The 57398-nt window shown below is 34.4% G+C and carries 58 protein-coding genes and 1 pseudogene (2 of these 59 cut by a window edge); 21 read left to right on the top strand and 38 right to left on the bottom strand.

Annotation, left to right across the window (positions count from 1 at the left end):
- Positions 1-686 (top strand): annotated as a pseudogene (locus tag DRF58_RS03460) (DUF3078 domain-containing protein); it begins 178 nt to the left of the window's first position.
- 29 nt (positions 687-715) lie between these two features.
- Here DRF58_RS03460 and msrA read toward each other — a convergent pair.
- The 9 genes from msrA to DRF58_RS03415 all read right to left on the bottom strand — a co-directional run bounded on the left by msrA (position 716) and on the right by DRF58_RS03415 (position 12871).
- Complete coding sequence (gene msrA, locus DRF58_RS03455; protein WP_116032905.1) at positions 716-1369, bottom strand: peptide-methionine (S)-S-oxide reductase MsrA; 654 nt, start codon at positions 1367-1369, stop codon at positions 716-718.
- 93 nt (positions 1370-1462) lie between these two features.
- On the bottom strand, positions 1463-2434 hold the full coding sequence (locus DRF58_RS03450; protein WP_116032858.1) for an ROK family protein: 972 nt from the start codon (positions 2432-2434) through the stop codon (positions 1463-1465).
- 158 nt (positions 2435-2592) lie between these two features.
- Entirely contained in the window at positions 2593-3798 is a 1206-nt protein-coding gene (locus tag DRF58_RS03445; protein ID WP_116032857.1) for a PepSY-associated TM helix domain-containing protein, read from the bottom strand.
- A gap of 43 nt (positions 3799-3841) precedes the next feature.
- The gene (locus DRF58_RS03440; protein WP_116032854.1) at positions 3842-5782 is read right to left on the bottom strand and encodes a TonB-dependent siderophore receptor; all 1941 of its coding nucleotides are present in this window, start codon (positions 5780-5782) and stop codon (positions 3842-3844) included.
- A 24-nt stretch (positions 5783-5806) separates the two neighbouring features.
- The gene (locus tag DRF58_RS03435; protein WP_116032851.1) at positions 5807-6034 is read right to left on the bottom strand and encodes a hypothetical protein; all 228 of its coding nucleotides are present in this window, start codon (positions 6032-6034) and stop codon (positions 5807-5809) included.
- Between the two features lie 147 nt (positions 6035-6181).
- Positions 6182-9253, bottom strand: coding sequence for a preprotein translocase subunit SecA (gene secA, locus DRF58_RS03430; protein WP_116032849.1), 3072 nt, complete (start codon positions 9251-9253; stop codon positions 6182-6184).
- A 104-nt stretch (positions 9254-9357) separates the two neighbouring features.
- Positions 9358-9579, bottom strand: a complete 222-nt coding sequence (locus DRF58_RS03425; RefSeq protein ID WP_027382805.1) for a DUF2795 domain-containing protein — start codon at positions 9577-9579, stop codon at positions 9358-9360.
- 129 nt (positions 9580-9708) lie between these two features.
- Complete coding sequence (locus DRF58_RS03420) at positions 9709-10737, bottom strand: GDP-mannose 4,6-dehydratase (protein ID WP_116032847.1); 1029 nt, start codon at positions 10735-10737, stop codon at positions 9709-9711.
- Between the two features lie 79 nt (positions 10738-10816).
- On the bottom strand, positions 10817-12871 hold the full coding sequence (locus DRF58_RS03415) for a prolyl oligopeptidase family serine peptidase (RefSeq protein ID WP_379883726.1): 2055 nt from the start codon (positions 12869-12871) through the stop codon (positions 10817-10819).
- A 311-nt stretch (positions 12872-13182) separates the two neighbouring features.
- Here DRF58_RS03415 and DRF58_RS03410 point away from each other — a divergent pair, with 311 nt between their 5' ends.
- From DRF58_RS03410 to DRF58_RS03395, 4 genes are all read left to right on the top strand, one after another.
- Positions 13183-13863, top strand: a complete 681-nt coding sequence (locus DRF58_RS03410; RefSeq protein WP_116032842.1) for a carbonic anhydrase — start codon at positions 13183-13185, stop codon at positions 13861-13863.
- Between the two features lie 8 nt (positions 13864-13871).
- Positions 13872-14168, top strand: a complete 297-nt coding sequence (locus DRF58_RS03405) for a hypothetical protein (protein ID WP_116032840.1) — start codon at positions 13872-13874, stop codon at positions 14166-14168.
- 132 nt (positions 14169-14300) lie between these two features.
- Positions 14301-15896, top strand: coding sequence for a SulP family inorganic anion transporter (locus DRF58_RS03400; protein ID WP_116032838.1), 1596 nt, complete (start codon positions 14301-14303; stop codon positions 15894-15896).
- A gap of 39 nt (positions 15897-15935) precedes the next feature.
- Positions 15936-16571, top strand: a complete 636-nt coding sequence (locus DRF58_RS03395; protein WP_116032836.1) for a carbonic anhydrase family protein — start codon at positions 15936-15938, stop codon at positions 16569-16571.
- Between the two features lie 146 nt (positions 16572-16717).
- On the opposite strand, the gene pth is transcribed toward DRF58_RS03395, so the two are convergent.
- The 6 genes from pth to mfd all read right to left on the bottom strand — a co-directional run bounded on the left by pth (position 16718) and on the right by mfd (position 23167).
- A complete protein-coding gene (gene pth, locus DRF58_RS03390; protein ID WP_116032833.1) occupies positions 16718-17281 on the bottom strand; it encodes an aminoacyl-tRNA hydrolase in 564 nt (187 codons plus the stop codon).
- Positions 17281-18129: a hypothetical protein gene (locus tag DRF58_RS03385; protein WP_123902353.1), complete on the bottom strand. Its 849-nt coding sequence runs from the start codon at positions 18127-18129 to the stop codon at positions 17281-17283. Before DRF58_RS03385 ends, pth begins: the two co-directional genes overlap by 1 nt.
- 121 nt (positions 18130-18250) lie before the next feature.
- Positions 18251-19240: a hypothetical protein gene (locus DRF58_RS03380; protein WP_123902352.1), complete on the bottom strand. Its 990-nt coding sequence runs from the start codon at positions 19238-19240 to the stop codon at positions 18251-18253.
- A 20-nt stretch (positions 19241-19260) separates the two neighbouring features.
- The gene (locus tag DRF58_RS03375; protein ID WP_116032827.1) at positions 19261-19560 is read right to left on the bottom strand and encodes a type II toxin-antitoxin system RelE/ParE family toxin; all 300 of its coding nucleotides are present in this window, start codon (positions 19558-19560) and stop codon (positions 19261-19263) included.
- The gene (locus DRF58_RS03370) at positions 19544-19786 is read right to left on the bottom strand and encodes a hypothetical protein (RefSeq protein WP_116032903.1); all 243 of its coding nucleotides are present in this window, start codon (positions 19784-19786) and stop codon (positions 19544-19546) included. The genes DRF58_RS03375 and DRF58_RS03370 overlap by 17 nt, the downstream gene beginning before the upstream one ends.
- A 33-nt stretch (positions 19787-19819) precedes the next feature.
- Positions 19820-23167 (bottom strand): transcription-repair coupling factor, encoded by a 3348-nt coding sequence (gene mfd / locus DRF58_RS03365; protein WP_116032825.1) that lies wholly within the window; start codon positions 23165-23167, stop codon positions 19820-19822.
- A 150-nt stretch (positions 23168-23317) separates the two neighbouring features.
- On the opposite strand from mfd, the gene DRF58_RS03360 reads away from it, so the two are divergent.
- From DRF58_RS03360 to DRF58_RS03335, 6 genes are all read left to right on the top strand, one after another.
- A complete protein-coding gene (locus tag DRF58_RS03360) occupies positions 23318-23686 on the top strand; it encodes a hypothetical protein (RefSeq protein ID WP_116032822.1) in 369 nt (122 codons plus the stop codon).
- On the top strand, positions 23686-24282 hold the full coding sequence (locus DRF58_RS03355; RefSeq protein ID WP_116032821.1) for an outer membrane beta-barrel protein: 597 nt from the start codon (positions 23686-23688) through the stop codon (positions 24280-24282). Before DRF58_RS03360 ends, DRF58_RS03355 begins: the two co-directional genes overlap by 1 nt.
- 58 nt (positions 24283-24340) lie before the next feature.
- Positions 24341-24718, top strand: a complete 378-nt coding sequence (locus tag DRF58_RS03350) for a hypothetical protein (RefSeq protein ID WP_123902351.1) — start codon at positions 24341-24343, stop codon at positions 24716-24718.
- Positions 24718-25332, top strand: coding sequence for a hypothetical protein (locus DRF58_RS03345; RefSeq protein ID WP_116032817.1), 615 nt, complete (start codon positions 24718-24720; stop codon positions 25330-25332). Before DRF58_RS03350 ends, DRF58_RS03345 begins: the two co-directional genes overlap by 1 nt.
- 97 nt (positions 25333-25429) lie before the next feature.
- A complete protein-coding gene (locus DRF58_RS03340) occupies positions 25430-25690 on the top strand; it encodes a hypothetical protein (RefSeq protein WP_116032814.1) in 261 nt (86 codons plus the stop codon).
- Between the two features lie 143 nt (positions 25691-25833).
- Complete coding sequence (locus tag DRF58_RS03335) at positions 25834-26172, top strand: hypothetical protein (RefSeq protein ID WP_116032813.1); 339 nt, start codon at positions 25834-25836, stop codon at positions 26170-26172.
- A gap of 32 nt (positions 26173-26204) precedes the next feature.
- On the opposite strand, the gene DRF58_RS03330 is transcribed toward DRF58_RS03335, so the two are convergent.
- The 4 genes from DRF58_RS03330 to DRF58_RS03315 are packed head-to-tail and all read right to left on the bottom strand — an operon-like array spanning position 26205 to position 29823.
- On the bottom strand, positions 26205-28337 hold the full coding sequence (locus tag DRF58_RS03330) for an AsmA family protein (RefSeq protein ID WP_116032811.1): 2133 nt from the start codon (positions 28335-28337) through the stop codon (positions 26205-26207).
- A gap of 1 nt (position 28338) precedes the next feature.
- Positions 28339-28569, bottom strand: coding sequence for a hypothetical protein (locus tag DRF58_RS03325; RefSeq protein WP_116032809.1), 231 nt, complete (start codon positions 28567-28569; stop codon positions 28339-28341).
- On the bottom strand, positions 28566-29027 hold the full coding sequence (locus DRF58_RS03320; protein WP_116032806.1) for a WG repeat-containing protein: 462 nt from the start codon (positions 29025-29027) through the stop codon (positions 28566-28568). The genes DRF58_RS03325 and DRF58_RS03320 overlap by 4 nt, the downstream gene beginning before the upstream one ends.
- A gap of 4 nt (positions 29028-29031) precedes the next feature.
- The gene (locus DRF58_RS03315) at positions 29032-29823 is read right to left on the bottom strand and encodes a DUF2797 domain-containing protein (RefSeq protein WP_116032805.1); all 792 of its coding nucleotides are present in this window, start codon (positions 29821-29823) and stop codon (positions 29032-29034) included.
- Between the two features lie 259 nt (positions 29824-30082).
- Here DRF58_RS03315 and DRF58_RS03310 point away from each other — a divergent pair, with 259 nt between their 5' ends.
- Entirely contained in the window at positions 30083-30508 is a 426-nt protein-coding gene (locus DRF58_RS03310) for a hypothetical protein (RefSeq protein WP_116032802.1), read from the top strand.
- A gap of 54 nt (positions 30509-30562) precedes the next feature.
- Here the strand turns inward: DRF58_RS03310 and DRF58_RS03305 are convergent, their stop codons facing one another.
- Positions 30563-31603 carry a GMP reductase gene (locus DRF58_RS03305; protein WP_116032800.1) on the bottom strand — a complete coding sequence of 347 codons (1041 nt, stop codon included), beginning with the start codon at positions 31601-31603 and terminating at the stop codon, positions 30563-30565.
- Positions 31604-31656: 53 nt separating this feature from the next.
- Here DRF58_RS03305 and DRF58_RS03300 point away from each other — a divergent pair, with 53 nt between their 5' ends.
- Positions 31657-32862 (top strand): glycosyltransferase, encoded by a 1206-nt coding sequence (locus tag DRF58_RS03300; protein WP_116032797.1) that lies wholly within the window; start codon positions 31657-31659, stop codon positions 32860-32862.
- A gap of 103 nt (positions 32863-32965) precedes the next feature.
- Here DRF58_RS03300 and DRF58_RS03295 read toward each other — a convergent pair whose 3' ends face one another.
- Positions 32966-33733 (bottom strand): nitrilase-related carbon-nitrogen hydrolase, encoded by a 768-nt coding sequence (locus DRF58_RS03295; protein ID WP_116032796.1) that lies wholly within the window; start codon positions 33731-33733, stop codon positions 32966-32968.
- Positions 33734-33925: 192 nt separating this feature from the next.
- Between DRF58_RS03295 and DRF58_RS03290 the strand changes: the two genes are divergently transcribed.
- Entirely contained in the window at positions 33926-34723 is a 798-nt protein-coding gene (locus tag DRF58_RS03290; RefSeq protein ID WP_116032793.1) for a murein L,D-transpeptidase catalytic domain family protein, read from the top strand.
- Positions 34724-34801: 78 nt separating this feature from the next.
- Here the strand turns inward: DRF58_RS03290 and DRF58_RS03285 are convergent, their stop codons facing one another.
- From DRF58_RS03285 to DRF58_RS03245, 9 genes are all read right to left on the bottom strand, one after another.
- The gene (locus tag DRF58_RS03285) at positions 34802-35491 is read right to left on the bottom strand and encodes a response regulator transcription factor (RefSeq protein ID WP_089870393.1); all 690 of its coding nucleotides are present in this window, start codon (positions 35489-35491) and stop codon (positions 34802-34804) included.
- A 135-nt stretch (positions 35492-35626) separates the two neighbouring features.
- Positions 35627-37168: a sensor histidine kinase gene (locus DRF58_RS03280; protein WP_116032791.1), complete on the bottom strand. Its 1542-nt coding sequence runs from the start codon at positions 37166-37168 to the stop codon at positions 35627-35629.
- Positions 37169-37339: 171 nt separating this feature from the next.
- Complete coding sequence (locus tag DRF58_RS03275) at positions 37340-37684, bottom strand: hypothetical protein (protein WP_116032788.1); 345 nt, start codon at positions 37682-37684, stop codon at positions 37340-37342.
- 2 nt (positions 37685-37686) lie between these two features.
- Complete coding sequence (locus DRF58_RS03270) at positions 37687-39732, bottom strand: S9 family peptidase (RefSeq protein WP_116032900.1); 2046 nt, start codon at positions 39730-39732, stop codon at positions 37687-37689.
- 239 nt (positions 39733-39971) lie between these two features.
- Positions 39972-40712, bottom strand: coding sequence for a uroporphyrinogen-III synthase (locus DRF58_RS03265; RefSeq protein ID WP_116032787.1), 741 nt, complete (start codon positions 40710-40712; stop codon positions 39972-39974).
- Between the two features lie 21 nt (positions 40713-40733).
- A complete protein-coding gene (locus DRF58_RS19085) occupies positions 40734-41342 on the bottom strand; it encodes a DUF4271 domain-containing protein (RefSeq protein ID WP_379883725.1) in 609 nt (202 codons plus the stop codon).
- A gap of 107 nt (positions 41343-41449) precedes the next feature.
- Entirely contained in the window at positions 41450-41752 is a 303-nt protein-coding gene (locus tag DRF58_RS03255) for a thioredoxin family protein (RefSeq protein ID WP_116032782.1), read from the bottom strand.
- A 143-nt stretch (positions 41753-41895) separates the two neighbouring features.
- Positions 41896-43305: an MBL fold metallo-hydrolase gene (locus DRF58_RS03250; protein ID WP_116032780.1), complete on the bottom strand. Its 1410-nt coding sequence runs from the start codon at positions 43303-43305 to the stop codon at positions 41896-41898.
- A gap of 171 nt (positions 43306-43476) precedes the next feature.
- Complete coding sequence (locus DRF58_RS03245) at positions 43477-43992, bottom strand: hypothetical protein (RefSeq protein WP_116032777.1); 516 nt, start codon at positions 43990-43992, stop codon at positions 43477-43479.
- Positions 43993-44120: 128 nt separating this feature from the next.
- On the opposite strand from DRF58_RS03245, the gene DRF58_RS03240 reads away from it, so the two are divergent.
- Positions 44121-44993 carry a cupin-like domain-containing protein gene (locus DRF58_RS03240; protein ID WP_116032775.1) on the top strand — a complete coding sequence of 291 codons (873 nt, stop codon included), beginning with the start codon at positions 44121-44123 and terminating at the stop codon, positions 44991-44993.
- Between the two features lie 94 nt (positions 44994-45087).
- Positions 45088-47643: a DNA mismatch repair protein MutS gene (gene mutS / locus DRF58_RS03235; protein ID WP_116032897.1), complete on the top strand. Its 2556-nt coding sequence runs from the start codon at positions 45088-45090 to the stop codon at positions 47641-47643.
- Between the two features lie 3 nt (positions 47644-47646).
- On the opposite strand, the gene DRF58_RS18340 is transcribed toward mutS, so the two are convergent.
- Complete coding sequence (locus DRF58_RS18340; RefSeq protein WP_157966699.1) at positions 47647-47823, bottom strand: hypothetical protein; 177 nt, start codon at positions 47821-47823, stop codon at positions 47647-47649.
- Positions 47824-47945: 122 nt separating this feature from the next.
- Here DRF58_RS18340 and DRF58_RS03230 point away from each other — a divergent pair, with 122 nt between their 5' ends.
- The gene (locus DRF58_RS03230; RefSeq protein ID WP_116032772.1) at positions 47946-48326 is read left to right on the top strand and encodes a ribosomal maturation YjgA family protein; all 381 of its coding nucleotides are present in this window, start codon (positions 47946-47948) and stop codon (positions 48324-48326) included.
- Here the strand turns inward: DRF58_RS03230 and DRF58_RS03225 are convergent.
- Both DRF58_RS03225 and DRF58_RS03220 read right to left on the bottom strand, forming a co-directional pair.
- On the bottom strand, positions 48313-48645 hold the full coding sequence (locus tag DRF58_RS03225; protein WP_116032770.1) for a bacteriophage spanin2 family protein: 333 nt from the start codon (positions 48643-48645) through the stop codon (positions 48313-48315). The genes DRF58_RS03230 and DRF58_RS03225 overlap by 14 nt on opposite strands.
- Positions 48646-48682: 37 nt before the next feature.
- Positions 48683-49894 (bottom strand): BaiN/RdsA family NAD(P)/FAD-dependent oxidoreductase, encoded by a 1212-nt coding sequence (locus DRF58_RS03220; protein ID WP_116032895.1) that lies wholly within the window; start codon positions 49892-49894, stop codon positions 48683-48685.
- A gap of 123 nt (positions 49895-50017) precedes the next feature.
- On the opposite strand from DRF58_RS03220, the gene DRF58_RS03215 reads away from it, so the two are divergent.
- The 4 genes from DRF58_RS03215 (at position 50018) to DRF58_RS03200 (ending at position 52823) form a co-directional block, all read left to right on the top strand.
- A complete protein-coding gene (locus DRF58_RS03215) occupies positions 50018-50521 on the top strand; it encodes an acyl-CoA thioesterase (RefSeq protein ID WP_116032768.1) in 504 nt (167 codons plus the stop codon).
- A 66-nt stretch (positions 50522-50587) separates the two neighbouring features.
- The gene (gene thiL, locus DRF58_RS03210) at positions 50588-51643 is read left to right on the top strand and encodes a thiamine-phosphate kinase (protein ID WP_116032766.1); all 1056 of its coding nucleotides are present in this window, start codon (positions 50588-50590) and stop codon (positions 51641-51643) included.
- Between the two features lie 47 nt (positions 51644-51690).
- Positions 51691-52497 carry a M48 family metallopeptidase gene (locus DRF58_RS03205; RefSeq protein ID WP_116032763.1) on the top strand — a complete coding sequence of 269 codons (807 nt, stop codon included), beginning with the start codon at positions 51691-51693 and terminating at the stop codon, positions 52495-52497.
- Positions 52498-52535: 38 nt separating this feature from the next.
- Positions 52536-52823: a hypothetical protein gene (locus tag DRF58_RS03200; protein WP_116032762.1), complete on the top strand. Its 288-nt coding sequence runs from the start codon at positions 52536-52538 to the stop codon at positions 52821-52823.
- 3 nt (positions 52824-52826) lie between these two features.
- Here DRF58_RS03200 and DRF58_RS03195 read toward each other — a convergent pair whose 3' ends face one another.
- From DRF58_RS03195 to DRF58_RS03175, 5 genes are all read right to left on the bottom strand, one after another.
- Complete coding sequence (locus DRF58_RS03195; RefSeq protein WP_116032759.1) at positions 52827-53672, bottom strand: AraC family transcriptional regulator; 846 nt, start codon at positions 53670-53672, stop codon at positions 52827-52829.
- A 220-nt stretch (positions 53673-53892) separates the two neighbouring features.
- Positions 53893-54513 carry a porin family protein gene (locus DRF58_RS03190; protein WP_116032892.1) on the bottom strand — a complete coding sequence of 207 codons (621 nt, stop codon included), beginning with the start codon at positions 54511-54513 and terminating at the stop codon, positions 53893-53895.
- Between the two features lie 10 nt (positions 54514-54523).
- Positions 54524-55354 carry an ABC transporter ATP-binding protein gene (locus tag DRF58_RS03185; RefSeq protein ID WP_116032758.1) on the bottom strand — a complete coding sequence of 277 codons (831 nt, stop codon included), beginning with the start codon at positions 55352-55354 and terminating at the stop codon, positions 54524-54526.
- Positions 55354-56106, bottom strand: coding sequence for an MlaE family ABC transporter permease (locus DRF58_RS03180; protein ID WP_116032755.1), 753 nt, complete (start codon positions 56104-56106; stop codon positions 55354-55356). The genes DRF58_RS03185 and DRF58_RS03180 overlap by 1 nt, the downstream gene beginning before the upstream one ends.
- A gap of 33 nt (positions 56107-56139) precedes the next feature.
- Positions 56140-57398, bottom strand: partial view of an exopolysaccharide biosynthesis polyprenyl glycosylphosphotransferase gene (locus DRF58_RS03175; RefSeq protein ID WP_116032754.1) — the 3' portion only. 112 nt of this gene lie beyond the right edge of the window; only the last 1259 of its 1371 coding nucleotides appear in the window; the start codon falls outside the window, past its right edge; its stop codon occupies positions 56140-56142.

Below are 57398 nucleotides of genomic sequence, written 5' to 3'. Positions count from 1 at the left end.
CTTTGGGAAAATCTTATTATTCTTGGATATGGGATGAATAACACCCAAGGCGTTGGAAACAGAAAAAACCAAGATGTCATTAATCTTTCTACCAATTACGGACGCAAAATTTCTGGCAATTGGTATGCTTCTGTTGGAGCTGGATTAATGACACAATTTGAACCAGGCTACGAAGATGGGAACAATCCTGATGCTCTTAAGATTTCAAACTTTATGTCACCTGGTTATGTGAATGTGGGAGCTGGTTTTACTTATAAACCAAATGATAATTTCACAATGACTTTGAGACCTGCCAACGCAAGATTTACGTTTGTTATGGATAAAGACTTGCAGTATGCAGGAAATTACGGATTGAAAAATGATGGAGACTCTATGTTATTCCAATTCGGTTTCTTGGGAACGGCGCAGTATAAAGTAAAGTTGATGGAAAATATTACTTTACAAAATAACGCTTCTGTTTTTTCCAATTACTTAGACCATCTAGAAAGATTGGTTCTTTCCTACAGCGGAATTCTTAATATGAAGTCAATAAATATATTTCTACTAATGTGACTCTTGATTTATTGTATGACCACAATCAAATCAAGAAGACACAGTTGAAACAAACTTTGGGAATTGGACTAGCCTATAATATTGATAACGGTAAGAAAAGGTCGGATGACAAGCGGAATCAAGGTTGGAAATAATATCATTTTAAAATAAAAAAAGTGGAGAATTAATTCGCCACTTTTTCGTTTAACCAACCCAATTCTCCAAAATGTTTTTTGAATTTTTGAATCTTAGGACCAACTACTGCACTACAATATGGCTGTGTTGGATTGTCATTATAATAACCTTGATGATAAGCTTCTGCTGACCAGAATTTTTCGAAAGGAACAATCTCTGTTACATATTTCCCGTTCCATTCTTGTTTTGCTTCGGATTCTTTTAGAGATTCTTCTGCTTCCTGCTTTTGTTTTTCAGAATGATAGAAAATAGATGATCTATATTGAGTTCCAATATCATTGCCTTGTCTGTTAAGTGTTGTTGGATTATGAAGAAACCAAAAGACTTCCAATAATTGTTTATAAGAAATAACCTTTGGGTCAAATGCAATCTGAACAACTTCTGCATGACCAGTTGTTCCTGTGCAAACTTCTTCATAAGTAGGATTGTCTTTATGTCCTCCGGAATATCCAGAAATCACAGAATCCACACCTTTCAGCATATGAAAACAACTTTCCACACACCAAAAACATCCACCTGCCAAAGTGGCATATTCCAAATTGTTTTTATCCATTTTTTGATTTGTTAAAGGTTTTGTTTTTTTCTCCTGCCCATTACAGTTAATGAGAAAAAAACTGAGTATTAATAATAAATAACGATTCATTTTCGGGAAGAAAAAATCCTTTGATATTTCTATCATTTAATAGCAAAAATTATTCCTATCAAAAAGAAACATCAAAGGATTTATGAATATCAATTATTTATTTTCCCATACAAGAGCACTTGCTCCTAGAATGGCTGCATCTGCCTCATCCAACTCGCTGAAAACTAATTTTACTTTTGAGCGGAATATAGGAAGCAGGTTTCTTTCCATATGCAATTTGGCAGGTTTTAACAGAAAATCTCCAGCCTTGATAACACCCCCAAATAACAATATAGCTTGTGGAGAAGAGAACATTACAAAATTTGCTAGTGCTTCTCCTAATTTTTGTCCTGTATATCTGAAAACTTCGATTGCCGTTGGGTCTCCCTTTTCAGCACACTCGTGTACTGTTTTAGAGTTAATTGCGTCTTCAGGATATTGATTTAGCATAGAATCTGGAAACTCTGCACGGAATTTTTTAGCTGTGATAGCAATTCCAGTTGCAGAAGCATAAGCTTCAAGACTTCCTTCGGAACCTGTGCTCCAGTGTTTTCTTCCACCAGGTTTTACAATCGTATGTCCTAATTCTCCAGCAAATCCATCGTGTCCGTAAATCAGATTACCTCCACTGATGATTCCACTTCCAACGCCTGTTCCAAGAGTAATCATTATGAAATCCTTCATTCCTCTTGCTGCTCCGAACATCATTTCGCCAAGAGCGGCTGCATTAGCATCATTGGTCATTTTACAAGGAACACCAAATTTTGCTTTCATCAATTCTGCAAAAGGAACCACGCCTTTCCAAGGAAGATTCGGAGCTAATTCAATAGTCCCCGTGAAGTAATTAGCATTGGGAGCACCAACTCCAATACCGTCCAGTCTTGTATTTTGACTAACCTCGTCTATAAGAGGTTTGATGTTGACGTATAACGCTTCGATAAAATCTTCTACTTGGTTGTAGTCTTCCGTTTTTATACTTCCTTTCGCAAGGATTTCTCCGCGATGGTTGACCAAACCAAATTTTGTATTAGTTCCGCCAATATCTATTCCTATTGCTATTTGCTTAGATAAATCAATTAATGACATTAATTTTTAATTTTTTAAGACCCTAAATTTAGGGAAAAACAAACTAATATACATCAGATATTAAATTAATTTTAAATTTAAACTTGATGAAAATCATCAATAATACTAAAGTGTTTGAATGAAAAAATCCGAATAAGAAATCCGGATTTTAATATCAATTATTTGGTTTGTGTTTTCTTTCTTCTTCCCCACCAAATCATAAACCCTGTGATTGGCATTGATGCGATAATTAAACTAACAATGAAAGCAATAATTTTTGTTGGCAAACCTAATATCGCTCCAACGTGAATATCATAATTTGCTCCAACAACTTTTTCTCCAAAATTCTTATCTTTTGGATCGTGCGTGTGCAGCAATTCTCCAGAGTTTTCATCAAAAATCAAACTGCTGCTTTTGTGATAAGAATAAGACAAATGCTTTACATAAACTTCGAAATTCGGATGCTCGTGATCATCGATATGCGGATGTCCTAAGTCCAATGAAAAAGCAAACGCATCAGGATAAAGCTCAATCACTTTATCGGAAATTTTGTCCAATGTTTTGTCCGTTCTCATTTCGATTGGCGCTTTTGTTGTGATTTTCGAAAAATCAGGATAAGCTGTTTCTCCTCCCGAAAATATCACATAAATCATCGCCTGAACAACAAAGAACGCATAGAACAAACCTGTTATCGTAAGAATCAATGCGAAAATTGAAGAATAGAAACCAAGGATGTTATGAAGGTCATAATTCTTTCTTTTCCATTGCGTTGTATCTTTCCATTGGAATTTGAAACGTTGTTTTCTTGCTGCTTTATTTTTCGGCCACCAAAGAACAATTCCTGTGATCAGCATTATCAAAAAGATAATAACTGGAATCCCGACAACGTAAGTTCCCCATTCCTGCTTCAAAAGAAAACTCCAGTGGATGGATTTTACAATCGCAAAGAATCCGTTTTTCTCATCATATGTCTGCAGGACTTTTCCGGTGTAAGGATTGACGTAAGCCAGTTTGTAAATCGGAAATTCGTCAAAATAATTCCATTGATTTGGCTGATGCTCATACCAATAGAATTGGTAAGACATTTTTTTATCTATCGGAACGTTAACCCAATGGATAGGATACTTTTCTTTGGTTTGCTGGTCGACTAATTTCTCCAACTCCCGGATTGGAATCACTTTTTTGGACTCGATGTTTTGTTCGTTGTGATAGATGTATTCTTTACGAGTCAGGTTTTCTATCTCATCTTTGAAAACATAAAGCGCTCCCGTAATTGCAATTATAAAAATCAGAAAACCAATGGATAAGCCAAACCACAGATGTAGTTTGGCTGACCATTTTTTGAAAAATCCTGGTTTCTTTTTATGATGGTGTTTTTTCTTCATAGATATCTAAAAAGCCAAGTTGCAAACTTAGCCTTTTATTGTTTTAGAATTTGTAAGCTACAGAAAATCTCCAATTTCTAGGAGCCTCTGCTTGGTAATAATAATATGAGCCATAATTAGCACCAGAATATAAATATCTATTGAAAACATTAAAAATATTCAGGTTTACACGGATTTTAGAATTTTCCCAAGATGTTCCTGCATCAAATTTTATGTAATCATTCATTGCCTTAGTCGCTCCAGTAGACTCCCAACTCCAAGTTGTTCTATCAGCCAAATAACTTCCTCCAAAAGAAAGCCCAAACCCTTGGAAAGTACCTTCTGAAAAAGTATAGTTCAACCAACCATTTACTGTGTGTTTTGCATAACCTGGAACTTTATCGCCTTTTTTATTAAGAATTCTAGTTTCATAAGTTACAGGATTTGAATTTTCTACAGGGAAAGCATAAGTCGTCGTTTCTTTAAATTCATTGTCTGTGTAAGCATAATTAAAAATAGCATTGAAACCTTTAAAAATTTCACCTTTTAGGTCAAATTCTACTCCTTGAACACCAGTTTTTCCAGCAAAAATAAAATATTGGTACGTAGGATCAGTTGGATCATTAGCAACAGCATTATTTTTTTGGATGTTATAAAGTGATAATGTCGTGTTCCATTTTCCACCAAACCAATCCCTTTTCACTCCAATTTCATAGCTATTTCCTGTCAGTGGTTTTGCAGAAGAATTATCTCTAAATTTACCAGATTGGGGAGTAAAGGATTGATCATAAAGAGCATAAGCCGATGTATTATCATCAATAGAATAACTTAAACCTACTCGTGGAGACAATTTGTCTGCTTCATAAGTTGTACCGTAATCATTTTGTTTGATATTTGTATATCTAGCTGCTAGAGTTACACGCAGCTTATCGTCTAAAAATCCCAACTCGTCTTGAAGATAAACTCCAGAATAATTTTGATCAATTGTTCCACCAGGAGTTGCTCTTTGATTTAATGGTGCAGAATTCATATGAGCTATCCATTCAGCATATCCATAACCATTTACTGGAGCTTGATATGTTGTTATATTTGTATTAAAAGGGTTTTCAACTGTATCCATTGCGTGAGAAAAGCTCCAGTCAGCCAAATATTTTTTGCTTCCTAAGTCTAAACCTGTCAAAATTCTATGAGAAACAGATCCAGTTTTTTCATAGCCATTCAAATATACCTGACCAAACCTCATTATATTTGAGCCTTCCCAATAAGAAAGACGTCTAATCATTGTTCCATCAGGATTTACAGCATCGGGCCAAATATTACTTGCATCTGTATAATCATTGAGGTAAGTAACCTGCGCAGTCAACCTCCAATTTTTGTTGAATTGATGCTGTAAATTTATATTTACGGTATGATCTTCCATATTTGAGGGCATAATTCCTGGGTCGGTATGAGTAAAACTAACAGGTTTTGTAGCATAACCCTCCGTAGAGAAAACATAAGCTGAACCAACTTCAGACATTTTAGCTTTCTGATAGATGTATTCTGCCACCAAAGTTGTTTTGTCTGATAATTCAATCTTAACAGATGGATTAATAACATATCTATCGTTGAATTCGTAGTCTCTAAAGCTATTTTTTTGAGAACCCATTAAGTTTAAACGAACTGAAACTTTTTTTGAAACTCTAGAATCCAAATCTGTTTCAGCTCTGTACATATCAAAACTGCCTAAAGTAAATCTTGCTGAACCATTGAAATCTTTACCAGTAGGCTTTTTGGTAACAATATTATAAATTCCACTTGGCTCTCCTGCTGACATCAAAAATCCACCAGGCCCTTTTACAAATTCAATATGATCGACATAACTCATATCTTCAGCCAAAGGTCCCCAATTAGAAGTTACATTGACACCATTTAAAAAAGCGCCAGCTCTTGAGCCTCTCATATTGATTCGAGAGTACATTTCTCCCCAATGTTCAAGTCTTTGAGCGCCAGCAACATTTCTCAAAAGCCCATCAGTGATCGTAGTAACTTATTGGTCTTCCAATGCTTTATTAGTAATAACAGAAATATTTTGTGGAATCTTAATCAACTCTTCATCTAAACGGAGAGAAGACGATCCTTGCTTTTCGTTATATTTTTTATAGTATTTATTAAGAATAACCTCATCAATATTATTAGATTTATTAATCGTGTCATTTTCCTGAGCATAAGCAAATGTGGAAATCAATACCACAGCACTCACAATTAGTTTCTTCATTAAGGGAATAATTTTTTGCAAAGGTATTATTTTTATTAATTCTAAATTAGTTTAATGTCTGATTTTTGTCATTTAGTTAAAAACGTCAAAACAAAAAAAGCTGTTGAGTTATTCAACAGCTTTTTTAAATATTTAGAAAATCCTTTGTTATGCAGGAATTTCGCCTTTGTATAGGAAAGAAACAATCTCCTTGTTTACAGCATCTACCATTTCACTGAATAGGTAGAAAGATTCTTGTTTATAAATTACCAATGGATCTTTTTGTTCGTAAACCGCACCTTGAGAAGAACGACGAAGATCATCCATTTCTCTTAAGTGAGTTTTCCAGTTTTCATCAATAATAGCCAAAGAAATATTCTTTTCGAAATCTGTGATTAATGACTCGCATTTTGTTTCGTAAGCTTCTTTCAAGTCTGTAACGATAGTCATTGTTTTGATCCCGTCTGTGAAAGGAACCTGAATCATCTTGAACATAGAACCTTGGTTAAGATAAACATTTTCGATGATTGGATAAGCTTTTTCTTTAAGAAGATTCAATCTTAAGTCATAATCTTCTTTAGCCGCTTTGAAAACTTTATCTGTAAGCGCAGGGATTTGTAAACTTCCAAATTCTGATTCACTCACAGGAGATTCCATTGTGAAATACTTGATAATCTCGAATTCAAAATCTTTATAATTTCCAGTTGCTTTGGCTGAGGAAACAATTGCAGCAGCCGTATCGTAAATCATATTCACGATGTCATACTTCAAGTGATCTCCGAACAAAGCGTTCTTTCTTCTTTTGTAGATAACGTCACGTTGTTTGTTCATAACATCATCATACTCAAGTAATCTTTTTCTAACACCGAAATTGTTTTCTTCAACTTTTTTCTGTGCTCTTTCGATAGACTTGGAAATCATAGAATGCTGAATCACTTCACCTTCTTTATGACCCATTCTGTCCATCATTTTTGCAATTCTTTCAGAACCGAAAAGACGCATCAAGTTATCTTCCAAAGAAACATAGAACTGAGAACTTCCCGGATCTCCCTGACGACCAGCTCTACCTCTCAACTGTCTGTCAACACGACGTGAATCGTGTCTTTCTGTACCAATGATTGCCAAACCTCCGGCTTCTTTAACCTCAGCTTTTAATTTAATATCGGTACCTCTACCAGCCATATTGGTTGCAATCGTTACAACACCAGGCCCACCAGCACCAGCAACAATTTCTGCTTCCTTCTTATGAAGTTTCGCGTTAAGAACTTGGTGTTGGATTTTTCTTAATTGTAATGCTCTGGAAAGGAGTTGAGAAATTTCAACAGAAGTTGTACCCACCAAAACAGGACGTCCAGCCGATGTTAATCTCTCTATTTCTTCTATTACTGCATTGTATTTTTCACGATTGGTTTTGAAAACCAAATCTTGTCTGTCATCTCTTTGGATAGGTCTGTTGGTAGGAATTACGACTACATCCAATTTGTAAATCTGCCAGAATTCTCCAGCTTCAGTTTCCGCTGTACCAGTCATACCAGCCAGTTTGTTATACATACGGAAATAGTTTTGTAAAGTAATCGTTGCAAATGTTTGCGTTGCCGCTTCGATTTTTACATTTTCTTTTGCTTCAATCGCTTGGTGAAGACCGTCTGAGTAACGACGACCATCCATAATACGACCAGTCTGCTCGTCAACGATTTTCACTTCGCCATCAATTACCACATATTCATCATCTTTTTCAAATAATGTATAAGCTTTAAGCAATTGATTCATTGTGTGAATACGCTCAGATTTCACAGAAAACTCTCTGTATAATTCTTCTTTAGCAGCAAATTCTTCTTCTTTAGACAGATTTTTCTTTTCAATATCAGCGATTTCCGTTCCGATATCTGTCAATACAAAGAATTGAGAATCCTCGTTACCCGCAGACATATATTCTACACCTTTGTCAGTCAAATCGATCTGATTATTCTTCTCATCGATTACGAAATAAAGGTCTTTGTCCACGATCGGCATATCACGGTTGTTGTCTGCCATGTATTGACCTTCGACTTTTTGAAGCAATGCACGGTTTCCACTTTCTGACAAGAACTTGATTAATTGTCTGTTTTTAGGAAGACCTCTGTAAGCCTGAAGTAATTTGAAACCTCCTTCTTTGGTATTTCCGTTGGCAATTAATTTTTTTGCTTCGTTGAAAATTGCAGAAACTGTTTTTTTCTGAACCTCAACAATTCTATCGATAGAAGGTTTAAGAACATCATATTCTTGTCTGTCTCCTTGAGGAACAGGACCAGAAATAATCAATGGTGTTCTAGCATCATCAATCAAAACAGAGTCAACCTCATCGACAATAGCAAAATTCAATTCTCCCTGAACTAATTCAGAAGGATTGGTTACCATATTATCTCTCAAATAATCGAAACCGAATTCATTATTAGTTCCGTAAGTGATGCTTGCTTGATAAGCCTTTCTTCTAGAGTCTGAGTTAGGCTGGTGATTATCGATACAATCGATGGTCATTCCGTGGAATTGGTATAATGGCCCCATCCAAGCAGAGTCACGTTTTGCTAAGTAATCATTTACGGTTACAACGTGTACACCCCTTTCTGGCAAAGCGTTAAGATAAATTGGAAGAGTTCCTACCAAAGTTTTACCTTCCCCCGTTGCCATTTCTGCAATTTTACCGGAGTGCAATACAACACCACCAATGAACTGTGTGTCGTAATGAACCATATCCCAAACTACAGGCGTTCCAGCAGCGTCCCAAGTATTTTTCCAAACAGCAATATCACCATCTAGAAAAACAAAATCTTTTGTAGCCGCTAGCTCTCTGTCTTTGTCTGTTGCTTTAACACGGATTTCTCCATTCTGTGCCAAACGTCTGGAAGTTTCCTTAACCAAAGCGAAAGCTTCAGGAAGAATTTCATTTAGAATTTTTTCTTCAACTTCGTAAGAGTCTTTTTTCAGACCTTCGATTTTGTTGAAAAGCGCTTCTTTTTCGTCAACGTTGGTTGAGTTTTTTATTTGCTCTTTAGTATCTTCAATTTGGGTAGTAAACTTAGCAGTTGCAGATTTAATTTTTTCTTTAAATTCTGCAGTTTTATCTCTTAATCCATCATCAGTTAATGCTTGAATTCCAGATTCTACTGTCTTGATTTTTGCGACTACTTTTTTTACTTCTTTAAGATCTTTTGCATTCTTGTCTCCCAAAAAACTTTTAAGAACGGTATTTAAAAAACTCATAATTTGCTATTTGCGGTTTGCATTTAGCTTTTGGCTAATTGCGTAATGTTATTTAATAAAAAAATTTTGGCTAATTTTTTTTTAGTCAAAATTCAAAAAACGAATTAGTATTCGTCTTCGTTCCAGAGGTAATCCTCATCTGTAGGATAGTCGCTCCAGATCTCATCTATCGCATCATAGATTTCCCCTTCGTCCTCGATAGCTTGTAGGTTTTCTACAACTTCCATAGGCGCTCCAGTTCTGATCGCGTAGTCAATTAATTCTGCCTTGGTCATCGGCCAAGGTGCATCGCTCAAATATGATGCTAATTCTAATGTCCAATACATAATATTAAATTTTTTGCAAAAGTAAAAAATTAGGTGATACTTTATACATTTTGACCTTGATTTTCAACAATTTTTAAAAATTAATTTACAATAAAGAAATTATTAATATAAAAACCATCTAAAAATGAGTCAACCCTGTTTTGCCAAAAACCATTCCACAAATTTTTTTATGCCATTTTGGAAGTTTGTTGTCGGTTTATAACCAATCAAAGACTTTGCTTTTGTGATATCGGCATTGGTTTTTATGACATCTCCCGCTTGCATTGGCAGATATTTTTTCACAGCCTTTTTATCGAGGACTTTTTCCAATGTAGAAACCATCTCGTCAAGCGTTACCACTTCACTTTCACCAAGATTTACGATTTCATAAACATCGTTATTGGTCTCAAGATATTTGATCGCTTTTAAGACTCCATCTATTATATCTTGTATAAAAGTGTAATCTCTAGCTGTAGAACCATCGCCATAGAAAGGGATTTCTTGATTTTCCGATATTAACTTCGTGAATTTATGAATCGCCAAATCCGGTCTTTGTCTTGGTCCATAAACTGTAAAAAATCTCAACTGAATAACATTCAAATCATAAAGATGATGATATACGTGCCCTAAGACTTCCATAGATTTTTTAGTTGCCGCATAAGGAGAAATAGGCTTATCAACATTGTCTGCCTCGGAAAAAGGAACCTTCTCACTATTCCCATAAACGCTTGACGATGAAGCACAAACAAATTTATTAATTCCAAATTCGGTGCAAAGTTCCCAAAGATTCTGAGTACCACGGATATTAACCTCCTCATATTCTAAAGGACGCTCAATGGATGATCTAACACCAGCTAAAGCAGCTAAATGGATGACCTGATCAAACTTATGATTTCTAAAAATAGTTTCAAGTCCTTGTTTATCACGAATATCTTGAAAATAAAGAATATAATTATTTGATTCTGTTAATGATATTAATCGAGAAATATCACTTTCCTTATCACTATAATCGAATTTAGTAATTTTATTAGTTGATTCTAAAGTATTTCGGATTTTTATCTTGTAATCATAAAACGAATCAAAATTGTCAACATTAATGACAGAATGTCCATTTTTCAAAAGTTGTTCTACTAAATGAGAACCAATAAATCCACTTCCTCCAGTGATAAGATAATTCATAACATCAGTTGTATTGCGAAGATAGTAATTAAACAAAAAAAGAACCCCTTATTCAGAGATTCTTTTATAATTAACGATTTTATTTTTTCAAGGATTTGATTCCCATTTCGAATAATGCAAAACTTAATAGATCAGCATTTTCACCTATCACTTGCTCTGTTGATCGGCCTGCGCCGTGACCTGCATTCTTTTCTATTCTTAATAATATCGGGTTATTGCAAGATTGCTTTTCCTGCAACTCAGCTCCAAATTTGAAAGAATGCGCTGGAACAACTCTATCATCGTGATCACTCGTGATAATCATTGTTGAGGGATAACAAATTCCTGCTTTTACGTTGTGAACCGGCGAATAAGATTTCAAGTACTCGAACATTTCTTTGCTATCTTCCGCAGTTCCATAATCGTAAGACCAACCTGCTCCCGCCGTGAATTTGTTATACCTCAACATATCCAAAACCCCAACTCCAGGGAAAGCTACTTTTGCTAGATCTGGTCTCATCGTCATTGTTGCACCAACCAAAAGACCTCCGTTGGAACGTCCGGAAAGCGCCATAAATTCTTTCGATGTGTAACCTTTCGCCTGCAAGTATTCTCCGGCAGCAATAAAGTCATTAAACACGTTTATCTTTTGTTGCTTAGTTCCTGCGTCATGCCATTTTTTTCCGTATTCTCCACCACCTCGGATATTTGGAACAGCATAGATACCACCATTTTCCATCCAGATAGCATTCACAACAGAGAAACTTGGCTGAAGGCTGATATTGAAACCTCCATAAGAATAAAGAATGGTTGGGTTCTTACCATCCAACTTAGTTCCTTTTTTGTAATTAATCATCATTGGAACTTTAGTCCCATCCTTTGATGTGTAGAAAACCTGTTCAGAAACGTAATCTTCTGGATTGAATTTCACATTCGGTTTCTGATAAACTTCTGATTTTCCGGAAGCGACATTATATTTGTAAATCGTTCCTGGCGTAATATAGTTTGTAAATGAATAATAGATGTCTTTATCCTCTTTTTTACCGCCAAATCCGGAAACAGTTCCTTTTCCAGGCAAAGAGATTTCTCTGACTAATTTCCCTGTTTTATCAAATTGTTTTACCAAGCTGATTGCATCTTTCATATATTTTCCGAAGAAAAAACCACCAGCTTCCGAAACACTCAACACATTTTCAGTTTCTGGGATGACATCTTTCCAGTTTTCAGGACTTGGATTTTTGATGCTCACTTTTACCAATCTCATATTAGGCGCATCTTTGTCCGTGAAGATGAACAAGTCATCGCCTTGCGTATCTACAATATCAGCATTGATGTCAAAGCCTTTGTTGATCTGTACAAAATCACCTCCGTTTTTCAAATCTTTGATGTATAATTCGTTACCATTAGTTGCATTAGCTGCTGAAATAATCAAGAATCTTTGATCTTCCGAAACACCTGCAGAGAGATATCTTCTTGGCGTTTTTTCACCTCCGAAAATCAACTGGTCTTCGGATTGTTTTGTCCCCAATTTGTGGAAATAAACTTTGTGTTTATCCGTCATCCCAGAAAGAACTGTTCCTTCTTTCGGTTTGTCATAACTGGAATAATAGAAACCTTCATCTCCTTTCCAAGCAATGCCACTGAATTTCACATCAAACAAAGTATCATCAATTTGCTTTTTCGTAATTGCATCAATGATGATGATCTTGTTCCAGTCACTTCCACCTTCCGAAATAGAATAAGCGGCAAGATTTCCTTTTTTATTAAATGAAAGATTAGAAAGCGAAGTTGTTCCTTTTTCCGAGAATTGATTTGGGTCTAGAAAAACCTCGATATTTTTAGTTTTAAGTCCAGTTCTGTAAATCACAGATTGCGCTTGTAAACCATTATTTTTAGAGTAATAAGTATAATCTCCTTCTTTGAACGGCGCAGATATTTTCTCATAATTCCAGATATCTCTCAGTTGAGTTTTAATAGTTTCTCTAAAAGGGATTTTGGAAAGATAATTTTGGCTGTAAGCAACCTCTTCATCCACCCATTTTTTGGTCGCATCAGAGTCATTTTCTAGATCACGATAAACATCGGCTACTTGTGTTCCGAAATAATTGTCAACTTGAGTTCCTTTTACGGCTTTGGGATAATTAGAATTTGTCATAGACTGAGCTTGGGCACCAACATAAAAAACAACGGCAGCTGTTGCAAAGATTGATTTTACTTTCATTTTTAATTTTTTGAATGTTTTCAAAATTAACGAAATTCTTAATAATTATATCATGTCTCTATATTGAACTGATAAATCATTAGTAATTATCCACAGTTACTACCAACAGCTTAATATTAAACTTTGTTAAATCTCTTTAACATTGGAAAATAAATTATATTTTTGTTTTGTTATTGATTTAATCTATTGTTTTTTAGAAACAATCATAAGAAACAAAATAATCTGTAATTTTACATCTGTTAATTATGGCAAAGTCTTACTTAGAAATTTTCGAAAACAATAAAAAATGGGTAGAGTCAAAGCTTGCAGATGACCCTGAATATTTCCATAACTTAGCAAAAACACAACATCCAGATTATCTTTACATAGGATGCTCTGACAGTAGAGCAACAGCAGAAGAGTTGATGGGCGTGGGACCAGGTGAAGTTTTTGTCCATAGAAACATCGCAAATGTGGTGAACACTTTGGACATGAGTTCAACCGCCGTCATCCAGTACGCAGTTGAACACTTGAAAGTGAAACACATTGTTGTTTGTGGGCATTATAATTGCGGTGGTGTAAAAGCAGCAATGACTTCACAAGATCTTGGATTGATGAATCCTTGGTTGAGAACCATAAGAGACGTTTATAGACTACATCACGCAGAGCTAGATGCTATAAAAGATGAATCTCTCAAATATGATCGCCTTGTGGAACTGAACGTGCAGGAGCAATGCATCAATGTGATAAAAATGGCTTGCGTACAAGAAAGATATATATTAGATGAGTTTCCTATTGTTCACGGTTGGGTTTTTGACCTTAGAACAGGAAAAATTATAGATCTTGATATCGATTTTGAGAAAATATTGAAAGACATTCAACAGATTTATAACCTAACTGATTCTGATTGGGTAATGAATAAAAAAAATAATAAAAATCTTATTTAAGATTTTAGATGAAATATTTGAGTATTATAATATTATCGGTTTTTCTAAACTTTACAGCTCTCCCTGGGATTGCTGCAATGTTGGGATGGAAAATACCAAGAACTAATATTATAGTAAATGAAGAGGAAACCCACTCAAATATGACAATTGTAATTTATGAAAAAGCAATTCCTAAAACGATGGACATCCATGATTTCATCAAGTTTTTTGAATTAGATACACAAAAAAAAATAACTATAAGTTGGGAGTCCAAAGTGTATTTCCCACCTCACCTTAGCATCTTCTCTCCCCCTCCAGAAGCTTAATATATAATTTCGTTTTTCTATAAACGTAATTGTTTGCTGTTTATAATAATAGTAAGCCCTACTATACATTAAGTTCATCTACATTTTAAAGAATAATTGATTATCATTATCAATGACTTCTGCTGTTTTATTATGCAAAAATCAAAATCTTTGATCGGAGGAATCAAAGAAAATTTTCCTTCTGGCCTTGTCGTTTTCCTTGTGGCTCTTCCACTTTGCCTCGGGATTGCTTTGGCATCTGGTGCGCCACCGTTATCTGGGATTATCGCTGGGGTTATTGGCGGAATAGTTGTAGGATATATTAGTAATTCCAACATATCTGTTTCTGGCCCGGCTGCTGGTCTTACAGCTATTATCTTGGTCGCCATAACAGATCTTGGCGCATTTGAATTATTTCTTTGTGCTGGTATTATTGCTGGTATTTTACAATTAGTTCTTGGATTTGTCCGGGCAGGTAGTATCTCAAATTATTTCCCTAATAATGTCATCGAAGGAATGCTTGCCGGTATTGGAATTATTATCATACTGAAACAAATTCCTCACGCATTAGGCTTTGATCGCGATTACGAAGGTCACGAATCTATTTTCGACAAAGGGCTCAATTTTGGATATTTTTCAGAATTATTTGGCGCAACTCATCCAGGCGCTATTATTGTAACCTTGGTTTCTATAGCTATTTTATTGGCTTGGGATCACATAACTGTTCTCAAAAGATTAAAGCTATTACCAGGTGCTTTGGTTGCAGTTATTGTAGGGATTCTACTGAATGAATTTTTTAAACTATCAGGAAGTTCTTTAGCAATTACGGAAAAACACCTTGTAACATTACCTGTTCCTAAGTCACTAGATGATTTTAAAAACCTAATCACTTTTCCCGATTTCAATGGATTTACAAATCCTAAAGTTTGGATAACTGGAGCTACGATAGCTATTGTAGCATCTATAGAGACTTTGCTTTGTATAGAAGCATCGGACAGATTAGATGTTAGAAGAAGAATTACCGACACCAATCTGGAACTGAAAGCTCAAGGTATTGGAAACTTAGTCAGTTCTTTCATTGGTGGGCTACCAATGACATCTGTGGTAGTAAGAAGCTCTGCCAATGCCAATGCTGGTGCAACGTCGAAAACTTCAGCAATTATTCATGGTGTGTTGTTATTGATTTGTGTTTTATCAATCCCTGTTATATTAAATCTAATTCCTTTGGCAACTCTAGCAGCGGTATTGATTTTGGTTGGATACAAATTGGCAAAACCAGCCACTTTCAAACATTTTTGGCACAATGGTAAATATCAATTCATTCCTTTTGTGGCAACAGTTTTAGCTGTAGTTTTCACAGATCTACTGAAAGGTGTAGGAATTGGGTTATTAATTTCCGTTTTCTACATTCTTCAAGGAAATATGAAACGAGCTTACTATCTTAGCAAAGAAACTTTGGATAATGCAGATGAGATTACAATAAAGCTGGCTGAGGAAGTTTCTTTTCTCAATAAAGCTGCCATCAAAAAAACTTTAAAAAACATAAAATCTGGCTCCAAAGTTATCATAGATGCAACAACAACATCTTATATCACAACGGATGTTCTGGAGCTGATTCAGGATTTTGCCAACGTAAGAGCAAAAGAAGAAGACATAGAAGTAGAATTATTAGGCTTCAAAACATCATACAAAGATTATGCAAGCGACCAGGATTCGCATATCATCGTCAATCATAAAAGAGCGATGTAAAAACATTGCAGATATTAACTATTTAAAATTTTAAAAAAAATGAAAGCACATACATCCGAAACACAAGCAACCATTACACCAGAAAAAGCATTAGAGTTCTTGAAAGAAGGAAATCAAAGGTTTGTAAATAACCTTAAAGCCAACAGAGACCTTCTTGAGCAAGTTAATGCAACTCGCACTGGTCAATGGCCATTTGCAGTTATTTTGAGTTGTATCGACAGCCGTACGTCTGCTGAATTGATTTTTGACCAAGGCTTGGGAGATATCTTCAGCGTTAGAATTGCAGGTAATTTTGTGAATCAAGATATTCTTGGCTCTATGGAATTTGGCTGTAATGTTGCAGGATCCAAATTGGTTGTTGTCCTTGGACATACTAAATGTGGCGCTTTGAAAGGAGGACTAGACTCTGCAGCTATCGAAGGTCTTGGAATGGATAACCTGAACCACTTGATTGGACATTTTGACCCAATCATCAAAAATATTATCAAAGATGGAGAAGAGCGCTCATCCAAAAACGAAGATCTTTTGGAAAGACTGAATCAACACAATGTAAAGCACGCTATAGAAGATATTCGTAAGCAAAGCTCAACTTTGAAAAGGCTAGAAGACGAAGGTAAAATCAAAGTCGTGGGTGCAAATTACGACGTTGAAACTGGCGTTGTAACTTGGTTATAGGAATTTTTTTTTCTTCATACAATTAGGGTGGTAGGCCGGGTAATTTATTATCCGGCTTACTTATTTTCAAAACTGAATATCTAAAATAATTTCCTTAATTAAAAAACGAAATCCGTAAAGGCTTTTGAAAACAGATACAGATTAATCTATTTTCCATTAAAAGCAGACATTGTGTTCTGAACACCTGCAAATACAAAAGATAAAGCAGCTTGAGAAAACTTCTCTATTCTTTCGGAAAGTTGTTCTTGTTCTTCATTATTCCATTTTCCGAGAACATAATCTGCTTGTTTGCCTTCGGAGAAATCTGCAGAAATTCCAAATCTTAATCTTGGATAATTTTGAGTATTCAGCTGCGACTGTATGCTTTTCAAACCATTATGCCCCGCATCAGAACCTTTCATTTTCATTCTCAAAGAACCAAAAGGTAATGCAAGATCATCCGTAATAATCAATATATTTTCTAAAGGGATATTTTCTTTCTGCATCCAGAATTTAACAGCATTTCCAGAAAGATTAACGTAGGTATCAGGTTTAAGCACAAAAACTTTTCTGCCTTTGTATTTTCCTTCTGCCAGCAATCCGAAGTTTGAAGATTTGAATGGCGCTTCTATCTTCTCTGCAATTTTTTCAGCAATTTTGAAACCAATATTATGTCGGGTTTCCACATATTCTTCCCCTTTGTTCCCGATACCTACGATGAGATACTTCATTATTTTGTATACTGAAAATTTAATTTGTCTCCTCCACTAGAAAGCATTGTTATAGGATATCCATCTGCATCGTAAGTATAAGTCATGTTAAGTGGTTGCGAGAACCCCATCGTTGTAACCTTGACACTTCTGTAATTGTTGGTAGATAGACCTAACATACCCTGATTAGAGGTATTGTAATGTGTTGATAAAATATTATAAGCTAAAGGTAGCGTTCCAAAAGGGTTCTTGTTACTATCGTAATTACTTAGTTCAGATTCTATTACAATTGGAGGGATTACAATTGGAGGAGTAGATGCGGTGGTTGTGGTTAATTTCCAAACAGAAATATTATTTCCTGTGTAGGTTAGATCACTTGTAACTTCAAAAGACAAAATATACTGCCCTGGATTATCCGGATCCTCTGTGTTCATGCTAGTGACCACTTTCGAAACTTTGTCTCCTACGTAAGTAACATTTGTCGTTGACTTATAGAGGACAGCTCCTCCAGATTCGGTTGTTCCGTTAGCACCAACCAATTTACCAGAATTGTATAAAAGATCTACTTTTGTCAGTTTAGTGTCTCCTGATTCTACATTGGTAATATCCATATGTGTTATTACATCATTTGAATAGGTTAATAGCGCAGTTTCCGTATCTGTGCCTACCTCAGTTTTTACAGAAGTTAGTTTTTTATCTGTGTAAGTATAAGTAACAGTGGTAGATTCCCCATCAGAATCTACTCCTGAAACTTTTTCAAGAAGCTTTGTAGTCTCGCTCCCACTTCCTGGATCAGTAGTAGTTGGGTCGTAATCTATCCCGTACAAAAAATCGCCATTATCATCTTGATTTGGACTACAAGATGCCAATGCAAAGATTCCGAATATTATGGTTAGATAATAAAATATGCTTTTCATTGTATTGTTTTCTATTTGCAAAGTTAACTTTTTAAAATAAATTTTCGAATTCAAATTTTTAATTGAAAATAATTCATTTATAATCAAAATTTTCTAAGGAATTCTGACTTTTAAGCTGATTCAATTCTTCAAGGTAAGTTTTAAGTTGTTTCTCATTTAGAGTGTCATTGTTTTTATAAATTTCAACTCTTCTTTTAATTTCGGAATCAAAATAGGTTTTGAAGCTTTCATTATTTTCTTGCTTATTCCATAACTCATAATATTCGCAGATATTGCCAAGGAAATCGTTCAATTCTTCGGTTGTTTTTTCATCTGTATTTTTACCAAATGATGTTACAGAGCAATAGATTGGTTTTTTATCCGGTTCTGTTTTGGTCATAAACTCACGATATTGGTCATCAATCAGAGCTTCGATTTGTTCTTTGTTAAAGTAGATATCTTCATCAATATCTTTCATCTGAACATAATCTCCGGAGCTGAAATTATTACTAAAAGTATAATTCGCATAAACCACAATCTCACCTTTTCCCAAACCGGGCGAAATCCCATAATGTTCCGAAAGATAAAACAATGCAGGTTCAGAATAATCGATGTTGTCTTTTAGGTTCGCAACAAACAGTTCGATTTTGGTTCCGTCTTTGTCTGTGGCTATTCTTTTTTCTAAATCTCGAAACGACTGATATTCATACAAAGTATCCGAAGCTTTTTTGAAATATCGAATAGGCGATTCTGCACTGTAAGTCCGGAAGCCATTACCCGAAACATACTTTTTGTTATAAAGCAAACCATCCATTCTATAGATATTTTTACGATAAGCGTAATAGAAATTAATGGTATTTCTAATATATTTCTTCTCAGAATTGTAACTTATCGAATAAACAGGAACCGATTTGTCTTTGGAATTAAATCTCACAGAAATCCCAGCTTCGTTATCTGCTTCACTTAGAAAAGTCATTTCCTTATCGTAATGATATTTCAGAATTTGAGCGTTGCAAAAGCTAACAGATATTATGATTAGTAATATAAATTTCTGTTCGATTCGATTGAATGGAAAAATAGTCATTAATCTAAATTTCAGAGAAGTTATATGTTTGCTTTATCTGGATTTTGTCTATTGGAGAAGAATGAAATAATCTCAACTCTATCATTTATAATCCTGTAATACAGAGTATTGAATTTCAAAATAATTACTTTTCTTATTTTAAATTTATCCAAAAATGGAAAAATCGCAGGATTGTATGTGATAATTGATAGGATTCTTTCGATTTCGTTTCCCAAACTCTCAATTTCCTTTTCAGAAAATTCTTGTTCCAAATATTCAACAGTTTGGGCAAGTTCTTCCAGGGCTAAATCTGTCCATAGAATTTCAAAGCCTTTTTCCATAGATTTCCCTTGCTTTGGAATGTGGATTTAGTTTTCCTTCATTCGCTTGAGCAATTCCTTTTTCTATAGATTGTTTTTCAACATCAGAAACTTCATCTGTCCAGTCTTTTTTTCTTTCACGAGAAATCAAATCTGAAATCTTTTCAAGAAAACTCAAATCTTCAATTGTAGATAACCATTGAATTAGCTCCAGTTTTTTAGTTTGTATCTGTAAATCAGTATTCATTTCTAAAATTTTATTAATCAAATATAATCAATTTTAACCCAAAATCCTATTCAAAACCAGATTCACCTCATCCACATTCTTCACGTTATCTTTCCGCATCATCAATTGGTTATTCTTTTCTTTTAACGTAGCTTCTGCCGGATTTTGTGTGAGATAAGATATGATTTTTTTGAATTTTTCACTTTGATAAAATTTGTCTTGAGGATTTGCAGGGAAATAACCGAGGAAAACTTTGTTCTTCACCACCAGTTTATCAAATCCAATTTCCGCTGCGAGCCATTTCAGTTCCACAGATTTCAGAAGATTAATTGCTTCATTTGGCAATTCTCCGAATCGGTCTTTCAACTCATTTTCAAAAGCCTGTAACTCTTTCGCATTTTGGATTTCAGCCAATTTTTGATAGAGTGACAAACGTTCTTCCGTTGAACTCACGTAATCATCAGGCAACATCAGTTCTAAATCTGTATCAATGTTGACTTCTTTTGTAGATTTGATGAGCTTGTTTCTGTCTTCTTCATTTTCGAAAAGATTTTCAAAATTCTCATCATCTTTCAGTTCTTCCAAAGCTTCCTGCATCATTTTTTGATAAGTCTCAAAGCCCATTTCATTGATAAACCCACTTTGTTCTCCTCCTAACAAATCTCCCGCTCCCCGGATTTCCAAATCCTTCATAGCAATCTGAAAACCACTTCCCAAATCCGAGAATTGCTCAATCGCTTCCAGACGTTTTCTCGCGTCAGAAGTCATCATATCAAACGGAGGCGTTATCAGATAACAAAACGCTTTTCTGTTGCTTCGCCCGACTCTTCCACGCATCTGATGCAAATCTGCCATCCCGAATCTATGAGCATCATTAATGAAAATCGTATTTGCATTTGGGACGTCAACGCCACTTTCTACGATGGTTGTCGCTACCAGAACATCATATTTTCCTTCCATAAAATCGAGGATATTTTGTTCCATTTGTTTTCCGTCCATTTGGCCGTGACCTGTAATCACTCTTGCATCGGGAACCAATCTTTGAATCAATCCTGCAATATCTTTTAGGTTTTCGATTCTGTTATTGATGAAATAAACCTGTCCGTCTCTTTGTAATTCGTACGAAATTGCATCACGCAAAATCTCTTCATTAAAGCCAACGATACTAGTGTCAACAGGCTGACGATTTGGGGGAGGTGTTTTAATTACCGATAAATCTCTCGCTGCCATCAATGAAAACTGCAAAGTTCTCGGAATAGGAGTTGCTGTCAATGTCAACGTATCGACATTGGTTTTCATCGTTTTCAATTTATCTTTTACCGATACTCCGAATTTGTGTTCCTCATCGATAATCAATAAACCAAGATTTTTGAATTTCACTTTATCCGCAACCAATTGATGCGTTCCAATCACAATATCGATTTTCCCATCTTTCAAACCTGCTAAAGTTTCAGATTTTTGTTTCGCAGTTCGGAATCGATTTAAGTATGAAATATTAACAGGGAAATCTTTCAAACGCTCTTTGAAACTTCTATAATGTTGAAAAGCCAAAATCGTTGTCGGAACCAGAATCGCAACTTGTTTGCTATCAGTCGCCGCTTTGAACGCCGCACGAATCGCAACTTCCGTCTTCCCGAATCCAACGTCGCCACAAATCAATCTATCCATTACGCCTTCCGCTTCCATATCTTTTTTCACGTCCAAAGTCGCTTTCTCTTGGTCTGGCGTATCCTCGTAAAGGAAACTTGCTTCCAATTCATTTTGAAGATAAGAATCCGGCGAATATTGAAATCCTTTCGCGGTTTTTCTCTGAGCATATAATTTAATCAAATCAAATGCAATCTGCTTAACTCTAGCTTTCGTCTTCTGTTTCAGTGACTTCCAAGCGGGCGAACCGAGTTTGCTGAGAACAATTTCTTTTCCGTCTGTTCCGTTATATTTTGAAATTTTATGGAGGGAATGAATACTCACATAAAGCAAATCACCATTTTTATAACTCAGTTTGAAGCATTCCTGAATTTTCCCGTCATTATTGACTTTCACCAATCCCATAAATTTCCCGATTCCGTGGTCGATATGAGCAATATAATCACCAACTTTCAAAGACATTAAATCTTTGAGTGTCAACTGCTCCGACTTGGCAAAAGTATCTTTGGATTTGTAACGCTGATATCGGTCAAAAATCTGGTGGTCTGTGTAAACCAGAATTTTATTTTCAGAATCCACAAAACCCTCGTGAAGTTCGGATTTGAAGCTTTTAAATGGAATTTCGTGCTCGAGTTCTTCAAAAATCGATTCTAATCTGTCTTTTTGTTTCTCAGATGAAAAAGAAATCCAAGTATCAAAACCCTGACCCTGTTTCTCTTCTAAATCCTGAATCAACATTTCGAAATTCTTATGAAAGCTCGGTTGTTGAGTTTGATTGAGTTCTACCGTTTTAAGTTTTGGAAGTTCAAAAGCTTGCGAACTGAAATCAATTGTTTTGAATCTGATTAATCGATTTTGAAATTCAGGTTCAGAAATAAATAATTCTTCCGGCGTCCTATGTTTAATATCTTTACTTAAAGTCTCAAATTTTTCTAATGATTTTTCGTAAAAGTCTCTGATTCTTCTATTGGAAACGAAAAGATTCTTCGAAACCATAAAACTGTCATCAGGCAAAATATCAAGAAATGAAACCTTGCTTCCCGAAACCGAAAAATTCATATTGGAAACCAACTGAAATTCAGTTATTTTATCAACGGAAAGCTGAGATTCTATATCGAAAGTTTTGATGCTTTCAACTTCATTTCCGAAAAATGTGATACGATAAGGTTTTTCATTAGAAAAAGAAAAAACATCCACAATTCCACCACGAACAGAAAATTCTCCGGGTTCAGAAACAAAATCCGTTTGATTAAATTGATAATGATTCAGCAATTCATCCACAAAATCGAAATCCAATTGGTCACCGACTTTTATCTGATGAGAAATTGCTTTGAAATCTTCTTTTTTCAAGACTTTTTCAGATAATGCACCAATAAAAGCGACAATCACTTTTGGAGATTTTCCAGAATTCAGTTTATTGATTACTTCAGTTCTCAGAACGAGATTTGCATTCTGGGTTTTCTCGATTTGATAAGGCTCAAGATGCGTTGCAGGAAAGTACAGAACATTTTCGCTTCCCAACAAATCTTCCATCTCGGCATTGATGTAAAGCGCATCCTCTTTGTCATCAACCAAATAAAGAATCGTTTTGTTCTGAGTCAAGAAAAGTTCCGAAGCCAAAATTGAAACCGCAGAACCTGCACTTCCTTTAACAGAAATATGTTGGTTGTTATTTAATTGAGAAAAAATCTCATTCCCGAATTGTTTCTGAAGCAAGTCCGGAAGCAGATTTTGATTGATTTTTTTTAATTCCATTAATGTAGGCATAAACGCAAAAAGCGATTCCGAGATATTTTCGGAATCGTTATTTGTTACAAAAGTACGAAATTTAAAAATTCAGCAATAATTCATCTTTCTTATTTTGCGGATGAATTATTAAACATTAATTTAGTCAAAATTTAACCAATGAAATTCAAAACAAACTATCTTTTGCTAGGTCTGCTATTTTCTTTAGCATCTTGCGAAGCGGATTATGTAAACAATTCTCGGGTTTTTGTAGAAGGAAAAATTACTTCTCAAAGCCAATCCGCGAACGGAATTCCTGTTGCACTCACTACTTGGCTTTATCCTATTTCACAAGGAACTACTAAAAATGATGGTTCTTTCAGTTTAGGAGGTCCGGATGTTGCACATGATGTAAAGCTTACTTTAGGAAAAAAAATTGTTAGTTTTTCTACCGATTCAAAAGATTGTTCTTTGGACATAGATTCTCTTTCCATCATTCTTCCTGAAAATCTAGAAAGTGTTAAATTCTCAAATATTACGATAGAATAATGAAAAGATTTTTACTTTCTACAGCCTTGTTTTGTTTTGCGTTTTTTTCCAGCCAAGGCGTTCAGCCGTCATTAGGAATCAATGCTGTTACTTTTCTGCCAATGGGAGATAATTTTCTGAAAGATGGTTTGAAAAATTTTGTTGGCGTTGGATTGACTTATCAAACTGTTTTCAAACGTAATATGGGATTTGGAATAGAGTTAAATCGAGCTTTCTCCGAAGTCAAAGACCGCAGTGTTTATGGCGATTTGGAAAAACCTAGATTGACCAATATTTCTGCTTATTTTATTTACAAATATCCTTTTACTGAAGCATTCAGTTTACAAGGACAAATTGGAGGAAGTTTTATGGCGATTACAAGCCAATCACGCTACACGAAAGATGATTTTACAGAACAAGCGGGCGCATTTTTCTTAGGAACTGAGTTGTCTTATAAATTCCCTAAACTGAAAAAATTAGAAATCTTTGCTTCTCCCAAACTTTACTTTTATGATTCTTTTGTTGAGTTCAGAGACAAGGGATTAGATAAATATTATTCTAAGGCTCAATTGCTGAACATCAACGTTGGAATAAGACTCAATCTTAACGAGAAATAATTTTATTTAATTTGAATATAATTATTAATTAACTTTACGTTCTTTAATAAATTGAACTTTGAAGTTTTCATTCAAAATATTATCTCTTTTCTGCTTGCTGTCGATTCTTTTGATTGAATGTAAAGAGGACGATGCCAATATTTTCCGCGCTTATGCGGAAGGAAAAATTACCTATTCTGACGCTAAGTTTTTGGAAGACCCAATCCATCTTGTAAAAGACAAAAAAATCATTGCAGAAACTTATCCAAAAGAGAGTGGAAGTTTTGTTTTGGCTGGACCTTACGACAAAGGCGCTTATAAACTTCAACTGAAAAACTTCAAGGTAAAGTCTTTTTCAACTGATACCCAAGGTTGCAAAATCTCAAATGATTCTTTAAGCATCGAGATTCCAGATGGTGTGACTTATGTTATTTTCAATGATATAACTTTGAAATAATGAAGAAAATTTTACTCTTTTCTCTTTCATTAATTTCAATTGCTACTTTTTCTCAGAGAAGGAAAAAGCAGGATTGGACAGAAAATGTTCGTTCTTCCATAGACCCGCACGTGAAAGTGATGGTTCCACTTGGTAATAATTTTCTGAAAGACACGTTCGATTATTTTTATGGTTTCGGAGTTGGAGGAAATTTGAATCTTTACAAAAATTTCGGATTAGGAGTTGAGTACACTTACTTTTTGGCTAATGTCAAAAGACCAGAATTGTTCGGTTATCTTGGTGCGCCATCGATGAACAATTTTGATTGGTACATTTTTCATCAAGAAAAAATTACAGAGGATTTTTTTGTAGAAGAAGTTGTAGGTTATAGTACTTACCGTATGAAAAGTCCTTATCTTGACAATAAAGGAGATTTCTCCGAAGGAAACGGCGGTTTGAATCTCGGTGCAAAAGCCATCTACACAGTTGATGATGATGGCACTCAACAGATTGTCCTCAATACAAAACTTAATTTCTATAATTCCAAAATTGCGAATCAGAATCCTGACATCGAGAAATATTATTCCAAAGCGACCTTACTGAATATCGGGATAGCCTATCGTATTAATTTTTAAGGCGTTTTTAAGTTGTTATAATTTCTGGTTAAAGTTTTTTATTCTTAATTTTAGAAGGATTTTTAATATAAATTTGTCAAACCAAAACATCACAGAAATGAAAAATTTATTATCAGCATTGCTACTTACTTTCGGGGTAGGACTAGCAACATCACAAACAACTGCGCCGACAGCTGTAAAGAAACAAGCTCAAAAAACAGAAAAGCAGGCAAAAAAAGTGGAAGCAAAAGCCGAGAAAACAGCTACAGCTTCAACCGTTAAACTGAAAAAAGACGGAACACCAGACAAACGATACAAAGAAGCCAAAACACTGAAAAAGGATGGAACTCCTGACAAGCGTTACAAGGTCAACAAATAATTTTCCTAATTGATGAAGAAGAGAGGGGAAATTTAATTTTTCATAACTTTTATTTTTTTAAGACTTTACACAACTTGTAGAGTCTTTTCTTTTTTGGTTCACGATTTGTTTATCTCTACTTACCAATCCAAAAAAATATCGTTATGAGCACAAAACCAATGCTTACGCTCTCCCAAGTTATGGAGAAGCTAAGAGAAAAAGGAATCACAGATGAAATCGTGATGAACGACAAAAAACAATTCGTCATTCACAGCACGCAAAAAGCATATCGCGCAGAAGACCTGAAAATTATCAGAACTTACAGGTTCGAAGGCGCGAGTGACCCTGCTGACAATATTGCGATGTATCTTGTGGAGGATTTCTACGGAAACAAAGCGATGATTATTGATTCTTACGGTGCAAACAGTAATTACGAAGGTTCAGAATTTGATGATTTTATCAAGTCTCTACCGACAGAAGAGAAAGAAGAATATGATTTTTAAAATCGGAATGATAAAAAAAGGGACTCAAGTTTTTAAGTTTGAGTTCCTTTTTTCTTTAAACGGTTATTTCGAATGTTATTTTTAGCCTCTCGTATTTTTTTCTTTGTTTCTTTCACCGTCTCTTTCACACCTTCCACATTTTCCTTCACTTTATCAACATTAATACTTATTAATGTCTTTTTCAAACCGTCTTCGATACCTTTCCAAAAGAGATTAAAAAATGACCTTTCTTTATTTCTTTCAACATAAACATCCACAGATTCTGGAAATTGTTTCGAATCTTTTCTTACAACCAGATTCACAACTGCAGATAAGAACTTTTTCTTCTCTCTGGTTTTTTTGTCAAGAAGGCTCACTTTCAAATCTTTGTGAGTAATCTTGAATTTCCCGTTCATAATGTCATTATTTCCTTTGAAATCAAAGTTGAGACTTGTGATTGTTCCAGTCGCAGAAACATTGAGATAAGGTTTGATAAAAGGATTGATGTCAACTGCCGGCAAATCATTGATATTTCCAGCAATTGTGAAGTTATCCCGCATATCTGCTGTGTTGAAATTCCAATCCAGTTTCATAGGAGAAACTCCCATAAATTTACAATTGATTGCAATCGGAACCTTTGTATTAACTCCTTTTTGTTTGTTGGAATTCAGGTTTTTGACATCCATATTAAAATAAGTGAAAACGACTTTACCTGGACCGTGTGAATCCGGCGTATCTTCTTCGTACACCAATTTGGATTGAATAAGATTCAGATTTTCAACAACTAAAGGAAACTTTATTGTTCTCAGTAATTTGGAATAAAGCAGTTTTTCTTTCGGATTATCTTTCGGGATTTTGCTTCGGAATATATTAGCATCAACATTTGTGAGCCTTGCATTTTTAAGTTTGATATTCGGTTTATCATTTTCGATTTTCCAATTAATTCCAGAAAAATGAATTCTGTTAGCAGAAATATCGAACAAGTCATTTTCCATAGGAATCATTCTTACGAACTCAGCTCTTGATACTTTTGGTTTTAATTTAAAATTCTTTAAATCAATATTTTGCAAAGACATCTCGAAGCTTGACAAATCCATATTGTAATATTTCCCTGCATCATAAAAAAACTGATTTCCAGACACTTTGTAATCTTTGTAAGTGAAAGGAATTTTATTTTTCGATGTGTCTTCATTCATTACAAACTCTTTCAAATTTGCATTGAATTTTGCTAAGGAAAGTGACTTTTCTCCATTCGATTTCAAGATGGAAAACTGTCCGTTTTTAATATCAAAGTTTTCAAAATCGATGTTAAAGTTGGACTTTTCTTTGTTTGATTTAACCACTTTATTATCACGATTTTGCAAAACAAAAATTGGGTCAACAGCTTGAGCGTTTTTGAAACTCAACTTCTTTTTATTAAATACCAAATCATTGAAAGAAATGCTTTTACTTTTAATGTCAAAAAGCGTTTTTTGAGTTTTGAAATTCTGTTCCCAATTTTTGAAATTAATTAAAGGCTTCAGTTCAAAATCATTAATGGTCAATTGTCCATTAACCGTTTTCAGTTCTGAGGAATTCAAAGAATAAACCTCACCGATTTGTGCATAAAACTGATTGGCAGAGATTTTATAACTGTCCAAAGCAAAAGGCAGCTCTTCAGGATTCTGATTCAGACTAAGATTCTTTAAATCAATATTAAGATTGTTAGCAGAGAAAAGTTTGGTGTTGTCAGGCTTATGAATCTCGATATTTCCTTTTTCTATTTCAATATTTTTGATGGTAAAAGGAATTGGATTTTTTTTGCTTTTCTCCTCTTTTGGTTTTGCTAATCTGATTTTTAAATTTGGATTAATTAGCTTAATGGAATTAGCCTCAATTTGATTATTGTTCAAAAATTCAATAACACCTAATCTGCTGATATTCAAATTCCCCAAGCTTCCTTCGAGAGCTAAGGCTTCAAGATTATTTGGCTGTTTAGTTTTGACTTTAATTTGGTTGGCAGAGATGCTCCCACTTAGGATTTCCACGTTCAGAGATTGGTAAGTAATCTCGTAAGGCGTTTTGGTTTTGAGATAATCGGGTAATTTATATTTGAGCCAAAGACTGAATCCGATATTCAGTAAAACTATGAGAATCAAAACGCTCCCAAGTACGATTGCAGTAATTTTCAGTAGTTTTTTTAGCATATTATTTTATTTTTGGCGGTGGTGGCGGTTCTGGAATTTCTATTCTTGGAGATTTAGTTTTCTGTTGTACATCTTGTCTTGTAACAGATTTCAAAACTTTTCCATTAATATTAATTTCAAAATAATCTTTGCCTTTTCGAGCATATATTTTATCATCTCCAAAACCTAAGCCATAAACATAACTTGGTCTCACTTCATCATAAATTAATGGACAAAGAATCTTATTATTCAAATCAATAATGCCATATTTTTTTTACTTACCGCGCACAATCCACTCGGTCTGAAACAATCAACAACATCATATTGAATTGGAATAACAATCTTTCCTTTCTCATTGATAAAACCCCATTTCCTATTTTTTTTAATTGGAGCTAAACCTTCTGAAAAAACACTAACAGCATCAAAATCTCCTTCTAATTTTAAATTTTTATAAGTAATAAAGAATTCTTTACTTCCTTGTTTTGCATAAGCAAGATGATTCTCAAAAGGATTGAGAAAATCATACTCAAAAGGAATGACGATGGAACTATCTTTATCTATGAATCCCCATTTGTTTTGTTTATTATGAACTCGAAACCAACTTGTTTCCTTATCTTTTTCTATATAATCAATATCAATTTTAGAAATCTTGTTAGGATTTTTTGAACAAGTAAATAAAATCAACAATAGAAAAAATAAAGGATTCTTCATATTATCAAACTGTCAATTCAATCACATAACCTTCGTGTCCTCTTACATTTATAAAATCTCCGCCTTCAAAAGAAAGATATTGTCCTTTAATCCCTTTCAAAACTCCATTGAATTCTGGTTTTTTGTCCAATGTAAAAACATTGATTTTTTCCGGCGCTTCGTAAGGAAAATCCAGTTTTACAATGTCTTGGTCAGTCACCGCAAACTTTTTAAAATCATTAGGAAAGTAATCCGCAATCTTATTTCGGAAATCAATTAAGTCCAAAGAATCTTCATATTCATCCGCCAGCATTTTTTTTGGATTGGTTTTGTCGGCAATATGTTTTTTCAACTCAACCTCAATCATTCCGGCTTCGTAACGGTTTTCTGTAACTGCAATTGGCAAAGCGAAAGTGGCGCCTTGGTCAATCCAACGTGTCGGAATCTGATGTGTTCTTGTAACTCCAACTTTTACATCGCCCGTGTAAGCCAAATAAACGATATGAGGAACCATCTGGATTTCTTTTTCCACTTCCAAATCTCGCTCGGCAATACCAAGATGAGCCTTTGACAATTCTGGACGGATAATCGTGTCACTTGCATAAGGACTTTCGAAAAAGCATTTTTTACAGAATCCCATTCGGTAGATTTTCTCGTCATTTCCACAATTCACACATTGATAACCGATATGTTTGATGTGCAAATCTTTTCCAAAAAGTTGATTCATATTAATCAAATCATTTTTTAGGTTGAGATAGTATTGGATTGGTTGTCCGTTTTGGGAAATCATTTTTAGGATCTGTCCGGAGAATTGCATTTTGTTGTTGGTTAGAAATTGGGATTAAAAGTAATCATTATTTAATTAATTCTGAATTTTATCAATTGTATTATTATAATTTATTGAGCCGTAACTTGATTTAAATTAATTCTGTAAAACAATCAGTTATAAGACTATAAAAATTTATTATCTAATCCTATCATTATATATAAAAAAATTCCGAAATTAGTTTTAGATTTTTTGCTGTCTTTGGACAACAATTTGACAGAAATTTTGTTATTAATAAAAAATTTAGCCCATGAAAACAAACAGTTTAATTCTAGGATTTGTAACCGCTTTAGTTTTATTTTCTTGTAAAAAAAATGATGTCAAAAAAATATCCGATTCCTTTTCTACAACAACAGAAATCGTAGAAAAAGATGGAAAAACAGATACTATTACATCGTCTAATGCCCAAAAAGATATAAATGGTAAAAAAACCTCATCTGTTTCATATCCTTACAAAGCAAGTGATGGAAGCCGAGCAAAAGCGACTTTTATAGACGATGGCAAGGCAAAAACAATTACTATAGAAGCTAACAATAACAAGTTTGTTCTTGACTTTAAACAAGCAACAACAGCAGGAGAAATCTATGAGAGAAATAGTATTTCTGCAGAATCTACGGAAGACTCATTGTTGATTTCTCAAGGAAATAATGTGATTCATCTAGCAAAAGTGAAATAAAATAAAAAACCAGCCGAATTTGGCTGGTTTTTATTTAAAGTTTATCATCAAATACTATCCGTTAAAAACCTGATTTTCCTGCTCTTGAACGCGGATAAAAGTTGTTCTTTTAGACAATTCTTTCAACTTTGATGCACCGACATAAGAACAAGTTGAACGAACACCTCCTAAGATATCTTTTACTGTCTCCGCAACTGGACCTTTGTAAGGAACCTTCACGGTTTTTCCTTCGGAAGCACGATATTCTGCAACACCTCCAGAATGTTTATCCATTGCGGTTTGAGAACTCATTCCGTAGAATAAACGGAAAGTTTTTCCATTTTCTGTGATGAGTTCACCGCCGCTTTCGTCGTGTCCGGCAAACATTCCGCCCAACATTACGAAGTCTGAACCACCACCAAATGCTTTCGCAACATCTCCGGGAACTTTACAACCTCCGTCACCAATGATTTGACCGCCCAAACCGTGAGCTGCATCCGCACATTCGATGATTGCTGAAAGTTGAGGATAACCAACTCCGGTTTTCACTCGAGTTGTACAAACCGAACCCGGACCAATTCCAACTTTGATGATATCAGCACCTGCTAAAATAAGTTCTTCTACCATTTCGCCGGTTACAACATTGCCTGCCATAATAATTTTATCTGGAAAATTCTGACGGGCTTTTTTCACAAATTCTACAAAATGTTCTGAATAACCATTTGCAACATCAATGCAAAGAAATTGGATTTTCGGATTGGCATTCAAGATTGTTTTGATTTTCTCTTCGTCAGCTTTTCCGGTTCCTGTACTCAATGCAATGTATTGGTAGAAGTCATCGTTTTTATCTTTCAGAAAATCAGACCATTCCTGAACAGAATAATGCTTATGAATGGCAGTAATAATTTTGTCTTTGTAAAGTGCTTCCGCCATTTCGAAAGTTCCGACCGTGTCCATATTAGCAGCAATCAGCGGAACGCCGCTCCATTTTTTCTGAGTATGAAGAAAAGTGAATTCTCTCTCTATTGTCACTTCGCTTCGGGATTTGAGTGTAGAACGCTTCGGACGAAACATCACATCTTTGAACCCTAACTTGATTTCGTTTTCTATTCGCATATATCAAAATTAGTATAATTTTTTTGTTTTAATAATTTATATTTTTGTTCCACATGAAACATCTTGTCATTATTGGTCTCGTTATTCCAGAACCGGCTTCTACAGCAGCAGGTTACAGAATGATGCAGCTTATCAAATTATTTTCGGAAGCAAATTATACAATCACGTTTCTAACTTCTTCCAACAATATCGAGTTTTCAGAAAAAATCGAAATCCAAAAAATCGACATCAATAATGAAAGTTTTGATGAAAAGATAAAAGACCTCAATCCAGATATTGTTCTTTTTGACCGATATGTAACCGAAGAACAATTTGGTTGGCGAGTTTCAGAAAATTGTCCAAATGCTTTGAAAATCATTGATACAGAAGATTTGCATTTTCTGAGAGAAGCAAGAAGAAAAGCTTTTGTTGAAAAGAGAGAAACTAGTAATGAAGATTTGATTAATGATATTTTCAAGAGAGAAATGGCTTCGATTTTGCGATGTGATTTGTCGCTTATCATTTCAGAATTCGAATATCAATTATTGACAGAGAAATTTAAAATTAATCCTGATATTCTGTTTTACATTCCTTTTTTTATTGAGAATATTGAAAAAAATAAAACTGCTTTTGAAGAAAGACAACATTTTGTAAGCATTGGAAATTTCCTTCACGAACCGAATTGGCAAACTGTTCTCAAATTGAAATCCATTTGGAAAAATATTAGAAAAGAACTTCCAAACGTAGAACTTCATATTTATGGCGCTTATGCTTCGGAAAAGGTTTTTCAACTGCATAATGAGAAAGAAAGTTTTTTGGTAAAAGGAAGAGCCGAAGATGTTAAATTACTTTTTAATCAATACAGAGTTTTACTAGCTCCGATTCCTTTTGGTGCAGGTTTAAAAGGAAAACTTTGGGAAAGTATGCAATTCGGATTACCAAATGTGACCAGCTCTATTGGTGCAGAAGCAATGCATAAGAATTTGCCTTGGAATGGATTTATAGAAGATTCTGACGAAGGATTTGTGACAAACGCTGTTGAACTTTATCAAAATGAATCCATTTGGAATCAAGCCAACAAAAATGCAAATGAGATTTTGAAACAAATTTTTGATAAGAAATTGTATGTCAATCAGTTTTGGGGAATCATTTCGAAAATCGAGAATAATCTCGAAGCTCATCGGACAGAAAATTATCTCGGAAAAATTTTGCAACATCATCAACTGAATTCGACAAAGTATATGGGTCGCTGGATTGAGGAGAAAAATAGAAAACAGTAATTTTTTATTTTTCATTGATGTAACTGAAGTTCTAAATTCTGTTTTCTATTTTAAATTCTGTAAAATTGAGCAATTCTTACGGAATGAAAATAATGTAAAATAATTATTTGTTATAAACTATTTCAAACCCATCCCTTTCATTCAAAAAAGGAAATTTATTTCGGAATTCTTTTAATTCATCCAAGTTCCATTCGGTTATGATGAGGTTGTTTTTTCTTTCAGAGATTTCTCGTCCGTCTGGAAAATAGACTAATGAACTTTCCTCATATTCAAGGTTATAACCATCTGTTCCAATTCGATTTAATCCAAAAAGAAAAGCCTGATTTTCAATCGAACGTGCTTTTAAAAGAGATTTCCAAGCTTCAACTCTGGATTTTGGCCAATTCGCAACATATAAAACGGCATCATAATCATTCTGATTTCTCGAAAAAACTGGAAAACGTAAGTCAAAACAAACCTGCAAAAGAATCTTAAATCCCTTATAATCAATGATTTTTCGATTTGTTCCTGCTGTGTAGATTTTATCTTCTCCGGAATAAGAAAACAAATGTCTTTTGTCGTAATATTCGAAATTACCATCCGGAAAAATAAAATAAAATCGGTTATAGAATTTCCCATTTTCCTCCACAGAAACACTTCCTGCAACTGCCGAATTTTTACTTTTGGCAAAGGATTTCATCCAAATCAAAGTTTCTAGATTTCTGTCGGCAACCTCATCGGCTTCCATACAAAATCCGGTAGAAAACATCTCTGGTAACAGAAATAAATCCGCTTCAACGGAACTAAATTCTTCTTCAATTTGTTTAAAATTCTGTTCCTTGTTTTTCCAAGAAATATTGAGATTGAGACCTGCAATTTTAAGTGTTGACATACTTCAAAAGTTTACTGCAATTTAAAACTTTAAAAGTGTCAATCATAATAAAGTCTTAATAAAAATCGTTCAAAAAAGGAGTAATTGCGTTAAAGTTTACTAAAAAACCGTTAAAAAGTTTGATTGTAACAATCTGAAAATGATTTATATATAATTTTGCACCACTAAAACAAAAACTTAATATTATAATTAATGAAGAAATTCCCATTATTGTTATGCTTAGTTTATTTGGTAACCACTTCTTTTTACCCCACAAGTTCTGAGAACAAAATCTCTCAAGCCAAGACCATTGTAAAAGAAAACAAATTAAGCTCAAGAAAGAGTTTCTCACCACAAAATCCCGCAGAAGAAATCTATAAAGAGCTTCAGTTTACGGATGAAAAATTGAATTTTGAAGTCTTCGAAAAAGCCTTTTTAGGATTTCAAAATTTGAAAAAATCCGGAAAACTGATTTCGTCAGCTAAGTTGCTTTCGATTTGTGATTTTAGTTTGTCTTCTAACAGGAAACGCCTTTGGGTGATTAATTTGGATGAGAAAAAAGTACTGTTCAACACATTGGTCGCACATGGAAAAGGAACGGGCGAAGAGTTCGCAACCAATTTTTCCAACATAGAAAATTCGCATCAGTCAAGCCTTGGCTTCTATATTACAGAACAGACTTATAATGGCGATAATGGCTATTCTATGAGGCTTTTTGGGATGGACAAGGGCTATAATGATGCGGCGCTGGAAAGATGCATTGTGATGCACGGCGCAAAATATGTAAGTGAAGATTTTATCAAATCTGAGAAAAGATTAGGAAGAAGTTGGGGTTGTCCTGCGGTTTCCAAAGAAATGGCGAAACCGATTATTGATACAATAAAAAATCAAACGTGCTTGTTCATCTATTATCCTGACCAGAATTATCTTGCAGGTTCTCAGTGGCTGAAAAACACTGAGAAAACGGATTCAATCCTTGGTTCTCCAAAACAGAATATGGCAACGAATTAAATCATTGTATTCTGTAAAACGTACAATGTAAAAAGTATTAAAAACCCTTCAGAGTTTCTGAAGGGTTTTTTTTAAATTTTATGGGTTTTTCACTAATAGTCTGAAACCTTCTCCATGAACGTTGATGATTTCCAAGCCTTCATCATCTTTCAGAAGTTTTCTCAGTTTTGCGATGTAAACATCCATACTTCTTGCTGTGAAATAATTCTCTTTTTTCCAGATTTTTCTCAATGCCAAATCTCTTGGCATAAAATCGTTTCTGTGGATGCAAAGCAATTTCAAAAGTTCATTTTCTTTTGGAGAAAGCTTGTATTCGTTTTCGCCAACTCTTAGTTGTCTTAACATAGAATCGAAAAAGATATTACTGATTTTGAACTGCTCTTGGTCTTCGTTTTCCAAAACAGCGCTTCTTTGTAGAATTGCTTTTATTTTATAAAGAAGCAACTCAGTATCAAATGGTTTCGTGATATAATCATCTGCTCCCAATTGATAACCTTTCAGGATATCTTCACGCATATTTCTAGCCGTCAAGAAAATGATTGGTGTGTTTTTATCAATTTTCTTCACATCTTCTGCCAAAGAAAATCCGTCTTTTTTCGGCATCATCACATCGAAAATGCAGATGTCGAATTCCTTTTCTGTAAACTCTTTCAGTCCTATTTCTCCGTCGGTCGCCAGTGTTACCTCGAAGTTGTTGATGGTTAAATAATCCTTAAGAACTGCGCCAAAACTTTGGTCGTCTTCTACTAATAATATCCTGTTGCTCATAGCTTTGTAATTAATAATTAAAATTGAAGAATTCTTGATTCTTCGGTTTTGTCAATATTTTGATTGGTTGTTTAAAATTTAATTTCGATTTTTTCCTTGATGTTTTAGTTCTGCTTCATTCAAATCAATTATGGTTTATATTATCGGAAGTTTTATGGTGAATATGCTTCCTTTTCCTTTATGAGAATCTACGTGGATTTGACCTTTATGATTCTCAATAATCTTTTTCACATAAGACAATCCAAGACCTTGTCCTTTTACATTATGGATGTTTCCTGTTTCTTCTCGGAAGAATTTTTCAAAGATTTTGTTCTTGTTGGTCGATTCCATTCCCATTCCTTTATCAGAAATTTCGATGACGTACCAGTTTCCTTCATTTCTTGTACTAACCTTTATTTCAGGCGTTTCCGGAGAATATTTGTTAGCGTTATCAAGAAGATTAATCAAAGCATTCGAAATATGAAATTCATCGATTAAGAAATTATATTTAGTCGCATTAAAATCTGTTATCAAACTTCCGTTTCTTTCATTTACAATTAGTCGGAAAGATTCGGCAATACTTTTTATCAATTCCCGAACGTTGGTTTCTTTCAAATGTAGAGGCATTTCGTTTCGTTCCAGTTTGGACATATTCAGAACTGTTTCTACTTGCTTTTTCATCCTCAGATTTTCCTGTTTTATTAGTCCTGAATAATATTTGACTTTGTCTGGGTCAGTGGCGATTTTATCATTGGCCAAAGAATCCGTTGCAACAGAAATCGTTGCCAAAGGCGTCTTGAACTCGTGAGACATATTGTTGATGAAATCTGTTTTGATTTCTGCAATTTTCTTTTGCCTCATCATATAATTAATCGAAATAATATAAATCCCCAAAATCGTCAATAACGAAATGAAAGTTCCCAACAACATTGGCAAATTATGCTTCACCAAAGAGTAATCTTTTCGAGGAAAAACAATTGCAAGTGTATAAAGTGTTCTATCTTTGCTGTCTGTAAAAAGCGGATAAGTGTAATTGGTTTTATCTTTTTGGTCGAGATAGATGTTGTTCGCAACCGTCGTTAATTGATTGGTTTTGTTGATGACACCAAAGCCAAATTTGGTATCAATTCCTTTCAATCTCAGTTCTTTAGAAATGACGGAATCAATGGTTTTGCTGTCAACTCGTTTTTCTATCGGAAGGTTGGTCGCACTCAAACGCGCAAATTCCTTCATCTGATAAGAATTATTATCAAGGTCTCGACTGATGTTGGTTGTCAAAGGTTCTGGTGAACTTCTTTTCAGTTTTAATTGTCCTTCGTCTTTATAAAGTTTCGTTGTGTACAAAGTGTCACCTTTTGCTGAAACGGGGATGTTTTGTTTTTCAACAATGCTTGTTTGGAAAAGAATATTCGAACGATTGGCAGAATCAGAACTTTGCTGAATATAAGTCTTAGTTGGCTGATTTTTATAAGCTAAAACCTCTTTTCCAACATTATTATAAGTCTCATTCCAATATTTGTTGACTTCGATTTGATTCACTTTTTGAGTGGAAGTTTCTAATGCAGAATAAACTTTATTAGAAAAATCCTGCTCGAGCGAAGTATATAATTCTTTAATCCAATATAACTGCAAAGAGACAAAAACTACCAAGGAAATTGTCATAAAAACAGATATAATAGGAATAAACTTGTTGTTCATATGTTTTTTTAAGTTTGAAAAGTTAAAATTACTCTTTTTAAGAATATCTCAACAATAATAACGGCCTGTAATTATTAAATATTTCTTAAAATGAAAAGATTTAACATTTTATTGTGAATATCAAATATGTTGCCATAAAAAAATCGGAACTTAAAAATTCCGATGTTTTCTTTATTTCAGTTCAATCTCTTCATCAATAAAATACTGTATAATCGCTTTTTTCATTAAGAGCGATTGTTCGTTAGGTTTTAATTCCGGAAGGTCGTCTAACTTTTCAAATTGTGGCCAGCCATCTTCATAATGCGTGAATTTGTAATATCCAAAAGGTTCCAGCAACCTGCAAACCGCAATATGAACCAAATTGACTTTATCATCTTTCGTGAATTTCTGTTGCCCGCTTCCCAATTCCTGAACACCAATAATGAATAGAAAAGTTTCTATTGGCGGATTTTTTTCAGTTTGAAAGTTGACTTCAAAGAAATGTTCTATTTTTTTCCAGATTTCTGCTTCGCTCATAATTAATTTTTTAAGCCTTCAATTTTAAATAAGAATGCGTACTCTAGAGCAATCTCTTTTAAACTCTCGAATCGTCCGCTTGCACCGCCGTGTCCGGAGCTCATATCGGTTTTGAAAATCAGAATGTTCTTATCTGTTTTCAAATATCTCAATTTTGCCGTCCATTTTGCCGGTTCCCAATATTGAACCTGAGAGTCGTGGAAACCTGTTGTTATGAGTGTATTTGGATAATCCTTCGCCTCGATATTATCGTAAGGCGAATAGGATTTCATATAATCATAATATTCCTTTTCGTTTGGATTTCCCCATTCGTCGTATTCTCCCGTTGTCAAAGGAATGGTTTCGTCCAACATCGTTGTCACAACATCTACAAACGGAACTTGCGCCACAATCCCATTGAATAATTCCGGATTGTCATTCATCACAGCTCCCATCAGAAGCCCACCAGCGCTACCTCCCATTGCATAAAGATGTTTTGGAGAAGTGTAATTTTCTGATATTAAATGATTTGCAACATCAATGAAATCAAAAAATGTATTCTTTTTCTGCAACATTTTTCCGTCTTCATACCATTCTCTTCCAAGATATTCTCCGCCTCGGATGTGTGCGATAGCGTAGATGTAACCTCGGTCTAGCAAAGTTAACCTTACACTGGAAAAACTGGCGTCAACGGTGTGACCATAACTTCCGTAACCGTAAAGGAGAAGTGGCGTTGCAGCAGATTTCTTGGTGTCTTTATGATAAACCAGAGAAATCGCAACTTCTTTTCCGTCTCTGGCTTTTGCCCAGATTCTTTCTGATATATAATTTTCCGAGAAGAATTTTCCGCCCAAAACTTCCTGTTCTTTCAAGAGTTTGGTGGTTTTTTCCTTCATATTGTATTCGTAAGTGGAAGAAGGTTTTGTCAAAGATGTATATCCGAAACGAAGATTTTCTGTGTCAAATTCCATATTCGTTCCGATATACGCCGTGTAAGTTGGGTCGGAAAATGGCAGATAATGAGAATCTCCGGTTTTGCTTTCTATGATTTTGATCTGAAGAAGTCCTTTCTCTCGTTCTTCAATCACGAAATAATCATTGAAAATTTCAAAACCTTCCAACAGAACATTTTCTCTATGAGGAATAAAATCTACCCAGTTTTCTATCTCCGGCTGAGAAACTTTTGTCTTTACAATTTTGAAATTCTTGGAATCATCGGCGTTTGTAATGATGTAAAAATCATCTTGATAATGCTCCACAGAATATTCCAAATCCTCCGTTCTTTCCTGAATGATTTTCCAATCAGCAAAAACATTATCTGCAGGAATGAATCTATGTTCATCTTCATTAGTACTTGATGAAGAAATAAATATGTATTCTAAAGATTTGGTTTTAAAAACATTAACATCAAAAGTCTCATCTTCTTCGTGGAAAATCAAAATATCTTTTTCTGTATCTGTTCCCAACTCGTGACGGTAGATTTGATAAGCTCTTAGACTTTCATCTTTTCTGATGTAGAAAATGTGCTGATTGTCATTTGCCCAAACAGCTTTTCCGGTTGTGTTTTCGATTTTATCTTCGAAAATTTCTCCGGTTTTAAGATTCTTGAAAAATATGGTATAGATTCTTCGCCCTGTTTTATCAGAAGAATAAGCAATAAATTGATTATCAACACTTACAGAAACGCTTCCGATATCAAAATATTCTTCGCCTTCTGCCAAGATATTGACATCCAAAAGAATTTCTTCTTCATTCTCCAATGATTTAAACTTTCTAGAGAAAATCGGATATTCTTTCCCGTCTTCATAGCGGACGATGTACCAATATTGATTAAAGAAATAAGGTAAAGACTGGTCGTCTTTTTTGTAACGGGATTTCATTTCCTCAAACAATTCGTTCTGAAGGTCTTCTGTATCCTTCATTACAAAATCTGTGTAAGAATTTTCTTCTTCTAGGTATTTTATAACTTCGGGATTTTCACGTTCATTCATCCAGAAAAAAGGGTCGTTTCTTTTATCGTTATGAATTTCTAGAAGTTTATCTATTTTTTTTGCTTTAGGAGCATTCATTTTGAAATTGATATTAATTAAAATCACATAGGCACATAGATTAATTTTTTTATACAAAGAAAAAATAGAGAGAATGTAAATATCTTCTATTTCAACTTTAGTAATCAATTAATTTATTCGGAAAACTATGTGTCTATGTGGTTAAAAGTAGTTTTTTGAAGTGATTTTCAGATTTAACAAAAATAAACAAAAAACCATCTTCTCGGAAAGAAGACGGTTTTGATTTATGTGTTCAATAATTATTTATTGATGTTTCTAACATATTTTTCTATAGCCATTGTCATAGATGGCGTTTCCTTGGTTGGAGCCATTACGTTGACAGTTAATCCAGCTTCTTCAGCAGCCGCTTGAGTCGTTGTTCCGAAAACAGCAATTTTGGTGTCATTTTGTTGAAAATCAGGGAAATTGATTCCTAAAGATTTGATTCCTTGATGACTGAAAAATACCAACATATCATAATCCTGAATACTGATATCTGTCAAATCACTCGCAACAGTTTTATACATAACTGCTCTCGTCCAATCTACATTGGCTGCATCCATCACTTTTGGAATCTCCGGAGTCAAAACATCGGAAGAAGGTAAAAGATATTTTTCAGAAGGATATTTTTTGAACAAAGCAGCCAAGTCTGAGAAGTTTTTCTCTCCAAAGCTGATTTTTCTTTTTCTGTAAACAATGTGTTTCTGTAGATAATTGGCAATCGCCTCTGACTGACATATGTATCTCATAGAATCTGGAACAGAGAATCTCATTTCCTCTGCAAGACGGAAATAATGGTCGATTGCATTTTTACTTGTGAAAATAATACCTGTGTATTGAGTAAGGTCAATTTTCTGTGTTCTGAGTTCTTTAGCATCCACACCTTCTACGTGAATAAAAGGACGAAAATCGATTTTGATTTTCTCTTTTTTTGCAATTTCCAAATAAGGTGATGATTCGTTAGGAGCAGGTTGCGATACTAAAATTGATTTGATTTTCATCTTAAAATGTGTATGTTACATTCAATAAAATAAGAATTTCCAAAGTACTAAAAACGGTACTATTTGAAGCGTGCAAATATACAAAAATTTATAATACCTTTTTTCTGGTAAAATTGACTGATTGTGGAAAATGTATATTAAGTTTTTTAAAAAGAAAGAAAAAATAACCATTCCAATGATGAAATAGAAATATTTCACAAGGTCGACTGGAAAAAAATAAAGCGCAAAAGATGCTATTATAAAAACAATAGATTCTAGAAAATAAAACTTACTGGAAACCAGTGTCAATCCTTTCAGATTTTTACCACTTCCAATGCTGGAATAGAACAAGAACGTTAAAATGTTTTTGATAACATCAAAACTTAATAATGCCAAAAATGTAAAACCAAATTTATTGATTTGGAAGCCTAAAACATCTATTGAAAAAAGCTTTGGAACAATCGGAACAAATTGTGATAACAAAAGAGCAGTCATCAAACACTTCACAATAGAAATAATCAACCAAGAAGGTGTGAGATTGTTGGAGTCTTCTAGTTTTAGCAACAAAAAGTCTTTGACATTAGAATCTCTTTGAAAAACAGACAAAAGAATAATGTATATAAAGATACTCCCAAGAATACAATATACCACCCAATCATTATGCTCTGCGATTCTTACCAACGGTCAAAATTTTTTGCAAAAATAAGAATAAGAAATGTCTAATTAGACAATATTTTGTTTTTTTTGATTAAGAATCATCAATTAGAATACTGCTCTAGCAATCCAATCAAAGAATTAACATCATGAACACCACTTTCTTTCCAAAGCAATTCCCCGTTCTTGAAAATCGCTAAAGTAGGAACACCACGAACGCCGTTTTCTGACGCAATAGACGGAAATTGGTCAACATCTATTTTTACAATCCGTGCTTTTTGCCCTATCTTTTCCTTAACAGAATTCAAAACGGAAGACTGCACTTTGCATGGCTGACACCACGTTGCAAAAAAATCAATTAGAACTGGACGTTCGGATTGGATGAGTTCTTGAAATTTTTGTGACATATTAATAAGAGATTAGATTAAAACAGTTTTCTTTAAACAAAATAGGCACATAGAAAAATATATTTTTGAAGAAGAGTAAATAGAATGAATTTTATTTCTCCTAAATATTAATAAAAACTTATATGTCTATGTGGTCCAAATATTTACAAAGTTTTACTTTGACAAACAAAATTGCTCAGTGGAAATTTCTCAGTTTTCTTAATCGCATTGAATCCACCGTCAACCTCAGTAAAATTCCTATAACCTCTTGACTGCAAAATACTCGCCGCAATCATACTTCTGTAACCTCCGGCACAATGGATATAAAAATGTTCAGAATTATCTAAAGAATTAACCCAATCATTAATATAAGCCAACGGTTTGCTGTAAGCTTCGTTGACATGTTCTGCCTCGTATTCTGTTTCTTTTCTCACATCAACAACTTTCGCACTTTCAGAATATTCACTAGCAAATTCTTCTACAGAAATCCTCTTGATTTCGTCCGTTTCTTTTCCAGAATTTTTCCAAGCATCGAAACTTCCATCCAAATAGCCTAAAACATTATCAAAACCGACCCTGCTCAATCTGGTAATAGCTTCTTCTTCAGTTCCGATATCAGAAACTAAAAGTATCGGTTGCTGAACGTCCACAATCATTGCTCCAACCCAAGGCGCAAAATCACCTTTGATTCCGATATTGATAGATTTAGGAACAAATCCTTTATGAAAAACAGCAGCACTTCTCGTGTCCAAAATCAAAGCTCCTGTTTCTTCCGCCGCAGTTTCAAAATCTTCAACAGACAAAGGATTATTTCCTTTTTTCAGAACTTGGTCAAAACTTTCGTAACCTCCTTTGTTCATTGCGACATTCATCCCGAAATATTTTGGCGGCGCTGTTAATCCGCCCAGAACTTCATTAATAAAAGATTCTTTATCTGGTTGATTCAGTGCGTAATTGGTTCTTTTCTGATTTCCCAAAGTATCCACCGTTTCTTTCTGCATATTTTTACCACAAGCAGAACCCGCACCGTGAGCCGGATAAACTGTAATTGAATCATCCAAAGGTAAAATCTTGGTTTGAAGACTTTCGTAAAGCATTCCGGCCAAATCTTTTTCCGTGATTTCACCTGCTTTCTGAGCCAAATCCGGTCTTCCAACATCACCCAAGAATAAAGTGTCTCCAGAGAAAATGGCTGTTTCTTTTCCATCTTCATCAATCAAAAGAAAAGTAGAGCTTTCCAAAGTATGACCTGGTGTGTGAAGAACTTTTATCTTGACTTTTCCAATTTCAAAAATTTGATTATCTTCTGCAATAATTGCTTCAAAATCTGGTTTAGCTGTTGGACCGAAAACAATTGGTGCATCAGTTTTTTTTGATAAATCAAGATGTCCAGAAACAAAATCTGCATGAAAATGTGTCTCAAGAATACATTTGAGTTTCACTTTATCTTTTTCCAAACGCTCAAGATAAGGTTTAACTTCTCTTAGTGGATCTATGATTGCCGCTTCATTTTCAGAAGTGATGTAATAAGCGCCTTGAGCTAGACAACCAGTATATATTTGTTCGATTTTCATTGTGAATCAATAGATTATATTCAAAAATTTAGTTTTTAAATTTTTTGAACTTTTTAAAGATACAAATATGAGGTTATTTGGACTAACTATAAATAATTTTTAACTGATATTATTTATGATTCCAATTTAAAATTAAACAAGTGCTTGACTTTTTTTATAATTTCGAAAGCCTCATTTAACCATTACCCAGATACCTACACCAACACCAGCGTAGGCAGCTACTGTAATAATGTCAGCTATTGGTTGGGAAAATCTTCTTTCTGCAATCGTAGATTGATTGATTTGGTTTTTATGGAATTTAAGAATCTTTTTCGGTTTATGAATAACATGCGCCACCAACGTGTCGCTTTCCCATTTGTCCACTTGTATTTTGTAGCTTCTATCAGCTACATCGATTTTGAAGAATTTGCCCACTTCCAATTTTTCTATAATGCTCGTTGGTTTGGGTTTTTTCTCTTTCTCCGGTTTTGTATTTCTTGATCCTCTAGTAGCAATTTTTGCTTCACTTGCTCTACTATCAGCAACTGAGCTAACCGCAAACTGTTCTTTTGATTTGACACCTTGTTCTCCCTTGTTTTGTAATCTAGTGTTAGCTTCTGGTGTTTCTTCTGCTTCCGCAGCAACTTTATATGTGTAGCAACTTATCAGAGAAAATGACAATATAAGGAGGTAAAAATGTTTTTTCATTAGCCAAATTTAAGAATTAAACGGATTATTTTTAATTTTCTTTTAATGAATCTTATTTTTCGAAAATTTCACAAAGAACAGTCTCATAAACTTCATTTTTACTATTTTTATTGACCAAAACAATTAATATGATTCTGAATCCTGTTGACATCGTAGAACACATTGATAAAGAAGATTTCCAAAAAAAGTATTTTAAGCCTCATAAACCACTTCTGTTAAAAGATTTTGCAAAACAATGGGGCGCTTACGAAAAATGGAATCTGGATTATATCCGAGAAAAAGCAGGCGAACAAGTTGTTCCAATCTATGACAACAAACCAGCCGACGCTAATAAAAGTTCTGATACACCAGCAACCAAGATGAAGATGAAGGATTATATTGACACAATAAAAAGTAAACCTTCTGATCTCAGAATCTTTTTTTACATCATCACAGACAAGTTACCAGAATTACTGAAAGATTTCTCTTATCCGGATTTGGGAATGAAATTTTTCAAACGACTTCCCACATTATTTTTTGGTGGAAGCGAAGCGCACGTTCTGATGCATTATGATGTTGATTTGGGAGATTTTTTTCACGTTCATTTCGGAGGAAAGAAAAGAATTTTATTGTTTGACCAAAAGCAAAATGAATTACTTTATAAAGTTCCTTTGTCCGTTCACACGATTGAAGAAATTGATTATGACAATCCTGATTACAAGAAATATCCAGCTTTGAAATATGCAACCGGAACGGAAATCTTAATGGAACACGGTGACGCATTGTTTATTCCCGGCGCATTTTGGCATTACAACCGTTACTTAGAACCAGGTTTTTCCTTGTCTATTAGAGCTTTACCCAATCGTCCTTCGAAGTTTCTAAGTATGCTTTATCACGTTTTCATAATGCGATATACGGACAAGCTGATGCGGAAAATCTTCAAAGCAAAATGGGTAAAATACAAAGAAGAATGGGCTTACAGAAAAAGCTCCAAAGCTTTAGCAAAGTTGGAAAAAAAATAATCTTCCGGAAACCTTCATTCTTTTTTCTGCATTTTAATTTCGTATTTTAGCGCTTCTAAAATCCCGAAAATTGGCAAAGAAAGAAACTCCGTTAATGACGCAATACAATACGATTAAGGCGAAATATCCTGATGCATTATTGCTATTCCGTGTTGGAGATTTCTACGAAACTTTTGGGCAAGATGCGATAAAAACGTCGCAGATTCTTGGGATTGTTCTCACCAAAAGAGCCAATGGTGAAGGTCATATCGAATTGGCCGGATTTCCACATCATTCTGTAGATTCTTATTTACCAAAGCTTGTTAGAGCCGGAATGCGCGTTGCGATTTGCGACCAGTTGGAAGACCCAAAATCCGTCAAAGGAATTGTAAAACGTGGTGTGACGGAATTGGTGACGCCAGGTGTTACTTTCAACGACCAAGTTCTGACTTCCAAGAAAAATAACTTCCTGCTTTCTCTTCATAAGGAAAAAGAAAAATACGGAATGGCGCTTGTGGATGTTTCCACTGGTGAATTTCTCGTGAGTGAAGGTAATCTTGAGAAATTACTTCACATTGTTCACACTTTTGACCCAAGCGAAATTATCTATCAAAGAACTTCTGAAATTCCGAATCAGCTTAGAAATAAGAATGTTTTCAAGTTAGAAGATTGGGCGTTCAAATATCCTTATGCTTACGAAAAACTGACTTCGCATTTCAAAACACAATCTTTGAAAGGTTTTGGAATCGATGAACATAAATTAGGAATTACCGCAGCAGGAGCAATTTTTGCTTATTTGGTTGAAGATACTCATCACGCGCTTTTACAGCACATTACGAGAATTCAAGTGATTCCGCAAGATGATTATCTGATGATGGATAATTTCACGCTGAGAAATCTCGAGATTGTTTATTCTGCAAATCATCAAGGGAAATCTCTACTTGATATTATTGATAAAACTTCTACTCCGATGGGTGGAAGATTGTTGAGAAGACGTTTGATTCTTCCCTTGAAAAATATCGGCGACATCAACAGAAGATTGAACCTAATTGAGTTCCTTAACAAAGAAGATTCTTTGAAATACGACATCAAAGATTTGTTGAAAGGTATTTCTGATTTGGATAGATTAATTGGGAAATTAGCCGCTGAAAAGATTTCACCGAAAGAATTAGTTTATCTCCGTCAAAGTATCATTAATATTAATGAAATCAGAAAACATCTGTTAAAATTTCCGGATGTTCTGGCTTGGATTGACCCTTTTATCAATCTTGAAGAATTAATCGAATTCATCAAAAATCATTTGAATGATGAACTTCCTGTCAACATCAACAAAGGAAATGTTATCAAAGAAGGAATCTCAGAAGAATTGGATCATTTGAGAAATCTTCAAAGCAAGGGTCGTGGTTTCTTAGACGATATGTGTCAGCGTGAAATCGAAAGAACTGGAATTACGAGTTTGAAAATTGATTTCAATGGCGTTTTCGGTTATTATATTGAGGTTCGAAATACGCATAAAGACAAAGTTCCTGAAGATTGGATTCGTAAACAGACTTTGGTAAACGCAGAACGTTACATCACCGAAGAGCTGAAAGAATATGAAAATCAAATTCTGGGCGCTGAAGAAAAAATTGGAAAATTAGAATTGGAACTTTACAGAAATGTCTGTGAAAATGTTCTGATTTATATTGACCAATTGCAGGAAAATTCAAAACTGATTGGCGAATTGGATTGCGCAGTTGGTTTATCAGATTTGTCTGTCGAAGATAATTACACCAAACCAATTCTAAATGATTCTTTCTCAATTGACATTCAGGAAGGGCGACATCCAATCATCGAAAAATCTTTACCGCTTGGTGAATCTTATATCCCGAATGATGTTTTTCTGGACAAAGATTCTCAACAAATCATAATGGTAACCGGACCGAATATGGCCGGTAAATCAGCAATTTTGAGACAAACTGCGATTATTGCTTTGCTGGCTCAAATCGGAAGTTTTGTTCCTGCGAAACACGCTGAAATTGGAACGCTTGACAAGATTTTCACAAGAGTTGGGGCAACAGATAATTTGTCTGCCGGCGAATCGACTTTTATGGTGGAAATGAATGAAGCGGCAAATATTCTTAATAATATCTCGGACAGAAGTTTGATTTTGCTTGACGAAATTGGACGTGGAACTTCTACTTACGATGGCGTTTCTATTGCTTGGGCCATTGCCGAATATCTTCATCAACATCCGACTCAGCCAAAAACGTTATTCGCAACGCATTATCACGAATTGAACGAAATGTCTGTCAACTTCGAAAGAATCAAGAATTTCCACGTCTCCATTCAGGAGGCAAAAGGGAATATTATTTTCCTCAGAAAGTTGATTTCAGGAGGAAGCGAACACAGTTTTGGTATCCACGTGGCAAAGTTGGCAGGAATGCCTTCCAAAGTTGTGAATCGCGCAAATGAAATTCTTAAAACTCTAGAATCAACCAGAACAACACAAGATTCCGGAGAGAAAATAAAACGCGTGACAGAAGAAAATCTTCAGCTTTCATTCTTTCAATTGGATGATCCTGTTTTGGAAAACATCCGCGAAGAATTGACAAGAATTGACATCAATACGTTGACACCAATTGAAGCTTTGATGAAGTTGAACTCGATCAAAAAGATGATTGGTAGATAACGATTATTTAGAAATCTTATCCACTGTATTTTTTTGAGAAGAAACAGCAGCAGAGTCTATTCCTTCATTTCTCATATGTTCTGCGCTTAGATCGTCTTTTCTTTTATCTCGCTTATCCTTGTCTGGAATACAACTTAACATTAAAGAAGCCAATATTCCCATAAAAAGTATCTTTTTCATAATAATTTGATTGATTAAAAATACTTTTTCAAAAATTAAACCAAGTTTAAGCTTTTTGAAATAAAAAAATCGGCATAAAATATTTACACCGATTTTTTGTTATGATTTAAAAGCTATCAATTGTGAATCTCCAATTAAAATTCGACTACAAAAACTTCTTAATTGCTGTTTTAATTTTCTTAATAGAAATCCTGATTGCTACAAAACTCAAAGATATTTTCTTTATAAGAGCTTTTCTGGGCAATGTTTTTGTGGTGATGTTGATGTATTATTTCATCAAAGCATTTTTCGATTTCAATTCCAAAAAGCTCATTGTCGGAATTTTTATTTTTTCCTGTCTGATTGAGTTTGCCCAATATTTTCATTTTGCAGAATTTATGGGACTGAAAGAAAATCGTGTAATGATGATTGTCCTTGGCAACTCGTTCAGTTGGTTGGATATTCTTTGTTATTTCGCGGGATGTGTGGTTTTGTTTTTAATCTCCAAAATTAAATTGGAATAAAAACAACTGCTGCAACCGCTGCGATTGCTATAATTGCAGAAACCAAATAATCTGGCTTTTTAACTTCTCTCACTTCGTTTTTCTCGATTTCTACCATTTCACCTGCTTTGTTTTTTCCATAGATTTTGGTTGCATCAATTTTCAAAACTTCAATTCTTTGTGACTTCGCATCTTTGGTCTGAATCGTGTATTTTTTATACAAATCGATGGAATTATCTTGCAAAGGTTTTGTTGGAGAAACTACTCTGGTTTGGCAAGAGAATATGAAAAGTAAACTTGATAATACAAGCAGTCTGATGATGTTTTTTCTGAATTTCATTTTCAAAGTTAATTTTTCAAATTTAATAAAACATTTGTTACATCGAGTTAAGATGTTGCGAAATCAGCCAGCTCTCGCTCCAACAGGCTTGGAAATTAAAACCTCCCGTAACAGCATCTATATCAAGAACTTCACCAGCAATATAAAAATTTGAAAGAATCTTTGAAGACATATTTTTAAAATTAATTTCTTTAAGATCTACTCCACCAGCCGTTACAAACTCATCTTTAAAGGTTGATTTTCCTGTAACCAAAAGTTTTTTAGCACAGAGATTTTCAAGAATTAAGTTCATTTCTTTTCCCGAAATATTAGCAATCTGCTTCTCCGGATTGATTTGATTGATTTCCAAAATCTTGTTCCAAAAACGATTCGTAACATCAAATATTTTGGATTGTCCGATAGATCTTTTAGGATTCTGATTTTTAAATTCTTTCAGTTCTTCTTCAGCTTCAGCAATTGGTTTTGAGATGAAATTAACCTCGATTTCAAACTGATATTTCAATTTTGCCAGAGTTCTTGCTTCCCAAGCCGATATTTTCAAAACTGCAGGACCAGAAAGTCCCCAATGTGTGATAAGAAGCGGTCCAGATTCTTCAGTTTTTAAACTCGGGATTCTAACTTCCGCATTTTCAAAACTTGTTCCAGGAAGATCTTTCAGCAAATTATCTTTGATATTAAATGTGAAAAGAGAAGGAACAGCTTCTACAATTTTATGACCCAGATTTTGAATCAATTTCACAGATTTTGGAGAACTTCCTGTCGTGTAAATTACAATATCGGCTACGAAATCGCCTTGTTTTGTTTTAATTAAATAAGTTTCATCATCTTTAAGAATCTCCGAAACGGAAACCTGAGTTTTAACTTCAAAACCTTTTTCTCGAACTTCATTAATCAAAGCATTCATAATACTTTGAGAAGAATCTGTTGTTGGAAAAATGCGATTATCTTTTTCGATTTTCAAGGGGACATTTCTGGTTTCGAACCAATCCATTGTGTCACCAGGTTGAAATTTTGTAAAAACACTCAGCAATTCTCTATTTCCTCTTGGATAAAATTGAACCAATTCCCTCGGATCAAAACAAGCGTGTGTCACATTGCATCTTCCACCTCCAGAGATTTTCACTTTTTGTAAAACATCAGAGTTTTGTTCGAGAATTGTAACGTAACACTTTTGTTCATCAAGATTAGCTGCTGCAAAAAAACCAGCTGCGCCTCCACCAATAATGATTATTCTTTTCTTTTTTGACATTAATTTTAATTTCAATGAAACCAATATGTCGCGTGTTCGACACTTTTGTATTCGATGCACAAAATTACATTTTTAATATCCACCTCAAATGGTTAATTTTGAAGAATATTAAAATCGAAAAAAATGTCTGTTTATTACCATAAATTCGAAGTAAGATGGAGCGATATCGACGCTAATCGTCATCTTGGAAACTCAACCTATGTTGACTATTGCTCGCAAACGAGAATGGCTTTCCTTAATAAAAACAAAATCGGATTAACTCAACTGAATCGTTGGGGAGTCGGTCCTGTGATGTTACACGAGCGTTATTCTTTCTTCAAAGAAATCTATGCAGATCAAACAGTTTTTGTTGGCTTGGAAGTAGCCGCAATGTCAGAAGATGGGATGATTTATCAATTCGTTCACAAGTTTTATCTTCCCGATGGAACCCATTGTGCAACAGCAGAAGCAACCGGTGTTTGGATTGATATGATGTTGAGAAAAACAACAACTCCGCCAGAAGACATCCTATTGGTAATGAACGAATATAAATCTGAAAATGTACAGACGATTTCCAGAGAATATTTGAAGACGTTACCTTTCCGACCAGAGAACATAGATGTTTCTCTGTTAGAAAACTTTAAATAAATTTTTAAATTAGTGATAAAAACGAATTATCATTAATTATTTACAACTCATCATTAATAAAAAATTATGCTCGAAGATAAATCACAAGAACTCACACCTATTTCCAAGCTTGGAGAATTTGGTTTGATAAAACATTTAACAGAGAATTTTCCAATTGTTCAGAATTCTACAAGACTTTCTATTGGCGATGATGCAGCTATTATTGATTCTGAAGGTCAAAAAGTTGTTGTTTCCACAGATATGTTGGCGGAAGGTGTTCATTTCAATTTGGGTTACGTTCCACTGAAACATTTGGGTTACAAATCTGTTGTTGTGAACCTCAGCGATATTGCGGCGATGAATGCAACACCAACTCAAATTTTGGTTTCTGTTGCTGTTTCTAATCGTTTTCCGGTTGAAGCTTTGGAAGAAATCTATGCTGGAATTGCCTTAGCTTGCAACAGATACAAAGTAGATTTAATTGGCGGAGATACAACAAGTTCCAACGCTGGATTAGTCATTAGCGTTACTGCAATTGGTCTTGAAAACGAAGATAAAATCGTAAAAAGAAATGGTGCAAAACCAAACGATCTATTGGTTGTAACAGGAGATCTTGGAGGCGCTTATCTTGGGCTTCAGATTTTGGAAAGAGAACATTCTGTTTATTTGGCAAACCCAAATATGCAGCCTGAAATGGAAGGTTACGATTATATCTTGGAAAGACAATTGAAGCCAGAAGCAAGAACGGATGTGAAAGCTAAATTAGCACAATTGGATGTTTTACCAACATCTATGATTGATGTTTCTGATGGGTTGGCTTCTGAGATTCTTCATTTGTCGGATCAGTCAAAAGTTGGATTCAATGTTTATGAAGAGAAAATCCCGATGGACGAGACTACGATCCATACAGCAGACGAATTGAACCTTAATCCTGCAATGGCCGCGCTAAATGGTGGCGAAGATTATGAATTGCTATTCACAATTGCTTCTTCAGATTTTGATAAGATTAAGAATCATCCAGATTTCACGATAATTGGTCACGCTACAGAAAACAATGCAGGTAATTTTTTGATTGCAAGAGGTTCTAATCAATTGATTCCGTTAACAGCACAAGGTTGGGATGCATTTTTGAACAAAGAGTAGTTTTGGAATAAAACTTGTAAAACACAATTAATTAAAAAAATAAAACGATGAAAATTGTAAAAATTTCAACCTTATTATTAGCTGGATTAGGAATTACGGCTTGTGTTACCAATCCTGTTACAGGACGTACTTCTCTTCAATTTGCTAACGATAGCGAGATAGCAACTGCTGCTGCTGCAGAGTACAAAACAACCCTTTCTAGCTCCAAAGTAATTACTGGAACTGCCGATGCCAATAGAGTCAAAAATGTAGGCGCAAAAATCAAAAATGCAGCTTATGCTTACTATAAAAGTATAGGCAGAGAATCTGCATTGTCTGGTTATAATTGGGAATTTAATCTCATCCAAGATGCACAATTGAATGCTTGGTGTATGCCTGGTGGAAAAGTAGCGTTTTATACAGGTATTTTGCCCGTTTGTAAGGATGATAACGGAATTGCAGTCGTAATGGGTCATGAGGTTTCTCATGCTTTAGCAGGACACGGAAATGAGAGAATCTCTCAAGCCATGGTTGCTCAATATGGTGGAAGTCTCCTTGGAGGTACAATTTCTAACGGGCAATGGGCAGGAATCTTCGAAAAAGTATATCCTGTAGGAGCACAAGTTGGACTTTTGGCTTACGGTAGAAAACAAGAATCTGAAGCTGACGAAATGGGATTACAGCTGATGGCTATGGCAGGTTATGATCCAAGAACAGCAACTACATTCTGGCAAAGAATGGAGGCTTCTTCAACAGGAAGTAGACAACCAGAATTTCTTTCTACCCACCCAAATCCCGCTAATAGAATTGCAGATTTGAATGCTGATATGCCAAAAGCGCTTCAATATTATAAAGCTGCTGGCGGAAAACTTTAAACTTTTTTAGTAAATTTTAGAATCTAAATCACAATACTATGAAGGGTTTAAGTTTAACAGGGCTTTTGTTATTGGCCTTAGCTTTTGTTCTTTTTTATTTCAATGATAATTTTTCTGTCATCAAATTATTTGAACCCATTACTTTGATGGGAATTTTGGCAGGAATCGGAATTGGTCTTTTTATTGGAGGAATGATAGGCTACGTCAGCAAAGGAAATGCTGTAAAAGAAGCTCAACTGAAAAGAGAGTTCAAAGAACTTCAAAAGCAAAAAGCGGAATTGGAAAAACAACAAGCCGTAGAAAATATAAACAATAGAAGCCTTTAATAATTAAAGACTTCTGATAAATTGACCGGGCGTAGTCTTGGTATATTTTTTAAATATTTTATTAAAATAAGTAATATTATTAAAACCTGTAGCATAGCAACTTTCTGCTATGCTTTTTTCTTGGGAAAGTAGGATGCAAGCTTTGTCAATCCTATATCGATTAACAAACTCGACAAAAGTTAATGAAGTTGCTTTTTTGAAAAAATTACAGAAAGCAGGCTTCGTAAGATTAGCCAAATCTGCGGCTTGCATAATATCCAGCTCATTCTGATAACCATTTTCCACATAGGTGAAAACCGCTTCCAGACGGTTCCTATTTCTGGAAACTATTGTATAAGGCATCACTTCTGTATTCATTAGTTCGTAGTCTTCTGTTTTGGAAAGTTCAAAAAGAAGATCCAGAAGTAATAGATATCTTGTGTAACCTTCTGCCTCAGTAATTTTTTCTAATTTGGGAATCAATCGTTTTTTAACTTCCGAAGAAAAAAGAACGCCATATCTTGATATCTCTATTAGTTTTTTAATAGAATTAGTATCTGGTTCTCCTTCTGGCAAACAAAGAATATCTTCTCGGAACTGGATTACGATTTCCTCGTGTGGATCTGTAGCATTAAGACCCAGTCCAGAGTGTGGAATATTAGAACCAATCAATACCAAAGCGCCATCTTCGAAGTGGCTTTTATGATAGCCAACATGTCTTGTTCCTTTACCTTTCAGTACACAAACAATCTCAATTTCTGGATGATAGTGGTATTGCCAGTTGAGTTCGGAAATGGGAACATCTTTGATATGGAGAACTCGGAAAGAGCTATTATCATCAGGCGAAATATGTTCTAGAATTACCTTCATTCCTGTTAATGCTAAATTTATGTAAAAATAAACAAATTAGATTAATATTGTTCTGTTTTTTATTTATTATGTTAAACAAATATTTGATTAAAGCCTTTACATTTGTAACACAAAATCAAGTTTCTCACAAAGAATTGGTTTTGTAAATTTTTAAGGTCTATATATGAAGAAGGCTGGAAAATTGTTTTTCCAGCCTTCTCATTTTTATGATAATAAAATATTATTTGAAATTATAGCCTATACCTAAGATAAACATACTTGGGCGGTTGTCATATCTCACTTCCTCTCCTGATACGTTATTGATAAATTTTCTTGTATCTTTTGAAAAAGCGCCTTCGTATCTTGCATTGATAACAAACTTAGACAAAGTTGCTTGCGCTCCAAATTGATAACCTACCGTAAACTCTTTCGTAGCATTTTCCTTAAAGTTTGCAAATGTGTTGTCTGTGGTAAGGTTATAAGAAGCCACAGGCCCTACAAATGCCGCTAATTTGCCCAATAAGAAATTATGTCCTAGCAAAACAGGAACATCAATTCTATTACTTTTTGCCTCAATATTAACATTTCCTTCTGTTACAGTTGTCGCAGTAGCTTCATTCTTGATAGAAGTATAATAAATTTCCGGCATTACAAACCATCCTCCCACTGGAGAACCAATTTTGAAAGATAAACCTGCATTGAAACCAGAATTTTCTTTTTCTCCGTTAATGGTATTTGTAAAATTATCCCAGCTAGCCGAAGAAGTATTGAAAAGAGCATTAGCTCTCACTCCAACGGTGACTTGCGAATAGGCCATTATTCCTAAAAATACGGCTAGTGTACTAATTAGTTTTTTACTCATTTTGAAATTATTATTGTTTTGAAATTTTTGGATTGTCTTTCTCATTGTTTTCGGGTTTTGTGTCAATTAAACTAGTTTGATCATTCTCGAGCATAAAGTCTCTCAGTTGCTTGAACAGTTCTGATGAATAAACGAAATCTATCAGATGTTTATTTTTTGCAGTTGCAAGAATATCTTTGTTCCCCTCCCATTCTTTAACTCCTAGTCTTAGATAAAGGATTTTTTCACCAATCGTCATCACAGAGTTCATATCATGGGTATTGATGATTGTTGTGGTGTTATACTCTTTGGTGATTTCCATCAAAAGATCATCAATCACATTGGATGTATAGGGATCTAATCCGGAGTTGGGCTCGTCACAGAAAAGGTATTTCGGATTATTAACAATTGCTCTTGCAATAGCAACTCTTTTTTGCATCCCTCCAGATATTTCGGAAGGATATTTTTTATTGGCATTTTGAAGATTAACTCGACCAATTACCTCCAGAACTTTTCTTTTTTTCTCACGATAAGTAAGATTTGTAAACATATCCAACGGGAAACTAATGTTCTCTTCAACTGTCATAGAGTCGAACAGCGCACTACCCTGGAAAACAGTTCCTATCTCCGATCGCAACCCTTGTTTTTCTTCTCTGGACATTTTCATAATATCTCGTCCATCAAACAAAATGGCTCCGCTTGATGGCTCAAAAATATTGAGTAGTGATTTGAGGAAAACTGTTTTCCCGGATCCACTCTGTCCAATAATAAGATTGACCTTTCCGGTATCAAATGATGTATTAATTCCTTTCAAAACCTCAACATCATCAAATTTCTTTCTTAATTCTTTTACTTCTATCATTAGCTAAGGAACATTTGTGTTAGTAATAAGTTCATTATGATTACAGAAATCATTGTCCAAACAACAGCTTGTGTACTTGCTCTTCCTACTTCCAAAGATCCTCCTTTTACATTATATCCAAAATAAGCGGGAATAGTTGCAATTAAAAAAGCAAAAACAGCTGTTTTAAGAAAAGCATACCATATGAAATAAGACGGCATATACATCTGTATTCCTGTAATGTAATCTGCAGTAGTCCAGTTTCCTGTAGCAACTCCTGCGACATAACCTCCCCAAATCCCGACAACAATACTAATGGCAATAAGTATTGGATTGAAAACAACACTAGCTACAATCTTTGGTAAAATCAAGAAATTTGGAGAATTGACTCCCATAATATCCAATGCATCAATTTGTTCTGTAACACGCATTGTTCCAATACTAGAGGCAATGTAAGAGCCTACTTTACCTGCAAGAATTACAGATATAATCGTAGGAGAAAATTCCAAAATTAAAACTGTTTTTGTTGCATATCCCACAAAACTATTAGGAATTGGAAAATCGGATGCATCAAAATTATTAAACATCTGAATAGCTACAACCGCGCCTACGAAAAAAGAAGTGAACAGAACCAATCCAAATGAATTAACACCCAAGTCATAAAACTCTCTTACAAGCAGTTTCATATAGACGTTTCTTTTTTGTGGTTTACTGATAGCTTTTCCTAACAGCAAAAAATATTCTCCTATAGAGGTAAATAGTTGTTTTAACATAAAACAAAATTAGTTCTTTTCTTTAATAAATACTTAACGTGCATTTTTGTCTCCAATTATGACCAAAAAAACAGTTTTGAAAATGATAACAATATCCATACTAAAACTCCAATTTCTAACATAAAATGAGTCTGCAAGGATTCTTTTTTTCATCCCAGCTTTCATATCTCCTTCATCCCCACGGAAACCACTTACCTGAGCCAGCCCTGTAATTCCTGGTTTTACCATACTCCTAAGACTATATCTACTAATTTTCGGTTTATAAAAATCATCTACCAAAAGCATATGTGGTCTTGGTCCAACAACTGTCATGTCTCCTCTAAGCACATTTATAAATTGTGGCATCTCATCCAAACTGGTTTTTCTTAGAAATTTTCCTACTTTGGTAATTCTATTATCATTAACGGAAGTTGTGCTTTGAGCTGTATTATTATCAGATCGCATTGTCCTGAATTTCAAACAATCAAAAACCTCATCGTGATAGCCATATCTTTTTTGAATAAAAAATACCGACCCTTTTGATCCATCCAATTTTATTAATAAAATAATGATTGGAAAAAGCCAAGAACAAATTCCTATTAAAACAACCAAAGAAAAAAACAAATCAAATAATCTCTTGAGTGCAGCATTTGTGAAAAAATCTAATGGATATTTTGCCTGAGACAATACCGGAACAGTTTCTATGTAATTGAACTCATACTCAAAAAACTCGTTCTGAATAATATTAGGAACTAAAGAAATTTTAACTTTATTAAGTTCTGCTTGGCGGAAAAGATCATTCTCAAATTGTTTTTCCAGGCGGTGTTCAGATGGCAAAAAGATGGTGTGAATCCCATTATCTCTCCAGAACTCTATAATATGATTCAAATTGTAATTTCCTTGCGGATAATCGTATATTCTGTATCCATAATCTTTACGCTGATTGATGATCTCCCTAAGAATATTGGAAGAAATCCCTTCTTCTATAAACATCACATTTCGGTGGTTAATTCCTTTACTTCTGATGTATTTCAAAAGAAAATAGATGAAACTTTTAATAGGGATTACGACTAATAGCAAAATGCCGGCAAGATAAAAACGTTCCGTTTTGAGGAAGTCATTCATACTGACTTTCCCAAGCATCACAACGCCAAGAAAAAAGAAAAACACATGAATCAGAATTCTTTCCAGATATATCGTATAGGTAACATTCCTTGGTATGTGATAAAGCCTTGTTCTTCCACTCAGCAATAACCAAAAAAAACATAACAATAGAATTGATAAAACATTCTGTTCAACAGATTCTGAGTCAT

The organism is Epilithonimonas hispanica (assembly GCF_003385395.1).
Classification (GTDB): Bacteria; Bacteroidota; Bacteroidia; order Flavobacteriales; family Weeksellaceae; genus Epilithonimonas; species Epilithonimonas hispanica.
The sequence above is the reverse complement of the archived record's forward strand: the minus strand, read 5'-3'. Positions and strand labels throughout refer to the sequence as shown.

What these genes read in the sequence shown, in the direction of transcription:
- msrA (WP_116032905.1), bottom strand. Translation starts at nt 1,369, where the DNA reads ATGAATCGTTATTTATTATTAATACTCAGTTTTTTTCTCATTAACTGT.
- DRF58_RS03450 (WP_116032858.1), bottom strand. Translation starts at nt 2,434, where the DNA reads ATGTCATTAATTGATTTATCTAAGCAAATAGCAATAGGAATAGATATT.
- DRF58_RS03445 (WP_116032857.1), bottom strand. Translation starts at nt 3,798, where the DNA reads ATGAAGAAAAAACACCATCATAAAAAGAAACCAGGATTTTTCAAAAAA.
- DRF58_RS03435 (WP_116032851.1), bottom strand. Translation starts at nt 6,034, where the DNA reads ATGAAGAAACTAATTGTGAGTGCTGTGGTATTGATTTCCACATTTGCT.
- secA (WP_116032849.1), bottom strand. Translation starts at nt 9,253, where the DNA reads ATGAGTTTTTTAAATACCGTTCTTAAAAGTTTTTTGGGAGACAAGAAT.
- DRF58_RS03425 (WP_027382805.1), bottom strand. Translation starts at nt 9,579, where the DNA reads ATGTATTGGACATTAGAATTAGCATCATATTTGAGCGATGCACCTTGG.
- DRF58_RS03420 (WP_116032847.1), bottom strand. Translation starts at nt 10,737, where the DNA reads ATGAATTATCTTATCACTGGAGGAAGTGGATTTATTGGTTCTCATTTA.
- DRF58_RS03415 (WP_379883726.1), bottom strand. Translation starts at nt 12,871, where the DNA reads ATGACAAATTCTAATTATCCCAAAGCCGTAAAAGGAACTCAAGTTGAC.
- DRF58_RS03410 (WP_116032842.1), top strand. Translation starts at nt 13,183, where the DNA reads ATGGCAAAGTCTTACTTAGAAATTTTCGAAAACAATAAAAAATGGGTA.
- DRF58_RS03405 (WP_116032840.1), top strand. Translation starts at nt 13,872, where the DNA reads ATGAAATATTTGAGTATTATAATATTATCGGTTTTTCTAAACTTTACA.
- DRF58_RS03400 (WP_116032838.1), top strand. Translation starts at nt 14,301, where the DNA reads ATGCAAAAATCAAAATCTTTGATCGGAGGAATCAAAGAAAATTTTCCT.
- DRF58_RS03395 (WP_116032836.1), top strand. Translation starts at nt 15,936, where the DNA reads ATGAAAGCACATACATCCGAAACACAAGCAACCATTACACCAGAAAAA.
- pth (WP_116032833.1), bottom strand. Translation starts at nt 17,281, where the DNA reads ATGAAGTATCTCATCGTAGGTATCGGGAACAAAGGGGAAGAATATGTG.
- DRF58_RS03380 (WP_123902352.1), bottom strand. Translation starts at nt 19,240, where the DNA reads ATGACTATTTTTCCATTCAATCGAATCGAACAGAAATTTATATTACTA.
- DRF58_RS03375 (WP_116032827.1), bottom strand. Translation starts at nt 19,560, where the DNA reads ATGGAAAAAGGCTTTGAAATTCTATGGACAGATTTAGCCCTGGAAGAA.
- DRF58_RS03370 (WP_116032903.1), bottom strand. Translation starts at nt 19,786, where the DNA reads ATGAATACTGATTTACAGATACAAACTAAAAAACTGGAGCTAATTCAA.
- mfd (WP_116032825.1), bottom strand. Translation starts at nt 23,167, where the DNA reads ATGGAATTAAAAAAAATCAATCAAAATCTGCTTCCGGACTTGCTTCAG.
- DRF58_RS03360 (WP_116032822.1), top strand. Translation starts at nt 23,318, where the DNA reads ATGAAATTCAAAACAAACTATCTTTTGCTAGGTCTGCTATTTTCTTTA.
- DRF58_RS03355 (WP_116032821.1), top strand. Translation starts at nt 23,686, where the DNA reads ATGAAAAGATTTTTACTTTCTACAGCCTTGTTTTGTTTTGCGTTTTTT.
- DRF58_RS03345 (WP_116032817.1), top strand. Translation starts at nt 24,718, where the DNA reads ATGAAGAAAATTTTACTCTTTTCTCTTTCATTAATTTCAATTGCTACT.
- DRF58_RS03340 (WP_116032814.1), top strand. Translation starts at nt 25,430, where the DNA reads ATGAAAAATTTATTATCAGCATTGCTACTTACTTTCGGGGTAGGACTA.
- DRF58_RS03335 (WP_116032813.1), top strand. Translation starts at nt 25,834, where the DNA reads ATGAGCACAAAACCAATGCTTACGCTCTCCCAAGTTATGGAGAAGCTA.
- DRF58_RS03330 (WP_116032811.1), bottom strand. Translation starts at nt 28,337, where the DNA reads ATGCTAAAAAAACTACTGAAAATTACTGCAATCGTACTTGGGAGCGTT.
- DRF58_RS03320 (WP_116032806.1), bottom strand. Translation starts at nt 29,027, where the DNA reads ATGAAGAATCCTTTATTTTTTCTATTGTTGATTTTATTTACTTGTTCA.
- DRF58_RS03315 (WP_116032805.1), bottom strand. Translation starts at nt 29,823, where the DNA reads ATGCAATTCTCCGGACAGATCCTAAAAATGATTTCCCAAAACGGACAA.
- DRF58_RS03310 (WP_116032802.1), top strand. Translation starts at nt 30,083, where the DNA reads ATGAAAACAAACAGTTTAATTCTAGGATTTGTAACCGCTTTAGTTTTA.
- DRF58_RS03305 (WP_116032800.1), bottom strand. Translation starts at nt 31,603, where the DNA reads ATGCGAATAGAAAACGAAATCAAGTTAGGGTTCAAAGATGTGATGTTT.
- DRF58_RS03300 (WP_116032797.1), top strand. Translation starts at nt 31,657, where the DNA reads ATGAAACATCTTGTCATTATTGGTCTCGTTATTCCAGAACCGGCTTCT.
- DRF58_RS03295 (WP_116032796.1), bottom strand. Translation starts at nt 33,733, where the DNA reads ATGTCAACACTTAAAATTGCAGGTCTCAATCTCAATATTTCTTGGAAA.
- DRF58_RS03290 (WP_116032793.1), top strand. Translation starts at nt 33,926, where the DNA reads ATGAAGAAATTCCCATTATTGTTATGCTTAGTTTATTTGGTAACCACT.
- DRF58_RS03285 (WP_089870393.1), bottom strand. Translation starts at nt 35,491, where the DNA reads ATGAGCAACAGGATATTATTAGTAGAAGACGACCAAAGTTTTGGCGCA.
- DRF58_RS03280 (WP_116032791.1), bottom strand. Translation starts at nt 37,168, where the DNA reads ATGAACAACAAGTTTATTCCTATTATATCTGTTTTTATGACAATTTCC.
- DRF58_RS03275 (WP_116032788.1), bottom strand. Translation starts at nt 37,684, where the DNA reads ATGAGCGAAGCAGAAATCTGGAAAAAAATAGAACATTTCTTTGAAGTC.
- DRF58_RS03270 (WP_116032900.1), bottom strand. Translation starts at nt 39,732, where the DNA reads ATGAATGCTCCTAAAGCAAAAAAAATAGATAAACTTCTAGAAATTCAT.
- DRF58_RS03265 (WP_116032787.1), bottom strand. Translation starts at nt 40,712, where the DNA reads ATGAAAATCAAATCAATTTTAGTATCGCAACCTGCTCCTAACGAATCA.
- DRF58_RS03255 (WP_116032782.1), bottom strand. Translation starts at nt 41,752, where the DNA reads ATGTCACAAAAATTTCAAGAACTCATCCAATCCGAACGTCCAGTTCTA.
- DRF58_RS03250 (WP_116032780.1), bottom strand. Translation starts at nt 43,305, where the DNA reads ATGAAAATCGAACAAATATATACTGGTTGTCTAGCTCAAGGCGCTTAT.
- DRF58_RS03245 (WP_116032777.1), bottom strand. Translation starts at nt 43,992, where the DNA reads ATGAAAAAACATTTTTACCTCCTTATATTGTCATTTTCTCTGATAAGT.
- DRF58_RS03240 (WP_116032775.1), top strand. Translation starts at nt 44,121, where the DNA reads ATGATTCTGAATCCTGTTGACATCGTAGAACACATTGATAAAGAAGAT.
- mutS (WP_116032897.1), top strand. Translation starts at nt 45,088, where the DNA reads ATGACGCAATACAATACGATTAAGGCGAAATATCCTGATGCATTATTG.
- DRF58_RS18340 (WP_157966699.1), bottom strand. Translation starts at nt 47,823, where the DNA reads ATGAAAAAGATACTTTTTATGGGAATATTGGCTTCTTTAATGTTAAGT.
- DRF58_RS03225 (WP_116032770.1), bottom strand. Translation starts at nt 48,645, where the DNA reads ATGAAATTCAGAAAAAACATCATCAGACTGCTTGTATTATCAAGTTTA.
- DRF58_RS03220 (WP_116032895.1), bottom strand. Translation starts at nt 49,894, where the DNA reads ATGTCAAAAAAGAAAAGAATAATCATTATTGGTGGAGGCGCAGCTGGT.
- DRF58_RS03215 (WP_116032768.1), top strand. Translation starts at nt 50,018, where the DNA reads ATGTCTGTTTATTACCATAAATTCGAAGTAAGATGGAGCGATATCGAC.
- thiL (WP_116032766.1), top strand. Translation starts at nt 50,588, where the DNA reads ATGCTCGAAGATAAATCACAAGAACTCACACCTATTTCCAAGCTTGGA.
- DRF58_RS03205 (WP_116032763.1), top strand. Translation starts at nt 51,691, where the DNA reads ATGAAAATTGTAAAAATTTCAACCTTATTATTAGCTGGATTAGGAATT.
- DRF58_RS03200 (WP_116032762.1), top strand. Translation starts at nt 52,536, where the DNA reads ATGAAGGGTTTAAGTTTAACAGGGCTTTTGTTATTGGCCTTAGCTTTT.
- DRF58_RS03195 (WP_116032759.1), bottom strand. Translation starts at nt 53,672, where the DNA reads ATGAAGGTAATTCTAGAACATATTTCGCCTGATGATAATAGCTCTTTC.
- DRF58_RS03190 (WP_116032892.1), bottom strand. Translation starts at nt 54,513, where the DNA reads ATGAGTAAAAAACTAATTAGTACACTAGCCGTATTTTTAGGAATAATG.
- DRF58_RS03185 (WP_116032758.1), bottom strand. Translation starts at nt 55,354, where the DNA reads ATGATAGAAGTAAAAGAATTAAGAAAGAAATTTGATGATGTTGAGGTT.
- DRF58_RS03180 (WP_116032755.1), bottom strand. Translation starts at nt 56,106, where the DNA reads ATGTTAAAACAACTATTTACCTCTATAGGAGAATATTTTTTGCTGTTA.